This is a genomic window from Herbiconiux sp. (genome assembly GCF_004297105.1).
GTDB lineage: Bacteria > Actinomycetota > Actinomycetes > Actinomycetales > Microbacteriaceae > Herbiconiux.
The window spans coordinates 963,110-1,020,780 of sequence record NZ_SCVE01000012.1 but is presented as its reverse complement, the minus strand read 5'-3'; the positions used below and the strand labels follow the sequence as shown (position 1 = coordinate 1,020,780).

The following is a 57,671-nucleotide window of genomic DNA, read 5'->3' as shown; positions in this document are numbered from 1 at the left end:
GGAGCCGTGGCGGAATCGGGTCCCGTCGAGACGACGGTCGCGGTCGCGGCGGTCACCGTGAACCCGATGCTCACGGTGCCGTCGGGCCCGGTGACGTCGAGGGAGTGTGCTCCCACCTCGAAGTCGGCCGGCACGACCCAGGTGATCGTGAACGCGCCGCCCGCGGGCACCTCGACCGACGGGAGGGTGACCGGCTCCGAGTGCACGACGACGCCGAGCAGCTGGCCGGCCTCGAAGCCCGAACCCTGCACGGTGAGCGTCTCACCCTGGGCGACGGTGCCGAGTCCCGTCACCGACAGCGTCGGCTGCACGACCGGCGGCACGACGGATGACCCGTAGGAGAACGTCACCGGGTCGGCCGACTGGCCCGCGTACTGGTTCCAGCCATCGGGCTGCAGCACCGGCTCGAAGGTGGCGGGCACCGCACTCCAGGTGATCGGATCGGTTCCCGTCGGCGTGGGCAGGTCGAGCACGGCGAGATCGACGCGGCTGAGGCTCGTGAGCCCGGCCGTGTCGTTCGTGGAGGTCTCGGCGCTCAGCACCGCGGAACCCGTGCCGTCGAGCGTGACGGTGGGGTTCGCGAACGCGATGTCGAAGCCGTGGCTCGGGTTCACGAACCGCACCGCGCCCTGGTAGTCGATCGAGCCGACTCCCGTGGTGGCGTCGTATTCGCCGGTGTCGGCCTGGGTGAACACGAACAGTCCGTCGGCGTTCACGGATGCGCCGTTCGACGCAGTGGTCGTTCCCCCGAACGCCGCCAGGTAGCTGCGCCACGACGACTTGACGCCCCACACCAGGTCGCCGCCCTCCGATGGCTCGGTGGGCTGCTCGGGCTCGGTGACGGTCCAGGCCAGCGAGATCGCGGCCGGAGCCTTGCGCAGGTTGCCGGGCGTCTCGCCGCTCTTGTAGTAGAACGAGCGGATGCTCGACGGCGCGTTCAGCACGAAGCCGTTCGACCACGCATCGCCGTACGCCGCACTCCAGGTGCCCTGCTGGGTTGCCGATGCGTAGTCGAGCGCGACATCCGCCGTTCCCGTCGCGGAGAGGTCGACGTCGGCGCCCGAGACCGTGGTGACGACGAGTCGCTGCGGCGTGGCGTTCGAGACGGTGGTGACGTCGGCGCTCCAGGTGCCGGTGCCGTCGGCCGCGATCGACAGAGTCGGGTCGGCGAGGTCGATCCAGAACCCACCCATGGTGGGATAGGCGAGCACCCGCAGCGAGCCGGAGAACTCGATCACGGTGCAGTCGGCGTCGTACGAGGCGACGCCGCCGGAGAGAACGAAGTCCTGGCCGTCGACGGCGATGTCGCCGGTGGCCGACTTCACCCAGTCGGTGCTGTAGGCGCTGTAGGCCCAGGTGGCCGAGACGCCGTCGACCGTGCGGGCCGAGGTGCCGGGAGCACAGGATGCCGCGTCGGCCGTGTCGACCACGCCGTAGTTCGCGGCGGTCACGGCCTCCGAGCCCTCGAAGGCGCCCGTGGCCGTGAACACGGCGGCGAAGGTGTGGCCGCCGGCCGAGAGAGTGGCCGGCAACGTCGCGATGCCGTTCGTGACCGGAGCCGTGCCGAGTGAGACGCGCGCGCTCTGGCCCGCGGCGATCGAGAAGAACTCGACCGATCCGGTGGGGGTGCCTTCGGTGGAGGTCACTGTGGCGGTGAGGCTCGACGCGGTGCCCGCGACCACGGGGGCCGCCGGAGCGACGGCGAGAGTCGTGCTGGTGGGCGCATCCGGAACGCCGGACGCATCGGTGACCGTCTGGGTCACCGGCTCCGACGTGGAGCCGAGGTAGAGCGAGCTGTCGGCCGGCGTGAACTCGGCCGTGACCGAGTGGTCGCCCACGCCGAGGCCCGAGGTGCGCAGCTCGGCCACGCCCGCGGTGGTGGCGACGGGGTCGCCCAACGCCGCGCCGCCATCGAAGAACTGCACCTGACCGTCGGCGGCCGGGCTGACCGAGGCGGTGAACACGACCTCGGCGCCCAGCGCGGAGGTGCCCGAGGGCGACGCCGTGAGCACGGTCGAGGTGGCCGAGGCCACCGGCGCGAGCTCGTAGGGAAGCGTGAACGACACCGCGTCGAGCGCGGTGCCCACGGCGTACGAGCCGCCGAACACCGCGGTCATCGCGGCGGCGGCGGTGGCCGCGACGCCGGAGTAGTTGGCGACCCCGCCGTCGTGGGTGACCGTGGCACCCGAGGTCGACAGCGTGGCGAACACGCCCGATCCGGTCGCTCCGGTCGGGTCGACGTAGTCGAACGAGAGGGTTCCGGTGCCGTCGGACGCGAGGTCGAGCTCGGGGTCGGACAGCACGATGTCGATACCGTGCGCCGGCACCTTCCACTCCACGGCACCGCCGAAGGAGACGGATGCGGCCCCGGTTGCCTCGTCGTAGGCGCCCGTGCCCGATGTGCTCCAGCGGTAGGCGGGATCGGTGCTCGCGCCGTCGCTCGGGGTGACGGTGCCGCCGAAGCCGGCGACGTAGCCGCGCCAGCTGGCTTTGACGCCCCAGTCGAGAGTGGCCGAGGTGACGTCGCCGGTGGCCGCTGATGCGGGTGCGGCGATGCCGACGACGGCCAAGCCGGAGACCAGTGCTCCGACGAGCACTCCGGCCAGGGGCCTGAGGCGCCGTGGCGTTCGGGTGGTATTCAAGAAATCACTCCTCGTCATGCTGTGAGAATGCCTAGTATGGTTACCCTAACCTTAATAAGCACAGCCTTACCTAATTAAGTTTGAAACGAGAGTCTCTGTGGCATCCACCCGATCCCTTCGCGCCGTCGGCGTGCTCGTGGCGCTCGCTGTTCTGGCGGTGTCCGGATGCTCGGCCGGAGCGAGCGGTACGAACGCCGCCGGCGGCTCCGCCGGTGCGACCGCGACGAGCGCGACCGGCTGCGCACCGACCGGGGCGACGTCGGCGCCCGCGCTCGCCGACGTCGCCCCGGTCGCCGATCCGCGCAGCATCAGCGGACCCTCGACCGCCTGCCTCTCGTCCGATTCGATCGCCGACTCGATCATCGACACCGATCCGCAGCCCGTGCTCCCCGTGACGGTCACCGACAACCAGGGCACCGAGGTCACCGTCAGCGACGTCAGCCGCATCCTGGCCCTCGACATGGCCGGAACCCTCGCCGCGACCGTGTTCTCGCTCGGCCTCGGTGACAATGTGGTGGGCCGCGACACCTCGACGGGGTTCGCCGAGGCGGCCGATCTGCCGGAGGTGACCCACAGCGGACACCAGCTGAGTGCCGAGGCGATCCTCGCCCTCGCGCCAACGGTGATCATCACCGACACGTCGATCGGCCCCTGGGATGTGGTGCTGCAGATGCGCCAGGCCGGCATCCCCGTGGTGGTGGTCTCGCCCGACCGCAGCCTCGACTCCGTCGGCACGCTCACCCAGGCGGTGGCCGACGCGCTCGGGGTGAGCGCCGACGGCGAAGCCCTGGTGGCGCAGCTCACGCAGCAGATCGAGACCACGCAGGCGGCGATCGCCGCGATCGCACCCGCCGGCCACGCCGACAAGCTGCGCATCCTGTTCCTCTACGTGCGCGGCAACGCGGGCGTGTACTACATCTTCGGCAGCGAATCGGGGGCCGATGCCCTCATCACGAGTCTCGGCGGCATCGACGTGGCGGGTGAGAGCGGCATCGTGGGCATGCGGCCCATGACGGCGGAGGCTCTCGTCGAGGCCGCCCCCGACGTGGTGCTCGTGATGACCAAGGGGCTCGAATCGGTGGGCGGCGTCGACGGCCTGCTGGAACGGGTACCGGCCATCGCCACGACTCCCGCCGGCCAGAACCGGCGCATCGTCGACATGGCCGACGACCAGATCCTGAGCTTCGGGCCGCGCACGCCCGCCGTGCTCGACGCCCTCGCGGTGGCGCTCTACGGAACCCGCTGATGGCCGGCCTGGCCCTCGGCGTGCGGCGCAGCATCCTGTTCGCCGGCCTCTCCCTCGCACTCGTGGTGGTGGCGGTGATCTCGGCGGCGTCGGGGCAGCTGGCCGTTCCACCCGCGGAGGTTCTGGGTTCGATCCTGCATGCGATGGGGCTCGACATCGGCCCTGCCCCCTCCGATGCCAATGCCGAGGCGGCGCTCTGGCTCATCCGCTTTCCGCGCATCGCGCTCGCCGTGCTCGTGGGTGCGGCACTGGCCGCGGCCGGGATGCTCATGCAGGCGATCTTCGGCAACCCGCTCGCCGAGCCGGGCGTCGTGGGCGTCTCGTCGGGCGCCGCCCTCGGCGGCGCGGCCACCATCGTGTTCGGCTGGACCTTCTTCGGCAGCTGGACCATCGCCGTCGCCGCCTTCGTCACCGGCCTCGCCGCCACGGCGCTCGTCTACGCGATGTCACGCGCGAACGGCAAGACCGAGGTGGTGACGCTCGTGCTCACCGGTATCGCGGTGAACGCGGTGACCTCGGCGGGGCTCGCGCTTCTCATGTTCATCGGCGACACCCAGGCCCGCGAGGAGATCGTGTTCTGGCAGCTCGGCAGCCTGAACGGCGCGATGTGGGCGGACGTGGCGGTGGTGCTGCCCGTGGTGATCGTGGGCGTGCTCGTCTCGATCCTCCTCGCCCGGCGTCTCGACCTGCTCTCCCTGGGTGAGCGATCGGCCCGCCATCTCGGCCTCAACGTCGAGGCGTTGCGGATCGGCACCATCGTGCTCGTCGCCCTGCTCGTGGGGGCGGCGGTGGCCTTCACGGGCATCATCGCGTTCGTCGGACTCGTCATCCCGCACCTCATGCGCATGATCATCGGCCCCGCGCATCTGCCCCTGCTGATCGCCTCGACCCTCGGCGGCGCGCTGCTGCTGCTCACCGCCGATCTGGTGGCGCGCACGGCGGTTCCCTTCGCCGACCTGCCGATCGGCATGCTCACCTCGCTCGTGGGCGGGCCCTTCTTCTTCTGGCTGCTGCGGCGCACGCGGGCGCGATCGGGAGGCTGGGCGTGAGGCGGGCGGGACTCTTCGGGCGCCGCGGCGCGGGTGCTCCGGATGCGGGGACGCCGCGTCGCGCGTCGGGTGCCGCAGCGGGTGACCTGGCGGGTGACGCGCACGGCGCTCCTTCGCGCGCTGCGCACGGGCCCCGGTTTGGCGGCACGGCGGACATCACCTCGGGCAAGGGACCCCGCGGCGGCCCGGGCTCCCAGGGTGCCGGCAGCATCGACGTCGACGGCGTCTCGGTGACCATCGACGGCACCGGCATCCTCCACGATGTCAGTCTTCAGGCGCACCCCGGCATGCTGCTCGCCCTGGTGGGGCCGAACGGCGCCGGCAAGTCGACCCTCCTCACCGTGATCGCGGGCGATCAGGCCGTCGACAGCGGCACCGTGCGCGTTGCAGGCCATCCGCTCGCCTCGTGGTCGATCAAGCAACTCGCGCGGGAGCGGTCGGTGCTGCTGCAGCAGACGAGCGTCGCGTTCCCGTTCACGGTGACCCAGGTGGTGGAGATGGGCCGGGCGCCGTGGATCGGCACGCCGTTCGAGGCCGACGACGAGGCCGCGGTCGCTGAAGCCCTCGACCTCACCGATCTGCACTCTCTGACCGAGCGGCACGTGCCCTCGCTCTCCGGCGGGGAGCGGGCCCGGGCCGCGCTCGCGCGCGTGCTCGCTCAGCGCACGCGCATCCTGCTGCTCGACGAGCCCACGGCGGCGCTCGACATCGGGCACCAGGAGGATGTGCTGCGCATCGCGCGCGCGCAGGCCGATCTGGGCGACACCGTCGTTGTCGTGCTGCACGATCTCGGTCTCGCGGCCGCCTTCGCCGACCGGGTGTGCCTGCTCGAGAACGGCCGGGTGGTGGCCGACGGCACGCCCACCGAGGTGTTCGACGCCGAGCTGTTGAGCGCGGTGTATCGGCACCCGCTCGAGGTGCTGACGCATCCGGTCAACGGAACCCTGCTCATCCTGCCCGTGCGCTCGGCGCGCGGCCCGTCCTCCGAGGAGAACCCATGACCACGACGCCCCGACCCGCACTCGCCGCGACCGGCGCCTCCCGCCTCGAGGCGACAGAACCCGTCGGCTCCCCTGCCCCCTCGCCGCACAACGTTGCCTCCCCTCCCCCCTTGCCGCAAAACGTTGCCTCCGGGATCGACTTGCCACATCTTGTGGCAAGTCGAGCACGCGACCAAGCCCACGTACCCCCGGGCGGCGCCTCCCGCATCGAGTTGCCGCAAAACGTTGCCTCCCGCGCCCTCGTGCCACAACATGTGGCAACCCGAAGGGGCGCCCCACCCGAAGCCACCCACCCACTCGAGGTGACAGTAGACGTTGCCCACCGTGCCCACTTGCCACAACATGTGGCAACCCCGGAACGCGACCAAGCCCACGTGACCCCTGGCGGCGCCTCCCGCATCGACTTGCCGCAAGACGTTGCCTCCCGCGCCTACTTGCCACAACATGTGGCAACCCGAGGGAACGGCCGGCCCGGAGCGGGGCGTGCCGGCGGGATGAGGCGGGTGGGCAGTGCCCTCGCCGCGGCAGTGCTCGCCCTCGGCGCGGGGCTGTTCGGGGCCGCCACGCCGGCGAGTGCCGAGGCCCGGGTGGCGATCGCGGTCGAGGGCAGCACGGCGACGGATGCGGCGGGCCTCCCCCTGCTGAGCCCGGATGCCCCGTCGACCCTGACCGTCACCGGCTCGGGCTTCCAGTCGGTGCAGGGCGGGTTCGGCGGGATCTACGTGCTCTTCGGCTGGGTGGATCCCGCCGGATCCTGGCAGCCGAGTCTCGGCGGGGCCACCGGCACGAGCTACCGCTACGCGATGGACGACGAGACGAGCCCGGCGGGGTACCAGCAGTTCGTGGCGTTCCCCGGGGGCGCGACCGAGGCATCCGCCTCTTCGGGCGTGATCGCCGCCGACGGCAGCTGGTCGGCGACTGTCGTGGTGCAGGGACCGGTGTTCGAGACGTTCGACCGCGAGAACAACCCCGTGCAGGTGGACTGCCTGGCCACGCAGTGCGGTGTGATCACGATCGGCGCGCATGGCGTCGCCAACCCGACCAACGAGACGTTCACCCCGGTGGCGTTCGGCTCGATCGCTCCCACGCCCACCCCCGAACCCGCCACGGGGACCGCCGCACCGGGGCCCGCGGTCGGCGCCGGGGAATCGACGGGAACTGCCGTTCCACTCGACGACGTCGCCGCGGCCACAGGGTCGAGCGACCCCGCTCCCGCCCTGGTCGGAGTCGCGATCGGAGTCGTGGTCGCGGCCGTGATCGCCACTGTCGTCGTGGTGTCCGTGCGCCGGCGCCGGCACGCTGCGAGCCCTGCATCGAAGGAATAACACCAGTGGGTTGCCTATTAGGTAAGCCTTACCTAAATTAGGAAGCATGCAGAGTTTCGAGTTCGCCCCCGGCAACCTCGCACACGCGCTCCTCTCGGGTGACACCAGCGACCTGGGAGCGATCACGCGCATCCTGCGCGAGCTGCCGGACGACGCCTACGGGCAGGTCTACATCGAGATCGTGTCGCCCATCCAGATCCGGCCGCTCGAGCGGCCAGCCGGGGTCTCGCTCACCTGGCTGCGGCGCGATCTCGTGCCGCACGGCCTGCTCGAGATCGCACCGCGCGGCGAGCTCATCTGCTCGGCGGTGTGCGCATGGGTCGCCGAATGGATGCCCGAGGCGCTGACCGATGGCGGCGAGCGCATCACCCTGTGGGTGGGCTGCAACGCCAGCCCACGCGTCGGCGCGATGTACCGCGAGCTGGCCTCCCGCATCTCGAACGAGGCGCTCGACGCCATCGACGACTGACCTCCTCGCGACTCGCCAGAATCCGGTCCATCCGAGGCGATTTGGACCGGATTCTGGCGAGTCGCGAGGAGGGGAGGGTGGGGTGGGGGCGGGGCGGGGGTCAGGCGAGGCGCATCGTGGCGCCGGCGCGCGCCGCGAACGCGCGGGCCGTGCCGGCGATCGTGCGCTGCATCACGCCGACCGCGGCGGTAGGCACCACGCCGGTCGGCCGCGCCAGGCTGATCGTGCGCGTCAGCGCCGGCGCCGCGAGACGCACCGAGCGCAGACCGGGCCGGTCGATCAGCACCATCGCCGGCACGATGGCCACACCGAGGCCGCGCTCCACGAACCGCAGCACGGCATCCATCTCCGCGCCCTCGAGCACCACCTCGGGCGTGAGCCCCGCCACGGCGAAGGCATCGTCGGTCGTACCGCGCAGGTCGTAGCTCGAGCTGAACACGATCTGCGGCAACGCGGCCACCTCGGCGAGCCCGATCGTGCCTCGTCGGCGCGTGGCCAGTGGCGGCGCAGCGGCCGACGAGATCACCACCAGCTCCTCCACCAGCAGGGGTGCCACGGTGAACGGCTCCGCGGATGAGGGCGCGGAGGTCGTGATCAACGCCAGGTCGAGCTCCCCTCCCGCCAGCTCGTCGAGCAGTCGCCGCGACCCGTGCTCGGAGAGGTGCAGCTCGATGCCCGGATGGTCGGCATGGAACGCACTGAACACCTCGGCCACCAGGCTGATGCAGAGCGTCGGCGTCGCGCCGAGCCGCACCACTCCGCGCTGCAGCCCGGCGAGTTCGGCGAGTTCGCGGCGCACCGAGTCGGCGTCGGCAAGCATCCGTCTCGCCAGGGGCAGCAGCGACTCCCCCGCCACCGTCAGCGTGCTTCCGCCACGAGCCCGCACGAAGAGCTCGGCGCCCAGATCGAGCTCCAGGGCCGCGATCTGCCGGCTCAGCGAGGGCTGCGCGAGATGCAGGTTCTCGGCCGCCCGGGTGAAGTTGCCCACCCGCGCCACCTCGGTGAACGCGCGCAGCTGTTCGAGGTTCATTGTCATAGCGTAACCGCATCGCCATGACGCCTTATATGCATTGGAGTAATCCCGATCGACTGCTTAGCGTGGAGCGCATGAGCCCTTCAGAACGCCAGATCTCCACCACCGTGCTCGTCATCGGCACAGGCGGTTCCGGCCTCCGCGCCGCCATCGAACTCTCCGAGCAGGGCGTCGACGTGCTCGCCGTCGGCAAGCGCCCCAAGTCGGATGCGCACACCTCCCTCGCGGCCGGCGGCATCAATGCGGCCCTCGCCACCATGGACCCCGACGACAGCTGGCAGCAGCACGCCGCCGACACCCTGAAGGAGTCGTACCTGCTGGCGAATCCGCACACGGTCGAGATCGTGACCTCCGGAGCCGCGCAGGGCATCGACGACCTCGAACGCTACGGCATGCCGTTCGCCCGCGAGGACGACGGCCGCATCTCTCAGCGCTTCTTCGGCGCCCACACCTACCGCCGCACGGCGTTCGCGGGCGACTACACGGGTCTCGAGATCCAGCGCACCCTCATCAACCGGGCCGCGCAGCTCGACATCCCGGTGCTCGACACCGTGTACATCACGCGCATCCTGGTGAACGACGACGGCGCGGTGTTCGGGGCCTACGGCTTCGACCTCGAGAACGGCACCAAGTACCTCATCCACGCGGACGCGGTCATCCTCGCCGCCGGGGGCCACAACCGCATCTGGCGTCGCACCTCGAGCCGTCGCGACGAGAACACGGGCGACTCGTTCCGCCTCGCCGTCGAGGCGGGCGGGCGGCTGCGCGACCCCGAGCTCGTGCAGTTCCATCCGTCGGGCATCATCGAGCCCGAGAACGCGGCGGGCACCCTCATCTCGGAAGCGGCACGCGGAGAGGGCGGCATCCTGCGCAACGGCCTCGGCGAGCGCTTCATGCACAAGTACGATCCCGAACGCCTCGAGCTCTCCACCCGTGACCGCGTGGCCCTCGCCTGCTACACGGAGATCAAGGAAGGGCGCGGCACCCCGAACGGCGGAGTGTGGCTCGACGTCTCCCATCTTCCGCGCGAGACCATCATGACGAAGCTGCCGAGGGTGTACCAGACGATGCTCGAGCTGCAGATGCTCGACGTCACGAAGGAGCCGATCGAGATCGCACCCACGGCGCACTACTCGATGGGCGGCGTGTGGGTGCGGCCGGAGGACCACGGCACGGATGTCCCCGGCCTCTACGCCATCGGCGAGGCCTCCTCGGGGCTGCACGGAGCGAACCGCCTCGGCGGCAATTCGCTGATCGAGTTGCTCGTCTTCGGGCGGATCCTGGGCCAGGCGGCCGCGGCGTACTCGTCCGCGCTGCCGGCTCAGCAGCGCTCGGCGGCGGCGGTCGCGGTGGCGCGCGACGAGATCGACGCACTGCTCGCCGCCGACGGCCCCGAGAACGTGCGCGCGCTGCAGCGCGCCATCCGCAACACCATGACCGAGCACGCGGGCGTGGTGCGCGACGAGGCCGGGCTGCGCGCCGGACTGGCCGAGCTCGACGCGATCGAGGCCCGCATCCCGTCGGTGGGCGTGCACCCCGACATCGCGGGCTACCAGGATCTCGCTCACGCCTTCGACCTCAAGTCGGCCGCCCTCGCGGCGCGCGCCACCCTCGAGGCGGCGCTCGAGCGTCGCGAGACCCGCGGATGCCACAACCGCTCCGATTACCCGGCGCTCGACCCGGCGCTGCAGGTGAACCTCGTGTGGTCACCGTCGGCGGGCGTGGTGCGCGAGTCGATCCCGGACATCCCGTCGGAGATCGCGGCGCTCATGCGCGAGGAGGTCGCGGTGGCGGGCAAACTGCTGGAGTAGCGGGCACCGCATCGCGCGCCGCCCGGGATCGACGGGGTTCCCCGCGATGAGATGCGCGGGGGCCGGCGAGACGGATAATCTCGGGGCGCCGGGGTCGGGGTGATCCGCGGTGGGCGGTCATCAGGGGGTTTCACCGTGCGTTCACGGATCATCGCAGCGAGCACAGTCATCGTGATCTCGGGGGTGATGCTGCTCGGGGGCGTGAGCGCCGCGAGCGCGACGCCTGCCGTCCCACTCGCCACGGCGCCGGAGCCCGCGCCGGCGCCGGAGCCGGTGCCGACGGAACAGGTACCGACGGAACAGGTGCTGGCGCCACTGCTCGAGGAGCTCGTCGCGTCGGGCGCCGATCCCACCTCACCGGAGACCGCCGCCGAGCTGTCGGTCGCACCCGAGGGCCCGGGCAGTCTGCAGACGGATGCGCAGGATCGGGTCGTGGTCACCGCCACCTTCCAGGGCGGTGTCGATGATGCCCGGCTCGCGGCCGTCGCCGCACTCGGCGAGGTGCGGGCCGTCTCACCGTTCCTTCCGAAGGTGACGGTCGCCGTGGCCTCCGAAGCGCTCCCCGCCCTCGCCGCCGTCGACGGCGTGGTCGGCGTCGCCGCGGATCTCGCCGCATCGACGGGCTCGACGAGCCTCGCGACCACGGCGTCTGCGACATCCGCTGCCACCGCTGCCGTCGCATCCGCTGCACCTGCCGCGGCAGGCTGCCGGAGCGTGCCGGTCGACGTCGACGCCGGCCTCAACTCGGCAGCGGCGCGCGAACGCTTCGGCGTCGACGGCACCGGAGTGACCGTCGGCATCATGTCGGACTCGTTCGACACCAACGCCGACGCCCTCACCACCTGGGCCACCGATGTCTCCCTCGGCGTGCTCCCCGGGCCGGGCAACCCCTGCGGCCACACGCAGCCCGTCGAGATCGTGGGCGCCGCGCAGCCCGTCGGCACCGACGAGGGCCGCGGCATGGCGCAGATGGTGCACGGCGTCGCACCGGGCGCCCGACTGATGTTCGCCACCGGTACCGCCAGCACGAGCACCTTCTCGGCATCCGTGAAGGCACTCGTCGACGCCGGTGCCGACGTGATCGTCGACGACATCAACCTCTGGTACGCCGAGCCCATGTTCCAGGACGGCGAGATCAGCCTGGCCATCGACTACGCGGTCGCGCACGGCGTGCTCTACGTCTCGGCGGCCGACAACTTCAACGAGTTCGGCCTCAACCAACCCGAATACGCCACCGCGATCGGCGGATGGGCGAGCAGCGTGTACTCCCCCACCGACTGCCCGGCCGGTATCGCCGCGGCCGTGGGCAGCTCGCAGATCGACTGCCACAACTTCGGCACCACGGTCGATCCGGACCCCACCAACAACATGATCGCGATGAACACCGAGGGGAGCCATCCGTCGTTCGCCTCGGTCTTGAACTGGGCGGAGCCGGTGAACGGCGTGCACGGCAACCTGATCGTCGCGCTGATCGACCACGAGACGCAGGACGTGCTGTTCACCGGCAGCCGCGCCGACACGAGTCTGCCGATCTCGAGCTATTCGGGCATACTCCCGAGCACGACGACAGGGTCTGAACCGCCGACGAGCCTCGGCGTGTACGAGGTGGTGGTGGTGCGGCAGCTCGACGGGTACGACCCGGTGCTCCCCGCCTTCAAGTACATCTTCCCGAACGACCAGGCCGGCACCGTTCGCGACATCCAGTACTACCAGAACACCGACACGGTGACCGTGGGCCCGACGATCTTCGGCCACACCGCCGACGCCGACGTGCTCTCGGTCGGCGCCTCCGACTGGCGCGACCTGGTCTACAACGAGGCATTCTCGTCCGTCGGCCCGGTCTCCCACCTGTTCGAGCCGGTGCGAGCGGATGGCGCGCCCTCCGCCCGTCTCGCAGCGCCGCTCACCCGCAGCAAGCCGGACATCACCTCGCTCGACGGCGCCCAGACCTCGTTCTTCGAGCCGCCCGTGGCCCCCGACGGCAACTACTACTTCTACGGCACCTCGGCCGCCTCACCCAACGCGGCCGCCGTCGCGGCTCTCGCGATCCAGTACTCGCCGCAGTCGAGTGCCGCCGAGGTGAAGCGGGCGATGACGTCGACGGCCGGGCCGATGGAGAATCCCTATCCCAACCTGAGCGACGAGAACGTCTACGGCGCCGGGCTCCTGAACGCCGAGGCGACGCTCGCGGCGCTGCCCGCGGCTCCGGCGCCCGCGTTCACGGGTGATGGCAGCACCACGCTCGCCGCCACGGGCGTTCCGCTCAGTGATGCGCTCTCCGGGCTTCTGCTCGCCGGGTTCTCGCTGGGGGCGGGGGCGGTCGCCCTCGTGGTTCGGCGGCGGCGCTCTGCCCGATGATGACGATTTGTCGATATCGGGCGAGTCATGTGAGAGTATTCCTCAATTGAGTCGGGGACGGTCCCCGAACCATGAGGAGATCACCGTGTCGAATTCCACTCTCGCCACCGCCCCCGCCGGCACCGACTACCCGGGCAAGATGCTCGGCATCGTGGGCCTCGTGCTCGCGGTGCTCTTCAGCGTCGTCGGGCTGATCGTCAGCGCCGTCGCGCTGTCGCAGTCGAAGAAGGCCGGCTACAAGAACGTGCCCGCACTGGCCGGCATCATCGTCGGGGCGATCTCGCTCGTTCTGGGCGTCGTGTTCGCCATCATCGGCATCATCGCGGCCGCGGCGGGCGCAGCGATGTCGTACTGAGCCGGAGAGCGGATGCGCGCACGCCGCACGCCGAGTTCGGGAATTTAGTTGTGCCTACAAGTGTTTTAATGGGCACTATGACGAACGCTGCCGACCTTCTCGCCCCCGACACCGCGATGGGCGCCGTGACCCTTCGGGTCGGCGACCTCGACCGCATGATCGCCTACTACCGCGATGCCGTGGCCCTCGACCTCATCTCGCACGTGGGCGACATCGCGGTGCTCGGCCGCGGCGGCGTGCCGGCGCTCATCCTGCAGCACGCCCCCGAACTGAAGAACCCCGAACCGCGCTCCGCCGGGTTGTTCCACACGGCGATCCTGTTCGACACCGAAGCCGCGCTGGCCGCATCCGTCTATTCCGTGGCGACCAGGTTCCCGCAGTCGTTCACCGGGTCGAGCGACCACCTCGTGTCGAAGGCCTTCTACTTCACCGACCCCGAAGGCAACGGCGTCGAGCTCTACTGGGATCGCGACCGTACCGAGTGGAGCTGGGCTCACGGCCAGATCGAGATGTCGACACTCTTCCTCGACCCCAACGTGTTCCTCCAGGAGCACCTCAGCCAGGAGTCCGTCGACGATCCGCGCGCTCCGGCGCTCGGTGGCGCCGCCATCGGTCACGTGCACCTCTCGGTGGGCGACGTTCCGCAGGCCCGCGACTTCTACGTCGACAAGCTCGGCTTCGAGGTCACCACGACATTCGGGCCCAGCGCCCTCTTCGTGTCGGCCGGCGGGTACCACCATCACATGGCCATGAACGTGTGGAACTCGCAGGGCGCCGGCCGGCGGCAGCAAACCCTCGGCCTCGGCCAGGTGGAGATCGTGCTCCCGCACGCCGACGACATCGCCGCGGTCGACGACCGCCTGCGGCACCACGGCTTGCAGACCGCGAACGACGGCCGCACCGTGACGGTCGCCGACCCCTGGGACAACACGCTTCTCTTGCGGCCCGCGAGCGCCTGACCGCCGACGCCCAGACCCTGTCGTCCTCAGACCGGCGGGCGCGCGCCGGGACGTCAGCCGGACTGGCGTGAGCCGGAGAACCTCTGGGCGGATGCGGTCTGCTGGGCGAGCCGCCTCAGCGCCAGAAGCAGCGGTTCCACCAGCACCGTGCCGAGGATGACAAACCGCGCCGCCGCTTCGGCCGAATCGGTGGGGATCTCAGCGATCTCGTCAGCCGCGACGACCATCATCGCCGACGCGTAGCGTTCCAGCGTCTCGTCGGAGAGCTCGAAGCCACCGGCTTCCAGTCCATCGAGCGCCTCCTGCAGCGCGCCGAGGGTCGACGGCGCGCAGTGCGCCGAGTTCCAGCCGAGCCCCTCGACCACCTGGCGCGCCCTGTCCGTGGGCAGCTCGGCGGGATACCGGGGCGTGACGGCGTCGTGAGCGATGCCGAGCAGATCCAATTCCGAGGGCGGATCGGCGATGGCCGCGAGGATGCGCCGGGTGCTCGCGATGCTCTGGCCGGCCGGCCCGACGAGTGCCCGGATGAGCCGCAGCCGTTCCACGTGGGTCTCGTCGTAGTGCGCCTGCGTCGGCGAGGTGAGCCGCCCCTCGTGCAGCAGCCCCTCCCGCAGGTAGTACTTCACCGTGGCCGTCGGCAGGCCTGCCTCCTGGGCGAGTTGTGACATCCGCATCGATCACTCCTTGACATGGATAGTCTAACTATCCAGTATTGGATACCAGGACTATCCATTCTGGAATCCGGCGAGAGGACACCCCATGGCACGAATCACCCCCGGCCGCATGACCCACGACCATTCCGGCGAGCTCGTCGTCTTCCTCATCGGCATGCGCATCAACCGGCCGTGGCGGATCGACCTCTGGTGGCCCGCGTTCATGGCCATGCCGAAGATGCTGCGCGAACTCATGACCGACCCGGACTCGGGACTCATGGGCTTCCGCATGACGATGGGCAGCGGCGGCCCGCTGCTCGTGCAGTACTGGAACTCGCTCGACAAGCTCTACGCCTACGCCTCCGACAGCACGGCCGAGCACCGTCCCGCCTGGGCCGCCTTCAACAAGCGGGCCCGCAAGGTGCCGGGCGCCGTGGGCATCTGGCACGAGACCTTCGTGACCGAACGCGCCGAGAGCATGTACGTGGCGATGCCGCCGACAGGCCTGGCCGCCGCGACGTCTTCGGTGGAGGTCATCCGCTCGCGCGATCGCGCCGCGGCCCGGGCCGAAGCCGGGGCGACGCCCTCGGCCTCGGCCGCCGCGTGACCCCTCGCGGCGATAGGAGGCGGGGTCAAGGCCGGGGGTGGGCAGCCAGCAGGGCGCGCGCAGCGGCGGCGCCCTCCGGGGTGAAGGTGTAGAGACGGCGACGGCGCAGCTGCGTGTCGGTGTGCTCCTCCCACTCGGAGGTGATCCAGCCCTGGCGTTCGAGTCGCTCGAGAATGGGGTACACGGTTCCCGACGGACGGCCCGAACGCTTCATGATGTCGAGGCCGAAGGCCGGGCCTGCGCTCTCCAGCAGCAGGGCGAGCACATCGACGGTGGGCGGCGTCACGCGCTGCAGCGGTTCCATGGCTCCACGCTAGCGAACAGGCGGCGCGTGCCGGTCGGCCGTTCTAGGAATTGCAGAAATGCGTGAAACCTACCCTGTAAAGGGCCGCGGTCTCACGCATTTCCGTAATTTCTAGAGCGCCAGGCGCGATCAGGCCGGGATGCCGGCCTCCTCGGCCGAGACGTCGGCACCCGGCGCCGACGGCGCGAGGGCCGCGGCGACCCGAGCCGACAGCGTCTCGTCGACCTGCGCCCAGTAGTGCAGCACCCGCTCGCGCAGCTCGGGGATCGTCACCTTCGAGACGTGTCCCGCGATGTTCGCCACCAGCCGGTCACGCGCCGCGTCGTCGAGCACCTCGCGCACGAGCGTTCCCGCCTGGCCGAAGTCGTCGTCCTCCGGATGCAGCGTCGCAGCGACGCGCAGCAGCTCGCCATCCGACTCCCAGCCGGAGTCGTCGCCGGCACGCTCCGGCGACGCGTGCGGGCCGCCGAACGAGTTCGGTGCGTACACGGGCTGCGACGCATCCTTGAAGCCGAAGCGCATCGCTCCGTCTTTCGAATAGCTGTTGGACGAGATCGGTGCGTTCACCGGCAGCTGCGCGTGGTTGGTTCCCACGCGGTAGCGGTGCGCATCCGCGTAGCTGAAGATGCGGGCGAGCAGCATCTTGTCGGGCGACGCCGCGATGCCGGGCACGAAATTCGAGGGAGCGAACGTGGCCTGCTCGATCTCGGCGAAGTAGTTCGCCGGGTTGCGGTCGAGCGTCATGGTGCCCACCTCGATCAGCGGGTAGTCGCTGTGCGGCCACACCTTCGTGAGGTCGAAGGGGTTGAAGCGGTACGTCGCGGCATCGGCGTAGGGCATGACCTGCACCGACAGGGTCCACGACGGGAAGTCGCCGCGGTCGATCGCCTCGGAGAGGTCGCGGATGTGGAAGTCGGCATCCTCGCCCGCGATCTGGTCGGCGGCGGCCTGAGACAGGATCTCGATGCCCTGGTTGGTCTTGAAGTGGTACTTCACCCAGAACTTCTCACCCGCGGCATTGATCCACTGGTAGGTGTGCGAGCCGAAGCCGTCCATGTGCCGCCACGACGCGGGCAGCCCCCGGTCGCCCATCAGCCAGGTGACCTGGTGAGCGCTCTCGGGCGAGAGCGTCCAGAAGTCCCACTGCATGTTGTGATCGCGCAGGTGGGTGCCCGGCAGGCGCTTCTGCGAGTGGATGAAGTCGGGGAACTTGATGCCGTCGCGGATGAAGAACACGGGGGTGTTGTTGCCCACCAGGTCGTAGTTGCCCTCATCCGTGTAGAACTTCAACGCGAAGCCGCGCGGGTCGCGCCAGGTGTCGGGCGAGCCCTGCTCGCCGGCGACGGTGGAGAAGCGGGCGAGCATCTGAACGGATGCGCCCGGCTGGAACAGCGAGGCCCTCGTGTACGCGCTCACGTCACCCGTGGTCTGGAACGTGCCGAACGCGCCGCCGCCCTTCGCGTGCACCACACGCTCCGGAACCCGCTCGCGGTTGAACTGGGCGAGCTTCTCGACGAGGTAGTGGTCGTGCAGCACGACCGGGCCGTCGGCACCGACGCTCTGCGAGTGGTCGTCGCTCGCGACGGGAGCGCCGGAATTGGTGGTGGTGAAGGGCGTGGAGGAGGTGTCGGTCATGTCGTCGTCAGTTCCGTTCCGTGTCGTGTTCCTGGTGTTCGTTCGTGCTGTCGTAGTCCATCGGATCGAGCTGGCAATCCGGGCAGAGTCCCCAGAAAGTCACCTCCGCGGTCGTGATCGCGAAGCCGCCGGTCGACGACGGCGCGAGACAGGGGGCCGCCCCGTGCACGCAGTCGACGTCGGCCACGGCCCCGCACCTCGTGCAGACCACGTGATGGTGGTTGTCACCGATGCGCCGCTCGTACCGCGCGGGCGAGCCCGCCGGTTCGATGCGCCGGATGAGCCCGGCCTCGGTGAGTGCGCCCAGCACCACGTAGGTGGCCTGGAGCGAGAACCCGTCGAACTCCCGCTGCACCAGCCGGTGCACGGTGTCGGCGTCCGAATGCGGTGCCTCGCCCAGCGCGCGGAGCACGGCCAGCCGCTGACCCGTGACCCGCAGGCCGGCATCTCTGATGCGCGTCTCGAGGTCGATGGACATGACCCCACGCTAGTCCGTAATTATGAATCATTCATAATAAGTGCGCCGCCCGCGCGTGTCGGGTGCACACTGGTGGGCATGAGCCAGACACCGGATGCGCCGGCTCCCGCCGCCGCGCTCGCCGAGATCGCCTTCCGCCTCGAGCGCGAGCTCGCCCCCTCGTTCAAGGTGAAGGCGTTCCGCCGCGCCTCCGCCGTGATCGACGGCATCGCGGCCGACGAGCTGGAGGCCCGCATCCGCGACGGCCGTCTGCGCCGCACCAAGGGCATCGGCGACTCGACCTTCCTCGTCGTGCAGCAGGCGGCGGATGGCGCCGTGCCCGACTACCTCCAGAAGCTCCGCGACCGCGCCGACCCCGGCAGCGGCCCCGGGGACCCGGTCGACGGCCTGGCCGCGCAGCTCCGCGGCGACCTGCACACCCACACCGAGGCCTCCGACGGCACCGTTCCGCTCGAGCTCATGGCGCGCACCGCCCAGCTGCTCGGCCGCGAGTACGTCGCCATCACCGACCACTCGCCGCATCTCACCATCGCGAACGGCCTCTCGCCCGAGCGGCTGCGCGAGCAGATCGACACGGTTGCCGCGCTGAACGAGGCGCAGCCCGGCATCCGGATCCTCACGGGCATCGAGGTCGACATCCTGGAGTCGGGTGACCTCGATCAGGAGCCCGGGCTGCTCGACCGCCTCGACATCGTGGTGGCGAGCGTGCACTCGCAGCTGCGCGCCGACGAGAAGACGATGACCCGGCGCATGCTCGCGGGCATCGAGCATCCGCGCACCACCGTGCTCGGCCATTGCACCGGGCGGCTCGTGAAGGGGTCGCGCGGCACCCGCCCGCCCTCCGACTTCGACGCCGAGAGGGTGTTCGCCGCGTGCGCCGCGAACGACGTGGCGGTGGAGATCAACTCGCGGCCCGAGCGCCAGGATCCGCCCGACGCCCTCATCGCGGTGGCTCTGGCCGCCGGATGCCTCTTCAGCATCGACAGCGACGCCCACGCACCGGGCCACCTGGGTTTCCTCGGCCTGGGGGCCGCCCGAGCCGAGGCGGCCGGCATCCCGCCCGAGCGCATCATCACCACGTGGCCCCTCGACCAGCTCCTGGCCTGGGCCCGCCCCTAACCGCGAGGCACCCCTCGTCCTCCTCGCGAGTCGCCAAAATCCGGCCTATCTCGAGCGAGATGGACCGGATTTTGGCGAGTCGCGAGGAGGATCAGGCCTGGGAGCGGCGGCGGTTCCTCACGAGGATGCCGGCGGCGCCGCCCACGAGGAGCAGCAGGCCCAGCGCGATCAGCGGGGCGACATCCGCACCCGTGTTCGAGAGGCTGCCCGAGTTGGACCCGGTCGAGCCGGAGCCCGTGCCGGTGCCCGTGCCCGTGCCATAGCCCGGGTCGCCCGCAGCCGCCACGACCGTGATCGTGGTCCAGCCCAGCACGTTGCCGTCGGCATCCAGCACCGCGATCTTGTGCAGGCCGGGGGCCAGATCGGCCGGGATCGTGGCCGTCACCGTTCCGGCGGCCGAGACCTGCTGCCAGTCGGCGATCAGTCGCGGCTCCGAGTAGATCCACACCGAGACCCACTCGCCCGCGTGCTCGGTGCCCACGTAGATCGTGATGGTCGCACCCGGCGTCACCGTGTCGACTCCGATCGAGATGGCACCGAACAGGTCGGTGGGCAGCTGATCCTCCGGCACACCCACCGGCGGGGTGGTCGGCTTGGTCGGCTCTTCGGGCGTGGTGCCCGCGTTCACCGTCACCGGCACCCGCACCACGGTTCCGCTGGGCGAGGCCGTCAGCACGATCTCGCTCGAGGCCGCCGCATCCACCGGCACGGTGAGCGACACGGATGCCGCACCGCCCGTGACGGCGATCGGGTCGAACGTCGCCGCCGATCCGGTCCAGGATGCGCTGAGCGACGTGTTCTGCGGGCTGCCGAGCGACGTCAGGTCGAGACCCGAGACATCGAACGTCACCGTCGAACCGAGCTCCACCGCCGCCGAGGGGGCGCCCGAGACGGATGCTGCCTGCCGGCCGTAGTCGGGCGAGAGACCCTGGTTGGCCTGGAGGTAGGCGATCCACGCATCCCGGTCGATCAGACCGGAGTCGCGGGTATCGGTGCCGTTCACGAACTCCCGGAAGTTGTCGCCTCCCTGGAGCAGGAAGTTGAACGAACCGATGCGGTACGAGGCGCTCGCCACGATCGGTGCTCCGTCGATCCAGATGCCCGTGATGCGGTCACCCGCGGGGCGCGAGGCATCGAAGGTGTACTCGACGTTGTCCGACAGGCCGAGCTTCAGGAACGGACGCGACGGGATGGTGCCGTCGGGGTTCGTCTGCCACTGCTGCTCGAGAACGGTCTTGAACTGGGCGCCCGTGAGCGACGTGGTCCAGAGGTTGTTCACGAACGGCAGCACCGCGTTGGCCTCGGCGAACGTGACCACTCCGTCGGTGTTGGCGGCGTTCGATGTCGTGTCGCCCGCGTAGCGCAACTCGTCGCGCAGACCACCGGGGTTCACCACACCGATCTGGGCGCCGCCGCGATCGGGTGACGAGAGCGACGACACGAGCGAGTCGGCCACCAGGTTGCCGAGCGTCGACTCGGATGCCCGGTCGTCACGCGTCCCCCCGGTGTACCCGGTGGGCCCGTAGGTACCGCCGCTGAACGCCGTGGTGATGTCGCTCGTCACCGATCCGACCGGCTGGTTGCCGATCACGGCGGCGTAGGCGACGGCGTCATCCACGATCTGCTTGACCTCGGCCACGGCCGGGTAGGCCGCCACCAGGTCGGCGTCCGCCGTGGTGACCCGCTTCACGTTCTGCGCCGTGTAGCTCTCGACCGCACCCGTGAGCGGATCGATGGTGAGGACGACGTTGCCGATGTTCTCGCCGTAGTTTCCCGTCTGCAGCACCGGACGGGTCGTGCCCGCCTCACCGGGGACGGGACCGTCCCAGGCGTACTGCTTGTGGGTGTGGCCGGTGAAGATCACGTCGACCGCGGCCGAGGTGTCGTTCACGATCGAGGCGAAAGCGCCACCGGCCGCGAGCTCCTGCTCGAGGGTCGCCCCCTCCACGAGGCCCGCACCGGCGCCTTCGTGGTAGCTGGCGATGATGACATCGGCCTCACCGTTCGACGGGTCGCCGTCGGTCAGCTGGGCCGCCACGCGGTTCACCGCCTCGACGGGGTCGCCGAAGTCGAGACCGGAGATGCCGCCGGGCGAGACCAGTGTCGGCGTCTCCTCGGTGATCGCACCGATGATGCCGACGGTCAAGCCGCCGACCTCCTCGAGTGCGTACTCCTGCAGGGCCGGGGTGGTGGTGCCCTTCGTGTAGACGTTCGCGCCCAGGTAGTCGAACGCGGCGTTCGGGGCATCCGCCGACCCGATGATGCGGTCGGTCAGGTCGCTGTAGCCCTGGTCGAACTCGTGGTTGCCCACCGCGCTCGTCTTCAGGTCGAGAGCGTTCAGCACATCGATCGTGGGCTGGTCCTGCTGAACCGACGAGGCGAAGAGCGAGGCCCCCACGTTGTCACCCGACGAGATGAACAACGAGTTCTCGTGCTGGGTCTTCAGCTGCTCGATCGTGCCCGCGAACTTGACCGTGTTGGCATCGATACGACCGTGGAAGTCGTTGATGTCGATCAGGCTCAGCTCGACCGGGGCCGGAGCCGTGATCGAGACCGGGATGCGCACCACGGTGCCCGAAGGCGACGCGGTGAGCACGAGCTCGCTGTCAGCCGGAGCGTCGATCGGTACCGTCAGCGAGACCGCCGCAGACCCGTTGGTCACCGTGATCGGGTCGAACGTCGCCGCCGACCCGGTCCAGGATGCGCTGAGCGACGTGTTCTGCGGGCTGCCCTGCGACGTCAGGTCGAGACCCGACACCGTGGCGGTCAGCGTCGAACCCAGCTCGACGGGTGCGCTCGGGGCGCCGGAGACCTGCACCGCACCGCGCGAGAACGACGGCGTGAGCGGCGAGTTCTGCTGGATGTAGGAGATCCACGCGTCGCGGTCGATCAGACCCGAGTCGCGGGCGTTCGATCCGTTCGCCATCTCGCGGAAGTTGTCGCCGCCGGTGGTGAGGAAGCTGAACGTTCCGATGCGGTACGAGGCCGCCGGGTCGATCGGCTGGCCGTCGATCCAGATCCCGGTGACGTGCGAGCCCTGTGCCGCCGCCGCGTCGTAGGTGTACTGCACGTTGTCGGAGAGGCCGAGCTTCAGGAACGGACGCGACGGAATGGATCCGTCGGCGTTCGTCTGCCACTGCTGCTCGAGCACCGTCTTGAACTGGGCGCCTGTGAGCGACGTGGTCCAGAGGTTGTTCACGAACGGCAGCACCGCATTCGCCTCGGCGTAGGTCACGGTGCCGTCGGGCGCGTAACGCAGTTCGTCACGCAGACCACCGGGGTTCACCACACCGATCTGAGCACCGCCGCGGTCCTCCGACGAGAGCGACGACACCAGCGAGTCGGCCACGAGGTTGCCCAGCGTCGATTCGGATGCCCGGTCGTCACGTGCCCCGCCGGTGTAGCCGGTGGGTCCGTACGTGCCACCCGTGAATGCGGTGGTGATGTCGGAGCTGACGGAACCGACCGGCTGGTTGCCGATCACGGCCGCGTAGGCGATTGCCGCATCCGTGATCTGCTTGACCTCGGCCACGGCCGGGTAGGCCGCAACCAGGTCGGCATCCGCGGTGGTGACCCGCTTGACGTTCGCGGCGGTGTAGCTCTCGACCTCACCGGTCCGCGCGTCGAGCGTGAGCACGACGTTGCCGATGTTCTCGCCGTAGTTGCCCGTCTGCAGCACGGGGCGCGTCTTGCCCGCCTCACCGGGAACCGGGGCGTCCCAGGCGTACTGCTTGTGGGTGTGGCCGGTGAAGATCGCCGCCACCTTGGGGTCGGTGTCGTTCACGATCGACGCGAAGGCCCCGCCGGCCGCGAGCTCCTGCTCGAGGGTCGCGCCCTCGACGAGACCAGCACCGGCGCCTTCGTGGTAGAGCGCGATGATGACGTCGGCTTCGCCGTTCGTCTCATCGCCGTCGGTGAGCTGCGCGGTCACGCGGTTCACCGCCTCCACCGGGTCACCGAAGTCGAGCTCGGTGATCCCGCCAGGCGAGACCAGCGACTTCGTCTCCTCGGTGATGGCTCCGACGAAGGCCACGGTGAGACCGTCGACCTGCTGCAGCGAGTACTCGTCGAGCGCCGGGGTGGTGGTGCCCTTGAGGTACACGTTCGCGCCGAGGTAGTCGAACGCGGCGTTGGGGTCATCCGCCGACCCGATGATGCGGTCGGTCAGGTCGCTGTAGCCCTTGTCGAACTCGTGGTTGCCCACGGCGCTCGCCTTCAGGTCGAGTGCGTTCAGCACGTCGATCGTGGGCTGGTCGTCCTGAACGGAGGAGGCGAAGAGCGAGGCGCTCACGTTGTCGCCCGAGGAGATGAACAGCGAGTTCTCGTGCTGGGTCTTCAGCTGCTCGATCGTGCCCGCGAACTTCACCGTGTTGGCATCGATTCGACCATGGAAGTCGTTGATGTCGATCAGGCTGAGGTCGACCGTCGAGGGCTCGGCTGCGGCGAAGTCGTAGCCGACCACCACGGGATCGTGGTCGCTGGAGCGCGAGAAGCTCTCGTCGTAGAAGTTCGTCGCGTTGTAGTTGTAGCGGCTGTACTCCTTGGCGATGGTCTCACCCGAGTTGATGTTCCAGATGTCGGTACCGGTGACCTTCGCGTCGGCCGAGGGCGAGGCGAAGATGTGGTCGAGCGATCCGGAGGCACCGTCGAACGAGTAGCTGTACTTGCCGCTCTTCGAGCCCTGGTCGACGTAGCCGGCGTCGGTGATCGCCACGGCCGGGTCCTCCTGCGTGTAGGCGTTGAAGTCGCCGATGAGGAAGACGTCGGTGGTGTCGAGGTCGGCCTGCAGCTGGTCGGAGAAGGCCAGCAGTGCGTTCGCCTGAGCGACACGGGAGGCGTTGGAGGCACCCTGCCCGTCGTTCTGGTCGGCGTCGGCGCCCGAGCCCGAACCCTTCGACTTGAAGTGGTTCACGATGGCGATGAACTGGTCGGCATCGGTGCCGCCGACCTTCTGGAACTCCTGCGCCAGCGGCTGGCGGGCGTTGGCGAAGGCCGGGTCGACGAGAACGTGCGAGTCGCCCACGGGCTCCACGGCGGCCTTCTTGTAGATGAAGGCGGTGCGGATGACGTCCTGCTCGGCGAGCGAGGGCAACGTCGAGGCGTCGGGCGAGGGCACGAACGCCCACTCGTCCGAGCCGAGGGCCGCGTTCAGCGCGTCGGTGAGGGTGGAGAGGGCCGCGTCGCGGTCCTTACCGAACTTCGCCGAGTTCTCGATCTCCTCGAGCGAGACCACCTCGGCACCGAGGCCGTTGATCGCCGAGACGATCTTGGCCTGCTGGCGGGCGAGGCTCGTGGCGTTCGCGGCACCGCGGGCGTCGCATCCGGTGTTCACCGTGACGGGGGTGCCGGCGCGGTCGGTGTAGAAGGTGCAACCGGAGAGCTGGTCGCCGGTGGTGGTGAAGTAGTTGAGCACGTTGAAGCCGGCGATCTGGATGTCGCCTCCCACCGCTTCGGGAGCCTCATCCTTCACCGTGGCGAACGATGCCGGGGCGGTGCCGCCCGCGACGAGCTGCGTCGTGGGCTGGAACTTCCAGGCGTTGTTGCGGTAGTCGAAGATGACGGGCGAGGTGAACGTGGCCTCGGCTCCGACCGTGATGGCCGGGTTGTCGGTGAGGTACGGCAGCGCGATGTTCTTGTTCGCCGTCGAACCGAGGAAGTTGATCGATGCGCCGTCGTCGAGCGTCACTCCCCGAGCGGCGTTCTCGGCCACGGCGGCGGTGTACTCGGCAGTGCCGGGGCGGGCCACCTCGGTGGGCGTGAGGAGCGGGCCGTCGCCTGACGCGAGACCGAGCTCGGCGTACTGGTTGGTGCTGTAGGTGTTGCTCACCGTGAAGGAGCCCTGCGGAGCGACGAGCATGCTCTCGGAGGCCTCGCGTGCGGCCGGCTCCATCGGCAGGGTCAGCGTGAGCGGGGTGATGGGATCGGTGGCTTCGGTGAGCTTCTCGAGGCCGGCAGCCGAGGTGACGTTGAACTCGGTGAGGCCCTGGAACTCGGAGACGTAGCCGGTGAGCTTCAGCGAGTCGCCCACGGCGACGGATGCCACGGTCGAGGCGGAGTAGACGAAGATCGCGTCGGAGGCGGTGCGGCCTGTCGCGTCACCGCCGGTGCCCGGCGTCTGGATCACGTAGCCGTTGAAGCCGCCCGTGGGGTAGACCGCGGTGACGACACCGGTCGTGGTGACGGTGGGGGCGGTGCCGCTCGTCACCGAGAACGGCGAGACGTCGCCCGTTCCCTGGAGCTCGGCGATCGTGTGCACCGGCGGGGCGGTGGGATCGGTGGGATCGGTCGGGTCGGTGGGATCCGTCGGGTCGGTCGGATCGGTGGGGTCGGTCGGATCCGTCGGGTCGGTGGGATCCGTACCGGTGGCCGAGTTCTGCGGCGTGACGGCATCGCCCGACACGAAGTCGGCCGCGTTGTTGTCGGTGTCGGCGAAGTTCGTGCGCGACAGCGAGTTCGGCACGCCGTTGGCGCCGTTCACCGGCACGACCGCACCCTCGAAGGTGTTGGAGGCACCGAAGCCGACGAGGTCGACGATGTCGGCGGTGCCGGAGGGAACCGCACCGACGGGGATCGAGATCGCGGTCGGCTGCGAGGCGAGCACGAGGGTTCCGGTGGTGCCGGAGATGTTGAGCAGCGACCCGCCGTCGAGATCGGGGGTGGGCAGCGCCTCGCCGTTGGCGGCGTTGCCGTTGAAGGCCACCAGGAAGTAGCCGCCGGCCGCGATGGTTCCGCTGAGCGGAGCCACACCGGACGGGGCGGCGGTGCCCGAGGCCGAGCGGTACTGCAGCGACCAGCTGTCGAGCGAGACCGCGGAGGTGCCGGGGTTGTAGAGCTCGACGAACTTCTTGTTGAACGGGGCCGAGGCCGAACCGCCCTTGGAGTACACCTCGTTGATCACCACGCCGTCGCCGACGACGTTCGCGGATGCGGATGTTGCGACCCCGACGAGGGGCGCAGCGAAGAGCGCGCCTCCCAGGATCGTCGCGAGAACCGCTTTGACGGACCTCGTGGCTGACTTCGACATGAATCTCCTCGACCTGACGCTCACACAGATTCCGCCAGGTTAGGGGCCCCGAGTAACAAAAGAAAGACTGAACATTTCGCGCAGGTAAATTAAGTGAAACTGAACCTTTGTCACCCCCTCGGGGGGCATAAGGCTAACGAAGGCACTCTCCGGAGCGCAAGAGCCCGGGCGGGAATTTCTGAACTATTCACCCTCGAACGGGGGCCGGAGACCATCCGCCTACACGTCCCGGGGAGAGGAGTCCAGCCCCCTCGGGTTGCTTCGCTCCCGCACCCCGGATCGGTAGTGTGTGGGTACTCGCACTGGCGCGGGTGATCGGGTCGGCACCGCATCATCGAAGGCCGGGTCCGCATGACCGCAGTCCATCGAAGGCACGGGGGTCGCACATGGCAGAGGCGAGGCGCTGGGGAAGCGCCGAACGAGGTGCGACCGGTGTCGCGCTCTCACCCGGAGGCGGCGATGCGAACCCGCAGCCGATCGTCATCGGCCACGATCGCGATGTCGACGAGGTCGCCGACCGTCTGGCCGCACGCGGGAGCGTCGTGGTCGTCGGGCCGCTCGGATCCGGCAAGAGCTACTTCAATCGAGCCGTCGTCGACGCACTGCGGCTCCGCGGCATCCGCCCCGTCGTCGTGCACGCGGCAGCACCCCTCCAGTCGATCCGGTTCGGTGCACTCAAGGCTGCCGGCGATGCCCGAATAGAACGACTCTGGACGGGCTCGGACTCCGCGGCCGCCGCCGCGGCCGCCGCCGGGGCCGGCCCGATCGTCGTGGTCGTCGACGATGCCCACGCTCTCGACCCCGAGTCGATCGAGACGCTGAGTCGCGCGGTCTACACGCACCAGGCCACCGTGCTGCTCTCCGTCCCGTCGGAGATGCCCGGGCCCGCGCGGCCGGCCACTCCGGCCGCCATCACCGAGTTGTGGCTGGAGGGCGGCGCACAGCGATACGACCTCCATCCGCTCGACCCGGATGAGGCGGAGGAGTTGATCAGCGCCTACGGCGGCGGGGCACTCGACATCGTCACGCGCACGGCGCTCATCTTCCGCGCCTCGGGTTCCCGGATGCTCCTCCGGGAGCTCACGATCGACGCACGGGAGGAGGTCGCCGCCCGGCGCGACCCGCTCGACCCGCATCGCGAGGAGACGCCGGGTTCGCGGCTCTCCGACGCGGTATCGACCATGCTCTCCGACTTCTCCGCCAATCAACTCCGCGCGCTGGCCATCATCGGCCGGCTGAGGGGCATCGTGTTCGCGTCAGCCGCGCGCACCGTGGATCCGGCAGTGCTCGCGTCCCTCATCACGCGCAAGGTCGTGCGCACCGACGACGCTCCCGCACCCGCCCTCTTCGCGAACCCGCTTCTCGCGCGGGCGGCCGAGCGTCAGCTCGAAGCCGGCGAGCTCGATGCGGCCCTCGACCAGATCGCCGTCCGCGCGCTGGCGACACCCGATGTCGACTCCGGTCACACGATCGATCAGCTCGTCGCCACGTTCTGGCTCTCCCAGCGCCCGTCTGTGCCACCACCGGGCGACGTCGATGCCCACGTGCGCTGCCGCATCCTCTCCAGCGCTGCCCGCAGTGCGAACGCGCTCGGGCGCGCCGACCTGGCTCTCGCCTACGTCGATCTCGCTCTCCCCACCGACACGAGCCCCGCCCTTCAGATCGAGGCGTCGAAGGCGCACGCGCGGATGAGGCGCTTCCGGGAAGCCCGCGCCAGCATCGACATCGAGCCCGCGACGCTGAGCCCGAACGACCTCCGCCGGCTGGTGCAGTGGGCGGCCGCGCTCGGCAGCTGGACCGACGGCGCTCAGGCGGTCGAGGATCTGGCTTCCTGGCTCGCCCGCTACGACATCGGCGACTCGGCCGCGGTGATGGAAGTGGAGATGCGACGCTGTCTCGAAGCAGCCCTCCAACTCGAGTGGACAGTGGCGGTCGACTCCGCGATGACCGTGCTGGGCGACAGGGGCGCGCACCTGGACTCCCGCCATGGAGCGGCCCTGGTGTGCGGTGTGGCCCTCTCCGAGCTCGGTCAGGCGGATGCGGCACAGTCCGCGTTCGCCGAGGCCACCCGGATGAACCGCGACCCGATCACCGGGCGCCCGCTCTCGATCAGCCGTGAACTGATCCAGCTCTGCTTCGAGGCGTTCGCCGCCGCACTCGCCGACCCCGGCGGCCCGGTCGCCAAGCCCGCCCCCGAGCGCACCGAACGACTTCAGGCGGCGATCCGTCTCGCGACCGAGCGTGACGATCACGGGGCATTCGGCCTCGCGGGGCTCGCGGCCGGAATCGTGATCGGCGTTCAACGGGACGACGCTCGCGCCGCGCGCGAGTTCACCGCGGCCTTGAAGCGGTTCGACACCGTCGAATTCGCCGTCTGGCGCCCTCTCGTGGTCTATTTCCAGGCCGGATCGCTCGCCCGGCTGGGCGAGGTGGAGCAGGCGCGCTCCGCGATGTCGTCGATCGACCACCGGGTCATGGGCCGATACCGGCTGCTGCGATTCGTGCGCACCGCGACCGAGGCCGAGACGGCGGCTGCCTCCGGTGACCTGGCCGCGGCGCAGGCCGCAGCGGTTCAATCCGTGCAGGAGCGTTCGCACGGGGCCCCCCGTGAACGCGCCGCCGAGTTCGACGCGGTGCACTTCGATCGGATCCTGAGGCTGGCCGCGGAGTCCCGTGCCGGGCGCACGGCATCCGGGGCCCAGGTCGAGCAGCACGAACTCACCGATCGGGAGCACGAGATCGCGCTGCTGGTGGCGCGCCAGCTGAGCAACAAGGAGATCGCCCAGCAGCTCTTCCTCTCGGTGCGCACGGTCGAGTCGCACATCTACACGGCTCGCGGCAAGCTGGGCGCGCGCTCGCGGCGGGAACTGGGGAGACTCGTCGTGGAGAACGACACCTTCCGGGGCTGATGGAACAGGTGCCCCGCGGGCCCGGCCGCCCATCCGGCGCGGAACGGTAGACTCGTCGTGTTCTCCCCCGCCTGATTCCGAGGAGCAGTCCCGTGCCGAAGATCGTCGTCGACGTCATGCCCAAAGCCGAACTACTCGACCCCCAGGGCAAGGCGGTGGCCGGCGCCCTCGCCCGCCTCGGCAACGACGCCTTCACGGGTGTGCGCGTGGGCAAGCGTTTCGAGCTCACCGTCGACGGCCCCGTCGACGGGGACGTGCTCGCGGCCGTGCGCCAGATCGCGGACGACCTGCTCTCCAACTCGGTGATCGAAGACGTCGTGGGCATCTCCGTGGTCGACGAGACGGGCACGCACGACGGCGTCTCCGCATCCGGAGCCCTGGCATGACCCGCGTCGGAGTCGTCACCTTCCCGGGTTCGCTCGACGATCGCGACGCGCAGCGCGCGGTGCGCTTCGCCGGCGCCGAGGCCGTCGCCCTGTGGCACGGCGATCACGATCTGCAAGGCGTCGACGCCGTGGTGCTTCCCGGCGGTTTCAGCTATGGCGACTACCTGCGCTGCGGCGCCATCGCCTCACACTCGCCGATCATGCGCGAGGTCGTGTCGGCCGCCGAGCGCGGCGTGCCCGTGCTCGGCATCTGCAACGGCTTCCAGATGCTCACCGAGGCGCACCTGCTGCCGGGAGGCCTCATCCGCAACGACCACGGCAGCTTCATCTGCCGCGACCAGGTGCTGCGGGTCGAGAACGCCTCGACGGCGTGGACCTCGGCCTACGAGGTGGGCCAGGAGATCACCATCCCGCTGAAGAACGGCGAGGGCGGCTACATCGCGTCGGCGGAGACGCTGGAGCGACTCGAAGGTGAAGGCCTGGTCGCGTTCCGCTACGTCGACGTGAACCCGAACGGGTCGCTCAACGCCATCGCGGGCGTCACCAACGAGCGCGGCAACGTCGTGGGCCTCATGCCCCACCCCGAACACGCCATCGAAGCAGGTTTCGGCCCCGACACGAAGGTGGCAATGCGCTCGGGCGTCGACGGACTCGCGATGTTCACGTCTGCCCTGCAGAGCCTGCTGGCTGTGTGAGTCTGCCGCGTACAGCCCCCGGTTTTCGTTCGCGTGACCGTGTAACTACGCAATTGAAGCAGAGCGGGGCCGTATGGAGCGTCGGTCTGACGCATTTGCAGAGTTACACGGCGGGGATTCCGGCTGCAACTGATGCCGCTACTCGCCGGTCGCGCCGTCGAGGAGTTCGCGCAGCACGTCGATGTGGCCGAGGTGGCGGGCCGTCTCCTCGGTAAGGTGCAGGATGATCCAGCGCAACGTGAAGCGGCCGGCGTCGACGGCGCTTCGGTCGTCGAGGCTGAACTGCGCAGCCACCTCACGCGATTCAGCGCAGGCCAGTTCGTAGTCGGCGATGATCTCGGCGAGGCTGTCGTGCTCCGTCACACGGAACTCCCCATCGGGGTCGTCCTCCGACCAGCGGGTGCGCACGAGTGCTTCGCCGGCCATGTCCTCCCGGAACCATGAGCGCTCCACATCCGCCAGGTGCCGGATGACGCCGGACACCGTGGTGAGGCTCGGCAGCAGGCGTCGCGCGGCATCCGCATCGCTCAGCCCTGTGGCCTTCCACACGACGGATGCGCGCTGGAAGTCGAGGAAGCCCTCGAGCGTCTCCCGCTCCCCGCCCCGTTCGGGCGCCTGCGGCCGGGTGTCGTCGGAAAGGGCTCCACTGCTCATGCCCCGACGCTACTCCTCCTCCGCGCGCCTGCCTCTCGCCGTCGCACGCCCGCCGTCCGGGCTCGCTCGATCTGGCGCGAAACCGCACGGGAGCCGACCGCTTCGGCGCCCCCGCGAGCAGGATGGAGGCATGACGAGCGACATCACCCTGGTGCAGGCCGACATCACCACCGTGGCGCGCGACGCGATCGTGAACGCCGCCAACAGCACACTGCTCGGCGGGGGCGGGGTGGATGGCGCCATCCACCGGGCCGGTGGGCCCGAGATCCTGGCCGAGTGCCGAGAGCTGAGGCGCACCACCCTGCCCGACGGGCTACCGGCCGGCGATGCTGTGGCCACCACCGCAGGACGGCTGCCCGCGCGCTGGGTCATCCACACGGTCGGTCCGGTGTACAGCACGCGTGAGGACCGCTCGGCGACCCTCTCGTCGGCCTACCGCCGCTCGCTGGACGTGGCCGCCGAGTTGGGTGCGGCATCCGTCGTCTTCCCCGCGGTGAGCGCCGGCGTGTACGGCTGGCCCCACGCCGATGCGGCGCGAATCGCGATCGAGTCGGTGCGCGCCAGCCCCTACGGCGGCGAGGTCGCCTTCGCCCTTTTCAGCGCATCGCTGCTCGCCGACTTCGAGGCCGCGCTCGACAGGTGACGCCGGAGTGGCCGAGTTGCCCCAAACGGTCGCCCCACGCCGCCAGTTGCCACAACTTGTGGCAACCCGAAGACCCACCGCTGCCCCGCCAACCCAGTTGCCCCAAACGGTGGGCCCCCGCCGCCAGTTGCCACAACTTGTGCAACCCGAGTCCCGACCACCGAGCCCCGCCAACCGAGTTGCCACAAACGGTGGCCCCGCGCCGCCGGTTGCCACAACTTGTGGCAACCCGAGTCCCCGCCGCCGAGCCCCGCCAACCCAGTTGCCCCAATTGGTGGGCTCACGCCGCCGGTTGCCACAAGTTGTGGCAACCGGGCGAAGGCGACGGGCCGCGCCCGACGACGCTGGGCTCTGCAGCAGGTCGCCCGCGCCGCAGAAGCGGCGGCGCGGGCAGCAGGCGCCGTGCGGCTACGGGACGATGTGGCCCGCCGCCGTGAAGAGGCGGTACCACTCCGCCCGCGTGAGCGGCAGCTCGGCGCCGGCCGCCGCATCCGCCACCCGCTGCGGGTTCGTGGTGCCGAGCACCACCTGGATGTGCGCCGGATGCCGCGTGATCCACGCCACCGCGATCGCGGTCGGCGTCACACCGTACTGCGCTGCGAGCTCGTCGATCACGTCGTTCAGCTCGCCGTAGTGTTCGCGGTCGCCGAGGAAGACACCGTCGAAGAACCCCTTCTGGAACGGCGACCAGGCCTGCAGCGTGATGCCCTTGAGTCGGCAGTAGTCGAGCAGGCCGTTGTCCCGGTCGACCGACTGGTTGCTGCCCATCATGTTGGAGGCCACCCCGGCCGCGATGAGCGGCGCGTGCGTGATGCTCAGCTGCACCTGGTTCGCCACGAGCGGCTGCCGAACGGATGCGGCGAGCAGCTCGATCTGGCCGGGCGTGTGGTTCGAGACGCCGAATGCCCGCACCTTCCCCGCGTCGTGCAGGATGTCGAACGCGGCCGCGACCTCGTCGGGCTCCACGAGTGCATCGGGGCGGTGCAGGAGGAGGAGGTCGAGGTGGTCGAGCTTCAGGGCCTCGAGCGACGCATCGACCGACGACAGGATGTGCTCGCCCGAGAAGTCGAAGTAGCCGTCGTGCAGCCCCACCTTCGACTGGATGACGACCTGCTCCCGCTCGGCCGGGCTGAACGTCACCGCCTCACCGAAGCGGGCCTCGCAGCCGTGCATCACGTCGCCGTAGATGGCGGCATGGTCGAACACCGTGATGCCGTTGTCGCGCGCAGCGCCGACGAGTGTGCGGATCGCCTCGTCGTCGAGCGCGCCGATGCGCATCAGCCCGAGCACGAGGTTCGAAGGGACGGCATCGGTTCCGGGGAGGCTTCGCTGGCTCATGAGTCCATTCTCCCGCATCGCCCGAGAGCACGCCTTGGCGACGGTTGTTGATTATGCCGCGCCCATCGGGGAGGCTGGAGTGGTGACCTTCGACCGTGCCCACCGCCCGCTGATGATCACGGGCATCGTGCTCCTGACGATCGCCGCTGCCGCACTCCTGCTGGTGGTCGCGTCGATCGACAGCCCTCTCGTCGGTCTCGACTGTTCGAGCGCGGGAGACTGCACCACCGAGAATCCCGTGCTGTACACGCTGTTCGGCTTCCTGGTGCGCATCACGATGCCCCTCCTCGTGGCCGGCACCGTGCTCACGACAACCCCTCTGGCGCTGCGGGCACTCTCGACGACACGCTCGACCCATCCCGTGAACGGAGCAGAGATGACCCCGGATGCCACCGACCCCGGCAAGAGCGGAACGCGCCCTCCTGGCGCAGCACGCCGCCTCTGGATCCTCTCGGCCGCCTTGGTGGTGGGCTCCACCGCGCTCGGAATCTGGTCGGCCTCCCCGGCCGCCCAGAACATCTGGATGGACTGCTCCGGCTCAGGCGACTGCCAGACCTCCCCCGCCTACATCATGAATCAGCTGGCCTACACGCTCGTGCCATCGGGCATGCTGGCCGGGCTGCTGGTTCTGGGCCTGGCGCTGCTGGTCACGCGAGCGCGCCCCGCGACGACATCACGGCCTCCCGGCCAGAACGAGCACCTCGACGATGTCGACGAGTTCCTGCGCGAGGCGCGCCGCGAGACGCACCGCGAACCGCGCGCGCCGCATCCGGAGCCCGTCTGGGACGGCCGGAGCCACGACCCCTTCCGACGCCCCGAACCCGGCCAGAGCCGCTAACCAGGGCCGCTAGCCCGCACGGCTAGCGCGCGGGCAGCGGCACGAATGCGAGGGATGCCACCGATCGGCCCGTGCTGGTGAGGATCAGCATCTCGTCGGTGAGGCGCTTGCGCGACAACGAGACCTTGCCGCGGTAGACGCCCGGCTCCCCGGGCGCGGCGCGCAGGATGTGGCCATCCGCCCACACCCGGGTCGACGCGGCAGGCGCGTCACCGGCCACGCGCACCTCGACCTCCCACGAGCGGCCTCGCGCCTCGACCCAGGCCGTGCTCTCGACGGGCACCGGGGCCGCGGAGGGCGCGGAGGGCGCGGCCTCGGTCACCACATCGATCTGGTTGCTCGGAAGAGTCGGCGTGAGGAACGCCGGCTGCCGCCGCTGCGTGGCCTGCTCGAAGGCCGAGGCGTAATCGAGCAGCCGGTCGTCGCTGTACGCCGCTCCGGCGAAGGTGAGGCCCACGGGCATCTGGATGTCGCCCATGAACCCCATCGGCACAGTCACCGTCGGAATGCCGAGGTGCCGGATGACGCGATTGCCGTTGGAGTACACGACCCCGTTGCGCGACGCCTCCTCGAGACTCTCGGGCCTGGTGAACAGGTCGACCCGCCCCACGTCGCCCGCCGCGGGGAACACCACGAGATCGAGCCCTTCCGCGGCCATCCAGGCCTCGAAGTCGAGTTCGCGGGCCTTCTCGAGGCCCGTGAGCAGCTGCGCGATGCCGGGAACCTCGTCGACGGTCGCCGGCAGGCCCTGCTTCACCAGCTCGGCGAGGCGCTGCCAGTCGAAGCCGCCACGGGCGCGGGTGATCCACACCGGAACGGGGGCGTCGTCGACGGGGAACACGGTGTCGCCGTCGACATCCGCCCAGCTGAGCAGCTGCGGGTCGCCGTTGTCGCGCAGGAAGGCGTCGAGCGCCATCGCCGTGATGGGCCCGCCCTCGATCGCGCGCCAGTTCGCGGGCACCAGGCCGCGGGCGGCGAGCCCCTCCGCCGACGGCCGGTCTTCTTCGTAGTTCGACACCACGGGGAAGTCGACCTCGACCACCTCGGCACCGAGTGCCCGCAGGTCGTCGGCCGCGCGATCCCAGAGCGCTCGCACGCTCGGGCGGATGACGGGAGGGTCGAGCGGCTCGGGGTCGTCGCCGATGTAGAGCCGGGGCACGCCGATGCGCAGATTGTCGAGCCGCTCGCCGCGCGGGCGGGACACCGGCTGCGGCAGCACCGATTCCGGGGAGGGCAGCTGCACGGCGCTCTGCTGCCGCCAGAAGTCGCCCGTCCGGTCGGGGTCGGCGACCGCCAGCACGTCGAGCAGCAGGAGCAGGTCGCCCACCGTGCGGGTGTGCGGCACCACCACGTCGCAGGTGGGCCGCAGCGGCCAGTTACCGCGGATCGAGAGCACGCCCCGCGACGGCGTGTACGCCACGAGGCTGTTGTTCGACGCCGGCGCCCGCCCTGACGACACGGTCTCCTCGGCCATGCCGAAGGCGCAGAAGCTCGCCGCGGTGGCCGTGCCCGAGCCGTTCGATGAACCCGAGCCGTAGGCGGCGGTGAGGAACTGCGGATGGTACGGGCTGCGCGCGTAGTCGTAGACCCCCGGCTGCATGCCCCCCGCCGCCATCGGCGGCATGTTGGTCTTGCCGATCAGCACGGCGCCGGCGGCGCGCAGCTGCGCCACGGATGCCGCGTCGTCGCCCGCCACCAGCTCCGCGAGGGCGGGGCTGCCCGAGGCGACGGTGAGGCCCTTCACCTTGTAGCTGTCCTTGACCGTGAACGGGACGCCCTCGAGCGGGCCGGCCGTGCCCGCGCGCCGACGGGCATCCGACGCCGCCGCCTGCTCGAGACACGTCGGGTCGAGCACCGCGATGGCGTGCAGACAGAGGCCCGTGCGGTCGTAGTAGGCGATGCGGTTGAGGTAGGCGCAGACGAGCTCGACGCTCGTCACCGCCCCGGATTCGAGCGCCTCGAGCATCTCGGAGATGCTGAGTTCTACGACATCGATTCGTTGCACGTTCGACCGCCTTCCGTCGGTTCCATCCTTCCAGGCGACGCGTTAACCTTCGACCTGCATAATGAGCGCTATGGCGAAGAAGACCAAGACCGCACTCAAGGAACTCGTCGACGCTCTCGAGCATCACGTCAAGACCCTCGAAGACCCGAAATCGAACCGAGGCAAGAAAGACCGCGCGACCGCGAAGGTGCGTTCCGCGGCCATCCACTACAGCTCGGTGCTGCACTCCCGCACGGGGAGCGCGAGCCCCTTCATCGACATCCCCGACCCCGGACTCGACGAGACCACGGTGGCCTCGCTCCAGGCCGAGAAGGCCGCACTCGAGGCGAACCGCGCCGCGAAGAAGGCTCCGAAGGACTCCTGAGTCCGCTCCGCGCTCAGCTACCCGGCACCTGAGTCATCAGGAGCAGTGGGAGCGGAGGCGGGGGCATCGTCGGCGGCGATCGCCAGATTCACGATGACGTAGCGCTCGAGCGTCCACGACGACCCGATGCCGAGCGTGAGGGCCACGCCGAGCGCGGCCGCCATCACCAGGTCGCGGCGACGTGACCACCGCCTCCGCCTGACTTCGTTCCTCATGACTCCGTGATACGCGCGGAGTCGAGGTGCGAGCCCTGGAGACGGTGGACGTCAGCCCGGAAGCGCTATGAACCGGCGATGTTCACGAGCCAGTTGATGCCGAACCTGTCGATGACCTGGCCGAAGTAGTCGCCCCAGGGCGCCTTGTCGAGCGGCATCGTGACGGTACCGCCGTCGGAGAGCCCTTCGTAGAACCCGCGCAGCTCCTCGCTGTCGTCGGCACCGCCGCTCAACGACACGGAGATGTTGTTGCCGGGGGTGTACTCCATCGAGCTCGGCACGTCGGAGATCATCAGAGTGAGGCCGGACGACGTGAGCTGCGAGTGCATGATCCAGTCGGCCTCATCCGGGCCCGCGGGCATCTGGTAGTCGGCGAAGGTGCTCACGGTGAGCTCACCGCCGAACACCGACCGGTAGAACTCACCCGCCTCCCTGGCCTGGCCGCGGAAGCTGATGTACGGGTTCAGGTTGGTCATGGCGTCTCCTCACGCTGGTGGTGAGGAGCACGGTAGCAGACAATGTGAACGGTGTACACATCTGGCGGATGAACGGCCACCGGGCCGGGGGCGCTAGGCCGCGCAGGCTCCGGATGCCACGGGCTCGGTCGATCCGGCGGCCGCGATCACCGGGGCGATCTCGTCGAGCGTGAGGGCGTAGCCGGTCTCCGCGTCGATGGTCGAGCGGGCGAACACCACGCCCACCACCTGGCCGCTCACGTCGAACAACGGTCCGCCGGAATTGCCCGGCCGAACGGTGCCACGGAGGGAGTAGATCTCGCGGGTCACGGCATCCTGCTGATAGATGTCACGGCCCATCGCGTCGACCACCTCGCGCACGCGTGCTGAATCCGTTGTGTACGGCCCGTTCTCGGGGTAGCCCGCTACGACCGCGGAGTCACCCGCGGCGAGCTCCGTGCCGAGCGGGAGCGGCGCGATGCCGAGGTCGGGCACCGAGAGCACGGCCAGATCGCGCGCCGGGTCGAAGACCACGAGCGTGGCGTCGAGGAGTGCGCCCGTGCCGGCCTGCTGCACGAAGAGGTGGTCGGAGCCGGCCACGACATGGGCGTTCGTGACCACGCGGTCGGTGGCGAGCACCCAGCCGCTGCCCTCCGCGTCGGAGCCGCAGGTGGGGGCCGACGACAGGATGCGCACCACGCCGTTCGAGGCCGCGTTCACCGCATCCGGGATGCTGGGATCGGGCTCCGGGGCGCCCTGGATGGTCTCGCCACCGAAGGCGAACACCTCGGGGAAACCGGAGTCGTTCAACGCGGTGTCGAGCGTGCCGAGGGCGGTCTGTGCGGGGATGGGCGCGATCGCGTTGAGCGTGCTGACGACCTTCGACGAGGCCACCAGCTGGGTCACGGGCGCAATGCCGGTGGTGGCCAGGAAGCCCGCGAGGAGCCACACCACGACGCCCCAGGTGAGCGCGCCGAGCACGGCGCCGCCCAGGGCGTCGATACCACGGCCGATGCGCACCACGCCGATCACACGGCGGAGCAGCCCGGCGAGGAATGAGAACAGACCGATGGCCACGACGACGCAGAGCACGAGCACCACGCCCGCCGCGACGGCGCGCTGCACGGGGTCGGCCCAGCCGAGACTCGCCAGCCACTCCACGATCGGCGGCGCCAGAACGGTCGACAGGAGAGCGCCGACGATGGTGCCGGCGAGCGAGGCGGCGGTGAGCAGCGCACCGCGCTTCCAGCCGCCGACCACGGCCGCGAGCGCGATGACGATCAGCACGATGTCGACGACGATTTCCATTGCCGCTCATGCTATTCACGCCGGCCGCGCCGCAGCTGGGAGCCCGCCCCGGTTGAGGCCCTCCCTGCGCGCTCGCTCACCGAGGCGCGAGCGCGGCCGTGACGGACGGACGCGCGTTGGCGCCGATGGGCGCGGGTGCGGCCACGAATGCCGACGACCGCGGCCCCCAGGCGGCCGCTGCATCGCATTCGTGGGCGAACCCGCATGGCGGCCTATCCGGCGGCAGCTACCGCGCCGATCTTCAGCAGGGACACATCGGTGTTCGTGCAGGCGCTGTAGTCGGTGGTGGGCACGAAGACCGCCCCGGCGGAGTTCGGCGGGAACACCCGGAACCCGTTCGCCGCGGACACGGTGCAGCTCTCGAAGTTCTCGGCGACCTCGATCGTGAGCTGGGCTGCGGCCGTGGCGCCGGGCGCGAGAGCCACCGAGGACACGGCGGTGGAGTCATCCGGAACCGCGGCCGCACCGAGCTGGGTGCCGTTGTCGTCGCCCACGAAGGCGACCTGGGGGAAGCCCTGGAGCGTGCACGCTGCCGAGCCCGTGTTGGTGAACACGAGGGGCACGACGGTCGAGCCGGCCGCGCCTTCGGCCTGGCCCAGGGTGATGCTGAGCTGGTCGGCGGTGCAGGCCGCGGCAGCAGTAGGGGTGGGGGTAGGAGTCGGGGTCGGGGTGGGCGTGGGCGTCGGTGTAGCGGTCGGGGTCGACGTGCTCGGTGCAGGGGCCGGGTTCGAACCGCCCGTGGCGGCCAGCACTCCCCAGACGACCGCGGCGATCACGGCCAGGCCGAGCACGATCGCGAGGATGATGAAGCCCGTCTTCCATCCGTTCCCCGTGGGGGCACCGTTCTCGGCGGGTGGTCCGGCGTGCGCTCCGCGACTCGGCGGCTGCTCAGAACGTGGCTCGTACGTCATCGTCGTCTCCCCTCACCGGCATCCGTGTCGATGCGTCCATCATCCCAGCAAACCGCGGGATTCCGAGGAGTAGAGTCGACGCGTCGATGGCGTCCGAAGCGAAAGAAGCGCACCCGTGACCGAGAATCTGAACGACATCCCCCTCACCACGATCGACGGCGCCACCAGCACGCTCGCCGACTACGCGCCGGTGAAGCTGATCGTGAATGTGGCCTCGCGCTGCGGCTTGGCGCCGCAGTACGAGAAGCTCGAAGAGCTGCAGAAGACGTACGGGGAGCGCGGGTTCACCGTGCTCGGCTTCCCGAGCAACCAGTTCCTGCAGGAGCTCTCCGACGCCGACAAGATCAAGGAGTACTGCTCCACCACGTGGGGCATCACGTTCCCCATGTTCGACAAGATCAAGGTGAACGGGCGTGGCGCGCATCCGCTCTACCAGGAACTCAAGAAGGCTCCGGATGCCGACGGCAAGGCCGGGCGGGTCACCTGGAACTTCGAGAAGTTCGTGGTCACCCCCGACGGAGCGGTTCACCGCTTCCGCCCGCGCACCGAGCCCGACGACCCCGAGATCGTGGCGCTCATCGAGTCGTCGCTGCCGGCCTGACGCGGCGTCTGACCGTATCCGGCACGGTGGCACACACCCGGCCCCAAATCGAGTTGCCACAACCTGTTGCGCCGGCAGGCGGGTTGCCACAACTTGTGGCAAGCCGGCCACACGCACCCCAGCCGCCCCACCACGAGTTGCCACAACCTGTTGCCTCGGGTCGCGGGTTGCCACAACTTGTGGCAAGCCGGCCACACGCACCCCAGGCACCCCACCACGAGTTGCCACAACCTGTTGCGCCAGCAGGCGACTTGCCACAACTTGTGGCAAGCCGGCCACACGCGCCCCAGGCGCCAGAACGTGTTGCGCCGGCATCGGGTTGCCACAACGTGTGGGCCCGGCAGGCGAGTTGCCACAACGTGTGGCAACTCGAGCGGAGTGACGGGGTGCGGCGTGGATGAGGTGGTGGCGCGACTGCGCGCCGCAGGGTGCGTGTTCGCCGAAGACGAGGCGGACCTGCTGGTCGAGGCGGCCGCCGGGTCGGCCGCCGACCTCGAACGGATGCTCGTGCGACGCGTGGCCGGCGACCCGCTCGAGCAGATCCTCGGCTGGGCGGAGTTCGCGGGGCTGCGCATCAGGGTCACTCCGGGTGTCTTCGTGCCGCGGCGCCGATCGGAGCTGCTGGTGCGCTGCGCCCTGTCGGCGCTGGCCGGGGTGAAGGACCCGCTCGTGCTCGACCTCTGCTGCGGCAGCGCGGCCCTCGGCGCGGCGATCGCCGCCGCCCGGCCCGACGCCCGCGTGTGGGCTGCCGACCTCGACCCGGCGGCCACGGCGAGCGCACGACTCAACCTCCCGCCCCACCAGGTGCTCGAGGGCGACTTGTTCGAGGCGCTCCCCCTCCACCTACGCGGCCGGATCGATGCGATCGTGGTGAACGCCCCCTACGTGCCCACTGCCGCGATCGCCACGATGCCGCCCGAGGCACGGCTCTTCGAGGCGCCGATGGCCCTCGATGGCGGAGTGGACGGCCTCGACGTGCAACGCCGGGTGATCGCGGGCGCGCCGGAGTGGGTCGCGCCGGGCGGCACACTCCTGATCGAGACGAGCGAGCGTCAGGCGCCGCAGACGGCAGCGCTCTTCGAGGCGGCGGGCCTGCATCCGCAGATCGAGCGCGACGACGACCTCGACGCGACCGCCGTCATCGGCAGAACGGGCCGGATGCGGAAGGCAACCGGCTGACGCCGAGGGCGGGCACCACTCCGGAGAAGCGCCTCAGGGCTCGCGGCAGGCAACCGTGACCGGCTGAGACACGGCACCAGAGCGGCTGGGTGGCTCAGTCACGGTAGGGCGCCTTGGCCATGGCGATGAGTGCGGCGATACCGAGCACGCCACCGACGAGGGTGAACAGCCCGAGGACTGCGAACAGCATTTCCGCCACCATGTGAGCGTCTCCATTCCCGTGAGTGCTCCCAGCCTACCAAGGGCTCCCCGAGGGCCTGCCCAGGGAGAATTCCCGGGCGGTTCCGGGCAGGGCACCGTAGGGTGAGCCCATGGCAGCGGAGTTGACGCTAGGCGCCGAAGAAGAGCTCCACCTGATCGATCTCGAGAGCGGGAAGCTGTCGGCGCGCGCGCCGCAGATCCTCTCGAGGCTGCCAGGGGAGAACTATTCGGCGGAGATCCAGCGCACGACAGTGGAGACCAACACCGATGTGGTGACGAGCCTCGACGGGCTGAGGCAGGAGATCCTGCGGCTCCGCAAGGGCGTGATCGACGCGGCCGCTCCGGATGGCGTCGGCATCGCGTGCGTGGGCACCGCCCCGCGCAGCGAGTTCGCCGACTTCGAACTCACCACCACCGGTCGCTACGGCCGCATGCAGGAGCAGTACCGGCTTCTCGTCGATGAACAGCTGATCTGCGGAACCCAGATCCACGTGGGCGTCTCCGACCGCGAGGTGGCCGTCGACATCGCCCAGCGGGTGGCCCGCGACCTGCCCGTGCTGCTCGCCATCTCGGCCAGCTCCCCGTACTGGAACGGCCACGACACCGGCTATTCGAGCATCCGCTCGATCATCTGGCAGCGCTGGCCGAGCGCCGGCGCCACGGGGCCGGTGCGGTCGGCCGCCGAGTACGACGAGCTGCTCGCCGACCTCATCGCCAGCGGAGTGATCGCCGACTCGAAGATGGCCTATTTCGAGGTGCGGCCCTCCTCCCACGCGCCCACCCTCGAACTCAGGGTGTGCGACGCCTGCCCCGTCGTCGACGACGCCGTGCTGATCGCCGGCCTGTTCCGCGCCGGGGTGCGCGCCGCCGAGCTCGACATCGAGGCCGGCCGGCCGATGCTGGAGGTGGCTGCTCCCCTGCATCGCGCCGCGATGTGGCAGGCCGCCCGCTCGGGGCTGTCGGGCGACCTGCTCGACGACACGGCGCATCCGCGGCCCGTGGCCGCCGCCCACGCGGTGCGGCACCTGATCCGCCGGCTGCGGCCGCAGCTCGAGGAGCTCGGCGACTACGACGAGGTCGTCGATCTGAGTGAGACGCTCCTCGCCCGAGGCAACTCCGCCGATCGGCAGCGCGCCGCCTTCGCCGAGCGCGGCGATCTGGCCGAAGTGGTGAAGCTCGTCGTGGAGGAGACGCACGGTGGAGCCAGCGGCATCCCACCGGCCGTTCCCGCCCTGCGCACCTATCGCACCCGCGCAGGCGACGAGGCCGTCGGCCCCGGCTCTCGGCCACGCCCCGCCTACGAGGACATCGTGGGCTATTACGAAGACCTCGATGCAGCCACGGTGAGCGCCCGGATGCTCGCCAGCCGTGAGTGGGCCGCCTCGCACGACCTCACCTTCGGCGTCGACGGCGAGGTGAAGCCCTTCGAGGTCGACCTGGTGCCCCGCGTCATCAACCAGCACGAGTGGTCGCAGATCGTGCTGGGCCTCACGCAGCGGGCTCGGGCGCTGGAGGCCTTCCTCGACGATGTCTACGGCGAGCAGCGCATCGTGACCGACGGCGTCATCCCGCGCTCCGCGATCGAGCACGCACCCGGATGGCACGACGCCGCACGTTCGCTGCCCGCCGGCACCGTTCGCGCCGCCGTGCTCGGCTTCGACCTCGTGCGCAACGAGTTCGGCGGCTGGCGCGTGCTCGAAGACAACGTGCGCAACCCGAGTGGCGCCGCCTACGCGATGGCCATCCGCCGGCTGATGGATGCGGTGGCTCCCGAGGTGCCGCGCCCCTCGGCCCTCCTCGATCCTGCGGGCGCGCTCGGCGATCTGCGCCGCACCCTTCTGTCGGGCAGCCGCTCCGCCGGGGGCCCGGGCGACGACTCGGCGCACTCCCCCGTCGCCGCCCTCATCAGCTCCGGCCCCTCGAGCACGGCGTGGTTCGAGCACTCCCTGCTCGCCGACGGGGCGGGCCTTCGCCTCCTGCAGATCGACGACCTCGACGTCGTCGAGGGTCGCGTGGTCGACCGCACCGATGGCACGCCGCTCGACGCCCTCTATCTCCGCCTCGATGTGGAGCTGCCGGATGCCGTGGCCGGGTCGGGCGCGCCGATCGGCCGCCGGATCATGGAGGTGGCCGCATCCGGAGCCGTGTTCCTGGCGAACGCACCGGGCAACGGCATCGCCGACGACAAGGCGATGTACTGCAACGTGCCGAGCCTCATCACCTACTACCTCGGTGAGCGGCCGGCTCTCGAGCAGGTTCCGACCTACCGCACGAGCGACGAGACCGAGCGGCGGGGCGTGCTCGAGCGCGTGGGAGAACTCGTCACCAAGCCCGTCGACGGGCACGGCGGTGAGGGCGTGCTGATCGGGCCCGCCTCCGGGGCAGCCGCCGTGGCGGCGCGGCGGGCCGAGATCGCGGCGGATCCCACCAACTGGGTGGCGCAGGAGGTGGTGGCGCTGTCGTCGCATCCCACCTTCGCCGAGCCCGAGCCGAACGCCGACGGGGTGGTGGGCGACGCCGTGCTGGAGCCGCGCCACGTCGACCTGCGGGTGTTCGTGTACGCCACCGGCGATGGCGAGTACGGCTTCTCCGTGGCCGATCTGGCTCTCACCCGGGTCGCCCCGGCGGGGAGCATGGTGGTCAATTCATCGCGCGGCGGAGGGTCGAAGGACACCTGGATCATCGCGGCCGACACACCGGCAGCCGAGCAGGCGGCGGCCCCACGGGCAGGCGAGCAGGCGCGAACGACGGGAGACGGCTGATGTGCGGACTGGCGGGCGAACTGCGGTTCGACGGCCGCAGCGCCGATGTCGGAGCTGTCGACCGGATGACGGGCTGCCTGCGTCATCGCGGGCCCGACGGGACCGGCCTCTGGACCGAGGGGGCCGTAGCCCTCGGCCACCGCCGCCTCTCGATCATCGACCTGAGCGCGGCCGGCAGCCAGCCCATGGTCGACACGGCACTCGGCCTCTCGATCGTGTTCAACGGCTGCATCTACAACCATCACGAGTTGCGCGCCGAGCTCACCGCCAAGGGCCACCGGTTTTTCTCCACGTCCGACACCGAGGTGATCGGCAAGGCATATGCCGAATGGGGCATGGACTGCGTCGACCACTTCCTCGGCATGTTCGCCTTCGTGATCGTGGAGCACGCCTCCGGTCGGGCGATGATGGCGCGCGACCGCCTCGGCATCAAACCGCTCTACCTCGACGAACGGCCCGATCGGCTGCGCTTCGCCTCCACGCTGCCGGCGTTGCTCGAGGCCGGCGACGTCGACACGTCGATCGACCGCACGGCACTCGAGTTCTACCTGACGTTCCACTCGGTGGTCCCCGCCCCCCGCACGATCCTGAACGGCGTGCGCAAACTGCCGCCGGCGACGGTGCGCCTCATCGAACCCGATGGCCGCTACACCGACCACGTCTACTGGCGCCCCTCGTTCACGCGCGACGAAGCGGATGCGGGCATGGACGAACGCGACTGGGAGGACGCCCTCATCGCGAGCCTGCGCACCGCCGTCGAGCGCCGCATGGTCGCCGACGTGCCCGTGGGCGTGCTCCTCTCCGGCGGCATCGACTCGAGCCTCGTGGTGGCCCTGCTCGCCGAGGCGGGCCAGACCGACCTGCAGACCTTCAGCATCGGGTTCGACTCCTCGGGCGGCGAGTCGGGTGACGAGTTCGAGTACTCCACGCTCGTGGCCGAGCGATTCGGAACCGACCACCACCGCATCGCGATCGACAGCTCACGCCTGCTCCCCGGCATCGACGGAACAGTCGCGGCGATGAGCGAGCCCATGGTGAGCCACGACTGCGTGGCGTTCTACCTGCTCTCCGAAGACGTGTCGCAGTCGGTGAAGGTGGTGCAGTCGGGCCAGGGAGCGGATGAGGTGCTCGGCGGCTACGACTGGTATCCGCCGCTGGCCGAGGTGCCGCGCGACGAAGCCGTCGAGGCCTACTCCGGGGTGTTCTTCGACCGGCGCCGGCCCGCGCTCGAGAAGCTGCTCAACCGGCGCTGGCGGAACGACACGGATGAGGCGACCGCCTTCATCCGGGCCGAGTTCGCGCATCCGGGGGCGGAGACCTCCGTAGATGCCGCGCTCCGCAACGACACCACGATCATGCTCGTCGACGACCCCGTGAAGCGGGTCGACAACATGACGATGGCGTGGGGCCTCGAGGCCCGGGTGCCCTTCCTCGACCACGAGTTCGTGGAGCTGGTGGGCCGCATCCCGCCGGCGCTCAAGCTCTCCGACGGCGGCAAGGGCGTGCTGAAGCGCGCCAGCCGCGGCATCGTGCCCGACGAGGTGATCGACCGCACGAAGGGCTACTTCCCGGTGCCCGCGATCCGCCAGCTGGAAGGCCCGTACCTCGAGCGCGTGCGCGCGGCGCTGAGCGACCCTGCCGCCCGCGAGCGCGACCTGTTCGACGACGCCACCGTGCAGCGGATGCTCGCCGCCCCCAATGAGACCCGCACCACCCTGGGTTCCAATGCACTCTGGCAACTGGCGCTGCTCGAGATGTGGCTGCAGGAGCAGGGCATCCGGTGACGGGGCGGCACACGGCATCCGGAGCCGGCGGCAGCGAGCTCACCCTCGATCCCCTGACCCGCTTCGCCGAACAGCTCGTGGCCGCGTGGGGCAGCTGGGGTCCGTCGATGACACCGGATGCGCAACGCGTCGCCTTCATCAGCGACCGCGGCGGCTCGCCCGAGGTGTGGGTGCAGGACGTGCTGCCTGCCACGCCGACGGAGGCGACGCGCATCTCGTTCTGCCCCGATCCGGTGATCGCGGTGAGCTGGTCGGCCGACAGCGCCTGGCTCGCCTGCGCCGTCGCCACCGATGGCGGCGTGCGCACCCAGGTGTGGGTGGTGCGCCCCGATGGCACCGATGCGCGCCGCATCTCCGGCGATCCCGAGCGGCACGCCGTGCTCGGACCCTGGACCCGCAGCGGCCACCGCGTGGTGGTCACCATCCCCTCCACCGAGGTGGGCGAGCCCACCCGCGCCTATCTCGCCGACCCCGCCACCGGCGAGCTCGACCTGCTGGCGGTGGGCGAGCTCATCCACGTGCTCGACCTCTCGGCCGGCGAGCGGATGCTCGTGATGCGCGACGGCGCTCGCGGCCACGAGTTCTGCGTGGTGGTCGACCGGGCCGAAGACGCCCACCACCCGGTGGTGCCGCGCCCGGCGACGGGCGCCACGGATGTGGCGTTCATCCGCCCCTCGCCCACCGGCCTCGACGCTCCGGGCGTGGTCTACGCGGCCACCGAGGTCGGCCTCCCCCGCCGGCAGCTGATCGCCTACCCCGTCGATCCCGCCGACTGGAGCCGCCCTCCCGTGGTGCTCGCCTCCCGCGACGACGCCGAACTCGAGGCGCTCGACGCCGACGACGCGGGCCGGATGCTGCTGCTCGTCTGGAACGTGTCGGGCCGCAGCGAGCTCGAGCTCTACGACACCGGCACGGGTGCGTTCACCGCCGTGCCCGGTCTCCCGGGCGCTGTCGCCACGAGCCCCGTGCTGAGCCGCGACGGCTCGAGCGTGCTGCTCGCCGTCGAGGGCCCGCAACGCCCGCGCGAGCTCTGGCGGCTCGACACGGCCGACTTCGCCTGGACCAGGGTCTCCGACGTGCCCGACCTTCCTCCCGTACGACTCGTGGTGCCGACCCTCGAACGGTTCTCGTCGGCCGACGGCCGGGAGATCACCGGATGGCTGTACCGTGTGCCCGAAGCCGCCGAGAGCCACGCCGACGCGCCGCCTTCCGCCTCCGCGACGAGCACTCCCGATGCCACGAGCGGGTGGGGCGCCGCATCCGGATCCTGGCTGCTGAGCGCGGTGGAGACACCCGCACCCGGCCCCGCCATGCTGCACCTGCACGGCGGCCCCGAGTCACAGGAGCGGCCCACCTTCAGCCCGCAGCACCAGTTGATGGTGGCCTCGGGTGTGGCGGTGTTCGCTCCGAACGTGCGCGGCTCCTCCGGCTTCGGCCGCGAGTTCGTGCACGCCGACGACGTTCGGAAACGGCAGGGCGCGTTCGACGACGTGACAGCCGCCGCAGCCTTCCTCGTGGAGGCGGGCGTGGCGGATGCGCGCCGCATCGCCGTGACCGGCCGCTCCTACGGCGGCTACCTCACGCTCGCCGCCCTCGCCTTCACCCCCGGCATCTTCGCCGCGGGCGTCGACATCTGCGGGATGTCGCACATGCTCACCTTCTACGCCGAGACGGAACCGTGGATCGCCGCGGCCGCGGTCACGAAGTACGGGCATCCGCAGCACGACCAGAAGTTCCTGCGCTCGATCTCACCGCTCCTGCGGGCCGAGAACATCGACGTGCCGCTGCTCGTGGTGCACGGTGAGCTCGACACCAATGTGCCGATCGGCGAGGCGCACCGCATCGTGGCCGCGCTCCGCGAGCTCGGGCGCCCCGTCGACTACCTCGAGCTCGCCGGCGAGGGGCACGAGTACCGCCGTGCCGACTCGCGCCTGCTGCTCATCGAGACCATGCGCGCGTTCCTCGCCGACACCCTCAGGGTGCGCTGACCGCCTTCCCCGTCATCTGCGCGCCCAGCACCACGAGCAGCTCGAGCTTCTCGGCGCTCTCCGTGCCAGGCGTCGCCGTGAACACGAGCAGCGACTGGGCCTGGTCGGGGTCGAACACCATCTGACAGTGCAGCGCGAGCTCGCCGACATCCGGATGCACGAACCGCTTCTCCTCGGTGAACCGCAGCCCCACCTCGCTCTCGGCCCAGAGCGCCGCGAACTCCTCGCTGTGCTCGAGCAGGTGGCGCACCATCTCCGCCGCCTCCGACTCGGGCCCGCGCTGGGCGGCGGCGTTGCGCAATTGCGCGACCTGCACCCGCCCGTGGTGCGGCTGGTCGTCGAGGGGGTAGATGTCGCGCACCGAGGGCTCCAGGAACCAGCGGTAGGCAGAACTGCGCATCCGACCCGTGTACGCCGTCTGATCGCCGAGCAGGGCCGCCGCCGAATCGGTCTGCACGAGGGTCTCACCGGCCGAGCCCATGATCTGCGCGGGGGTGTCGGCCAGCCGGTCGAGGATGCGCATCAGTCCGGGGCTGATGTGCTGACTCGACGCGGTGCGGGCGGGTGGGCGGAGCCCGGCCAGCAGGAAGACGTGGTCGCGCTCGTCGAGGGTGAGACGGAGACCGCGGGCGAGGGCGCCCACCATCTGCTCCGACGGATGCGGCCCGTCGCCGCGCTCGAGGCGTGCGAGGTAGTCGCTCGACAGACCGGCGAGCTCGGCCACCTCTTCCCGGCGGAGGCCGGAGGTGCGGCGGCGCGGGCCTCGGCGCAGGCCGACGTCTTCGGGCTGCAGAGCCTCGCGGCGGGTGCGGAGGAAGGTGCCGAAGGCCGTGCGGTCCATGGGGCTTCCTCTCCTCGACTCCACTCTGCGCCATCCGCGCCCCGTTATCCACTGACTCCGGTTCAGCGGCTGAGGGGGTCCTGGTCACTTCTTGTTCGAGGTTGTGGACTGTCGTCATGGACATCACCGGAAACACCATCTTCATCCCGGGCGCGACCTCCGGCATCGGCCTCGGTCTCGCCCTGCGCCTGCAGGCCGCCGGCAACACCGTCATCATCGGCGGTCGCCGCGTCGCCCTGCTCGATCAGCTGACCGCCGAGCATCCCGGGCTGCACGCCGTGGAGGTCGACACCGCCGACCCCGCCTCGATCCTCGCCGCCCGCGATCAGGTGCTCGCCGCGCATCCGCGGTTGAACGTGCTCATCACCATGGCCGGCATCATGCTGCCGGAAGACCTGCACACGCCCGGCTTCCTCGAGGTCGCCGAGCGCACGGTCCGCACGAACCTGCTCGGGCCCATCCGGCTCGTGGCCGCCTTCGTCGAGCACCTCAGTGCACAGCCGGCGGCGACCATCATGACGGTCTCGTCGGGCCTCGCCTTCGTGCCGCTCACCCTCACGCCCACCTACAGCGCCACGAAGGCCGGCATCCACTCCTTCACCGAGGCGCTGCGCTTCCAGCTCGCCGACACGCCAGTCCAGGTGATCGAACTCGCCCCGCCCGCCGTTCAGACGCCGCTGATGGGGCAGGACGAGAGCGGGCGCGGCATGCCCCTCGACGACTTCCTCACCGAGGTGATGGGGCTGCTCGAGTCACAGCCGGAGGCCCACGAGATCCTCGTGAAGAACGTGGAGCCCCTGCGTTTCGCCACCGAGCGCGGCACCTACGCGCAGATGTTCGCGCTGCTCAGCGGCTCGCACTGAGCACCTGGCCGCCGAATTGCATAAGAAACCGCCCCTTCATCCACACTATGTCGATGAAGGGGCCTTTTCTTATGCGGTTCGGACGGCATCGGCGCCGAGCTCGGGGCGGGGCGGCAGCCCCGGCATGCGCAGGGCGAACAGCGACGCCGCGGCCATGAGCACGAAGGCCGAGCCGAACGCCGCCGGGAAGCCGAAGGCATCCACGAGCAGACCGGCAACCAGCGGGCCGGCGATGGCTCCCGCATCCGAGAAGGCCTGGAACACCGCCACCGGCTGACCGCCCCGCCCGCCCGCCGCATCGCCCACCGCAGCGGCGGGCGCGGTGCCCATGAAGGCGGCGGCCACCCCGTACACGCAGAGCAGCACCACGAGCAGCCAGATCGACGTCACGAACGGGATGGCGAGCATCACCACGGCCCCCACCGCGAACGCCCCGATGATCGCGGGCCGACGCCCCACGGTGTCGACGAACCGCCCCGCCGGCAGCAGCGCGAGGGTCTGGGCCACGGCGGCGATCGCGAACGCGATCCCCGTCCAGGCCGGCTCCCCGTGCAGCACCTCCACCACGAGCACCGGGATGAGGGCGCTGCGCACCCCCATCGCCGACCAGCCCTGCGCGAGGTTCGCCAGCAGCGCGCTCTGGTACCGCCTGTCGCGCAGCACCTCCCGGAACGGCCGCGCCGGCTCCGGCACGGCTCCTGGATCACGGTGGTGCCGGCCGAGCAGCACGAGGCCGACCGTGCCGGCCACCACGAGCGTGCCCGCGTAGAAGAAGAAGGGCGCGTGCAACGAGATGCCGGCCAGCAGACCTCCGACGGCCGGCCCCGCCATGCCGCCGATCAGGAAGCCGCCCTGGTAGAACCCGACCGCCCGCCCCCGCACCTCCGGCGACGACGACGCGAGCAGCAGTGTCATGGCCGACACCGAGAACATGGCCGATCCGATGCCACCGGCACCGCGCAAGAGCAGAACCTGCAGATAGCTGTCGGCGAGACCCACGAGGGCGCTCGAGACCGCGACGATACCGATTCCGATGGCGAGGATGATGCGCTCACCGGTGAGGTCGATCAGCTTGCCCACGAACGGGTTGGCCACGAGGCGCATCACGGCGAAGGCCGACACCACGAGACCGAGCTCGAAATAGCCCACCCCGAAACTGCGCACGTAGACGGGCAGCACGGGCACGACGACCCCGAAGCCCAGCATCACGAAGAACGCCACGACGCCGAGAACCACGACGTCGCGAGGCAGTGGCCCGCCGCCACCCCACGCGATCCGCCGGAGGAGATCGGATGCGCGGGTCACCGGTCAAGCGTAGCTATCCGCGCCGGAGGGGGCCGCGCGCAGGCCGGGACGGCCGCAAGAAGTGTGCGGTGCGCGCGGCGAGCTCGGGGAAGCTCAGGGTGTGCCGCACGCACCGCACGATGGGCATCTACGATGCCGTAGTCGCCTCGCCGTGGGTGTTGCGTCGAGGCGGCATCGGGTGCTGTCGAGACATTACTCCGGACATCCCGGAGGACGAAGAGTCCCTCGACACGCCCTACGAAAGGTCTCGCGGGAGAGCATCGAGAACGAATCCATAGTGGCGATCAGGCATTTTGCTCAGCCCCCGAGGCACGCAGAAGCCCCCGGAACCCTCCGAACGGCCCTCGTTCTTGAGCAAGAACTGAGCCAATCTTGGGGGCCGGGGGCCGGTGCGGAAAGCCTCCGCGGCTACTTGGCGGTGTTGGAGAGGGCGTGTGCCTTGATGGTCTCGTACTCCGCGGCCGTGATCGTGCCGGCATCGAGGAGCGACTTCGCCTTGGCGATCTCATCCGACGGGCTCGAACCCGCGACGGTGCGGATGTAGTCGTCGGCGGCGGTCTGCGCCTGCACGATCTCCTTGTTCTGACGCTCCGCCATTCCCCGGCCGCGCGCGATGAGGTAGACCAGCGCCGTGAGGAACGGCACGACGAAGAGGAAGAAGATCCAGACGGCCTTCCACCAGCCACTCAGCTTGTGGTCGCGGAAGAGGTCGCCGATGATCGCGAAGACGGCCATCAGGTAGGCGATGAGCACGAATACCCACAGGAACCAGCCGAGCGCGTCTCCGAAGTTGCCCCAGAAGCTCATTATTTTCATCCATTCAATCGGGTGCGACAGGCGTCGCTACGTCGTGAGCATAGCGCCCCGCACGACGCGGGAGAGAGCACTTGGTCACACCCCTCGGAGGACGATTCGCGGTGCGCTGCCTCGGCATCACCGCGAGATGCCCGCGCGCAGTTCCTCCGGCGGGTCGGCACGATAGCGCGCCGGCGTCACGCCGTACTCGACGAGGAAGGCGCGCCGCATGCGGGCCGCACTCCCGAACCCGGCGAGCACCGCGATCTCGTCGATGCTCCTCCTCTCGCTCCCGGCCTGCGTGAGCATGGCGACCGCCCACCGCGTGCGGGATCGCCGCAGTTCGGCGGCGACGCTCGTGCCGACACCGGCGAGCACGCGCTGCAGGTGGCGGGAGGAGACTCCGGCGGCAGCGGCCACATCCGCCGTGCTGAGTTCGGGGTCGGAGTGGTTCGAGGCGATGAAGTTCACGGCCTGCGCGTACCAGCTCTCGGAGCGCGATCGACCCGGCGCCACCTCGTCCCGATCCGGCGATGCGGAGAGCACCCCGGTGATCAGCTGGAGCACCGCCTGCTGCGCAGTGAGGCCCTCGGTCGATGCCGGCCGTGGAGGATCCGTCAGCAGGGCGGCGAGGAACGAGGTGACGGCCGACGAGTACGAGGAGCCCGGCAGCACCCGGGTATCGGTCTCCGATTCGGGCACGCCCCGGCCGTCGAGGGCGCGCCGCCGCAGCACGACGATCAGCAGGTCGACCGGGTGCGCGCACTCGAGTGAGAACGGCTGGTGCCCGGAGAGCACGACGGCCGACCCCGCAGCGACCTCCATGGAACGCCCACCCTGCCGAACCGTCAGCGAACCCGCGAGCACGAAGTAGAGGGTGCTGCCCACGAGCAGCGACTCCACGAGATCGGATGTGCGGTGCACCTCGGCCGGTGAGTGGCGGATGCGCACGAGCGCCATGCTGTCGAACACCACGACCGTCATGCGGGCGTGGAACTCGGCCGGAACCGGAACGTGCACCTCGGAGTGCCAGGCCAGGAGCTGGATCGCATCGCTGCCGGCGACGTCGGCGGTCATCGGGCGTCGCGGTGTGAAAGAGCGTGCCGGCGAGGGCCGGACGCGGGTGGCGGTGGTCACGCTGCAGTATGCGCCCGATCGACCGCGACGATCAATACCCGCCATCGGGGATGCTGAAACGCGCCAACCGTTCTCCACGGATTCGCGCAGGAAATATCGTGAGCACGTGAGGTGCGCGAGTGCCACCACACGCGTCACGGGGGTAGTCAGATGACCACGACCAGCAACACGGGCAACGACATCGCACAGGCAGTGAAGACCTCCTGGCTGCCGCTGATCGTGGTGGTGCTCACGCAGATCCAGGCGTCGTTCGCGGTCAACACGCTCACGGTCTCCATGGCGGGCATCTCGACCGATCTCGACATGCCCGCCACCAGCATCGGCACGGCGATCACCACGGGCACGTTCGCGATGGCGGCGTTCATCCTGCTCGGCGCCAAGATCGGCGCCCGCTTCGGAACCCGCCGGGTGTTCCAGATCGCCGTCGTCATCCACGCCCTGGCGATGGCCACCATCGCGGCCAGCCAGAGCCCCCTCATGCTGTTCGTGGCGCAGGCCGCATCCGGTGCCGTCATCGCCCTGATCGCCCCGGCCCTCGTGGTGTTCATCTCGAGCAACTACTCAGGACCCCAGCAGGCCAAGGCCATCGGCTACCTCGCCGCCGCGATCCCTGCCGCGGGCGTGCTCGCCCTGCTGATCGCGGGCACGTTCGCCAGCACCATCGGCTGGCGCTGGTCGTTCGTGCTCATCGCAGCGCTCGGCGCGGTCAACCTGCTGCTGAGCTTCCGGTTCAAGCCGGTCCCGGCGCAGAAGGAGCTGTCGATCGACATCGTCGGCGCGCTGCTCGCCGCGGCGTCGATCATCCTGCTCAGCTTCGGCTTCTCAGGGCTCACCTCGTGGGGCGCGTTCCTCGCCACGCCGAACGCGCCGTTCGACGTGCTCGGCATCTCGCCGGCACCCATCCTCATCCTGCTCGGCGCGATCGGCGGCCAGGCGTTCTTCCTCTACCTCCGGCACCGCAAGCGTGCGGGCCTGCCGCAGATCTTCGACCTGGCCGTGCTCAAGTCGGGCAGCGAGAAGGCCACCACCTTCTGCATGGCGGCGATGCTGTTCATCGGCACGGCGGCGAACTTCCTCATCCCGCTGTACATCCAGGTGGTGCAGGGGCGGTCGAGCTTCGAGACCTCGCTCTCGATCATCCCGTACACGATCTCCATCTTCGTGGCGAACTCGATCGTGGCCAGCTTCTACGACCGCTTCCCGCCCCGCCGCATCGCCCAGGCCGGCTTCGTGGTGGTGGCCGCGGCGCTCACCATCATCGCCTTCACCGTGCGCAACGACTGGGGCCAGATCCTCGTCGTGGTCGGGCTCGTGCTCCTCGGTCTCGGCCAGGGCGCGATCGTGGCGCTCGTGTTCAACACCCTGCTCTCCTCCGCGCCGAAGCGGCTCGCCGGCGACGTGGGCGCCTGGCGCGGTCTCGTGCACAACATCTCGGGCAGCGTCGGCATCGCCGTGATGACCGTGTTCGCGGTGGGGATGCTCAGCACGTTCATCGCCACGGGGCTCGCCGGGCATCCGTCGATCCCGCCCGAGTTGCAGGTGCAGATCCCTCTCGACAGCGTCAACTTCATCACCAACGACCACCTGCGCGACGTGATGAGCATCACGGATGCCTCGCCGAGCCAGATCGACGAAGCCATCGCCGTGAACGCCCTCGCCCGCCTGCAGGCGCTCAAGGTGTCGCTGCTGGTGCTCGCCGGCATCGCGCTGCTCGCCATCATCCCCGCCGGCCGCATGCCGAAGCGGATGGGTGACGGCTCGGAGTCATGACGGCCAGGGGCGTGACCCTGTGAGCCCTATCGCGATCACCCTGATCGTGCTGATCGCAGCGATCGCCCTCTTCGTCTGGAACAAGGTGCCCGTCGGCCTGGTGGCCATCGGGGTCGCGCTCGCGCTCTACTTCACCGGGGTGATCGGGTTCGAGCAGACCATCGCGGGGTTCGGCGACCCGGTGATCATCTTCATCGCGGCGCTCTTCGTCGTGGGCGAGGGACTGGATGCCACGGGCGTCACCACCTGGGCCGGCCAGCAGCTGACCCGGCGCGCCGGCACGAAGCGCTCCACCATCGTGGTGCTCGTCTCCCTGCTCGTCGCCGCTCTCACCGCGGTGATCAGCGTGAACGGTGCCGTGGCGGCGCTCGTGCCGATGGCGGTGGTGCTCGCCATCCGCATCAGACAGCCGCCCTCGCAGCTGCTGATGCCTCTCGCGTTCGCCGCGCACGCGGGTTCGCTGCTGCTGCTCTCGGGCACGCCGGTGAACCTGCTCATCTCCGAGCTCGCCGACGACGCCACGGGCAGGCCCATCGGCTACGCCGAGTTCGCGCTCGTGGGCATCCCGTTGCTCGCCGGCACGATCCTGGTGCTCGTCTTCCTCGGCCCGAGGCTGCTGCCCCACCGGATGGCGGAGCACGCACCCCGTGACCTGAGCCAGCACGCCGAGACCCTCGCCCATCAGTACTCGCTCGACCTCGAACCGGGCCAGGCGGCGCTCGACCGGGAGACCGGTCTCACCGAGGTGGTGGTGCCCCCGCGCTCGGAGTTCATCGGCGAGACCGTCTTCCCCGGCATGGTGACCGAGAGCGGCGAACTCGTGATCGTGGCCGTGCAGCGCGGTGGCGAAGACCAGGGCCGCACCGTGCTCGCCGCCGGCGACGTGATGCTGCTGCAGGGCACCTGGGATGCCCTCACCGAACGTACCGTCGACCCGAATGTCGTGGTGGTCGATGAGCCGGCCTCGGTGCGCCGCCAGGCGGTGCCGCTGTCGGGGCGCGCCTGGTCGGCCATCGTCATCCTCGTGGGAATGGTGGCACTGCTCGCCACGGGTCTGGTGCCGCCGGCCATCGCGGCCCTGCTCGCCGCCGGCGCGATGGTGCTGCTGCGGGTGGTCACCGTGGCGCAGGCGCACCGCTCCATCTCGTGGACCACGCTCATCCTCGTGGCCGGAATGATCCCGCTCTCCACCGCCATCCAGGTGTCGGGTGCGGCGGATCTCATCGCGGGCGGCATCGTCGACGTGCTCGGGTCCGCGAGCCCCTACCTCCTCGTGCTCGGCATCAGCGTGGTCACCATCGTGCTCGGTCAGCTGATCAGCAACATGGCCACCGCGCTCATCCTGGCGCCCATCGCCGTGGCGATCGCAGGCGAGACCGGCATCTCGCCGCTCCCGCTGCTCATGGCCGTGGCGGTGTCGGCCGCGGCCTCCTTCCTCACCCCCGTCGCCACCCCCGCCAACACCATGGTGCTCGGGCCGGGCGGCTACCGCTTCGGCGACTACTGGAAGCTCGGGCTCCCGCTGATCGCCGTGTTCCTGCTCGTCGCGACCTTCGTCGTGCCTCTCTTCTGGCCGTTCTGACCAATGGCCTCACCGGAAGCCCGGCGGTTCTGACACGATGGCCCCACCACACCGAAATGGAGACACCCCATGGCTGACAGTGCACACCGGCTGATCCCGGCCGACTTCACCCCCCTTCCCTCGCTGGCCGCGACCACTGCCGTCACCGTGGCTCCGGATGCTCCGGCCGATGCCGCGGCCGTCGGCTACCCCGTGGCTCCCGACGGCGCCCTCCCGGGCGAGCTCGGGCTGGATTGGGAGTCGCTGCGCGCCAACGGGTTCGAGGGCAAGGTCGGCCAGACCTTCGCGTCACCCCGGGTCGGCGCATCCGACGTGGTCGTGGTGGGCATCGGGGCCGACGACGAGCGCACCGAGGCGAAGCTGCGCGATATCGTGGCCGCCTTCGTGCGCGCGGAGAGCCGCGCCGCGTCGCTCGCCTTCGTCGTGGGCGACACCTATCCGCTCGACGAGGTCGCGATCGGCGCCGCCATCGCCGAAGCCGCCGTGCTGACGCGCTACCAGTACACGGCGCTCAAGACGAAGCCGAAGCACGTGGCACTCGACACCCTCACGATCGTCACCCCGCTCGATGCCGAGCTGGTGGGCGACGGCATCCGCACCGGCCTCGTCTCGGCGCGCGCGGCGACCATCGCCCGCGACCTCGCGAACACCCCGCCCGGGCACCTCACCGCCGCCGTGTTCGGTGAGCTCGCCGCATCCCTCGGCCCGAAGTACGGCCTCGAGGTCACCCTGGCCGACAAGGCGAAGCTGATCGAACTCGGCTGCGGCGGCCTGCTCGGCGTGAACGCGGGCAGCACCGAAGAACCCCGGATGATCCAGCTGCACTACCGGCCGGGCTCGGCGGGCGACGGCTCAACTCCGGCGACGCACATCGCGCTCGTGGGCAAGGGCATCATGTACGACTCGGGCGGAATCTCGCTGAAGCCCTCCGACCCCATGCACCTTCTCATGAAGATGGACATGGGCGGCGCGGCGGCCGTGTTCGGCGCCATGACCGCGCTGCAGGATCTCGGCTGCGCGAGCGAGGTCACGGCCTTCCTGATGTGTACCGACAACATGCCCTCGGGCTCGGCCACGAAGCTCGGCGACGTGCTCACCATCCGGGGCGGCACCACCGTCGAGGTGAAGAACACGGATGCCGAGGGCCGGTTGGTGCTCGCCGACGGTCTCGCGCTGTCCGCAGAACTCAAGCCCACGGCCATCATCGACATCGCCACCCTCACCGGCGCCGCCCTCATGGCGCTCGGCGCCTCGACGGCCGCCGCGTTCGGCAACGACCAGCCCCTCGTCGACAAGGTGATCGCCGCCGCGACCGCCACCGACGAGCCGGCCTGGCAGTTGCCGCTCGAGAAGAAGTACCGGCCTCAGCTCGACTCCGACATCGCCGACCTCGGCAACCTCGGCGGGCGGTTCGCGGGCGCCACCACCGCGGCGCTGTTCCTCAACGAGTTCGTGGGCGACATCCCCTGGGCGCACCTCGACATCGCGGGCACCATGCAGGTCGACGCCGACGAGTCGTGGCGCTCGAAGGGCGCCACTGGCTACGGGGCACGCCTGCTCACCCGCCTCGTCGTCGATTACCCCACGAGCTGAGCCCCGGATGTCGCGTCTCAGCCCCCTGCTCTCGGCCGGCCCGTTCCGGCTCGGTTTCGTCGCCACCCTCGGTGTGCTGCTCGCGCTGCTCCTCGGCGCCGCCGTCGCATCGCTCAGCACCGCGCTCACGCTGATCTTCGTGGCGTTCTTCGTGTGCCTCGGCCTCTACCCCACGGTGCGCTGGCTCGAGGCGCGCAGGTTCTCCCGCACCGGCGCCGTGCTCACGGTGATCGGTGGCTTCATCGTGGTGGTGGCTCTGCTGCTCTGGCTCGTCATCCCGATCGTGGTCGATCAGCTCGGGCAGCTGTTCACCTATCTGCCCACCGGGTACAGCAGCATCGCCGAGCAGCAGTGGTTCATCGATCTCAACGACTCGTTCGGCGGCGCGCTCACCCCGGCCCTCGACTGGCTCAGAACCACCGTGAGCGATCCGAACACCTGGCTCACCGTCGGCGGCGGCGCACTCAAGGTGGGTGCGGGC

45 protein-coding genes (2 of these 45 running past the window's edge) are annotated in these 57,671 nt (G+C 70.1%); 27 read left to right on the top strand and 18 right to left on the bottom strand.

Annotated features, from left to right (window positions below; genetic code table 11):
* A protein-coding gene (locus EPO52_RS11165) for an HtaA domain-containing protein (RefSeq protein WP_290806066.1) crosses the window boundary here: on the bottom strand, nucleotides 1-2,642 show its 5' portion. The gene continues 688 nt to the left of window position 1, outside the view; 2,642 of the gene's 3,330 nt are visible here — the first part of the coding sequence; its start codon is at nucleotides 2,640-2,642; its stop codon lies off the left edge, out of view.
* 97 nt (nucleotides 2,643-2,739) lie between these two features.
* Between EPO52_RS11165 and EPO52_RS11160 the strand changes: the two genes are divergently transcribed.
* The 5 genes from EPO52_RS11160 (at nucleotide 2,740) to EPO52_RS11140 (ending at nucleotide 7,732) form a co-directional block, all read left to right on the top strand.
* Nucleotides 2,740-3,888, top strand: a complete 1,149-nt coding sequence (locus tag EPO52_RS11160) for an ABC transporter substrate-binding protein (RefSeq protein ID WP_290806064.1) — start codon at nucleotides 2,740-2,742, stop codon at nucleotides 3,886-3,888.
* Complete coding sequence (locus EPO52_RS11155) at nucleotides 3,888-4,937, top strand: iron ABC transporter permease (RefSeq protein WP_290806062.1); 1,050 nt, start codon at nucleotides 3,888-3,890, stop codon at nucleotides 4,935-4,937. The genes EPO52_RS11160 and EPO52_RS11155 overlap by 1 nt, the downstream gene beginning before the upstream one ends.
* Entirely contained in the window at nucleotides 4,934-5,938 is a 1,005-nt protein-coding gene (locus EPO52_RS11150; RefSeq protein WP_290806060.1) for a heme ABC transporter ATP-binding protein, read from the top strand. Before EPO52_RS11155 ends, EPO52_RS11150 begins: the two co-directional genes overlap by 4 nt.
* Nucleotides 5,939-6,441: 503 nt before the next feature.
* Entirely contained in the window at nucleotides 6,442-7,263 is an 822-nt protein-coding gene (locus EPO52_RS11145; protein ID WP_290806058.1) for a hypothetical protein, read from the top strand.
* Nucleotides 7,264-7,309: 46 nt separating this feature from the next.
* The gene (locus EPO52_RS11140; RefSeq protein WP_290806056.1) at nucleotides 7,310-7,732 is read left to right on the top strand and encodes an SIP domain-containing protein; all 423 of its coding nucleotides are present in this window, start codon (nucleotides 7,310-7,312) and stop codon (nucleotides 7,730-7,732) included.
* Between the two features lie 100 nt (nucleotides 7,733-7,832).
* Here the strand turns inward: EPO52_RS11140 and EPO52_RS11135 are convergent, their stop codons facing one another.
* A complete protein-coding gene (locus EPO52_RS11135; protein WP_290806054.1) occupies nucleotides 7,833-8,768 on the bottom strand; it encodes a LysR substrate-binding domain-containing protein in 936 nt (311 codons plus the stop codon).
* Between the two features lie 71 nt (nucleotides 8,769-8,839).
* On the opposite strand from EPO52_RS11135, the gene EPO52_RS11130 reads away from it, so the two are divergent.
* From EPO52_RS11130 to EPO52_RS11115, 4 genes are all read left to right on the top strand, one after another.
* A complete protein-coding gene (locus EPO52_RS11130) occupies nucleotides 8,840-10,576 on the top strand; it encodes an FAD-dependent oxidoreductase (protein ID WP_290806052.1) in 1,737 nt (578 codons plus the stop codon).
* 135 nt (nucleotides 10,577-10,711) lie between these two features.
* Nucleotides 10,712-12,934: a S8 family serine peptidase gene (locus EPO52_RS11125; protein ID WP_290806050.1), complete on the top strand. Its 2,223-nt coding sequence runs from the start codon at nucleotides 10,712-10,714 to the stop codon at nucleotides 12,932-12,934.
* Between the two features lie 85 nt (nucleotides 12,935-13,019).
* Nucleotides 13,020-13,289: a DUF4190 domain-containing protein gene (locus EPO52_RS11120; RefSeq protein WP_290806048.1), complete on the top strand. Its 270-nt coding sequence runs from the start codon at nucleotides 13,020-13,022 to the stop codon at nucleotides 13,287-13,289.
* Between the two features lie 68 nt (nucleotides 13,290-13,357).
* On the top strand, nucleotides 13,358-14,248 hold the full coding sequence (locus EPO52_RS11115) for a VOC family protein (RefSeq protein ID WP_290806046.1): 891 nt from the start codon (nucleotides 13,358-13,360) through the stop codon (nucleotides 14,246-14,248).
* A gap of 53 nt (nucleotides 14,249-14,301) precedes the next feature.
* On the opposite strand, the gene EPO52_RS11110 is transcribed toward EPO52_RS11115, so the two are convergent.
* A complete protein-coding gene (locus tag EPO52_RS11110; protein WP_290806044.1) occupies nucleotides 14,302-14,922 on the bottom strand; it encodes a MerR family transcriptional regulator in 621 nt (206 codons plus the stop codon).
* An 85-nt stretch (nucleotides 14,923-15,007) separates the two neighbouring features.
* Here EPO52_RS11110 and EPO52_RS11105 point away from each other — a divergent pair, with 85 nt between their 5' ends.
* Nucleotides 15,008-15,508: a DUF4188 domain-containing protein gene (locus tag EPO52_RS11105; RefSeq protein WP_290806042.1), complete on the top strand. Its 501-nt coding sequence runs from the start codon at nucleotides 15,008-15,010 to the stop codon at nucleotides 15,506-15,508.
* Nucleotides 15,509-15,533: 25 nt separating this feature from the next.
* Here the strand turns inward: EPO52_RS11105 and EPO52_RS11100 are convergent, their stop codons facing one another.
* The 3 genes from EPO52_RS11100 to EPO52_RS11090 form a co-directional block, all read right to left on the bottom strand.
* Nucleotides 15,534-15,812, bottom strand: a complete 279-nt coding sequence (locus EPO52_RS11100; RefSeq protein ID WP_290806040.1) for a helix-turn-helix transcriptional regulator — start codon at nucleotides 15,810-15,812, stop codon at nucleotides 15,534-15,536.
* Between the two features lie 129 nt (nucleotides 15,813-15,941).
* Nucleotides 15,942-17,447, bottom strand: coding sequence for a catalase (locus tag EPO52_RS11095; RefSeq protein WP_290806038.1), 1,506 nt, complete (start codon nucleotides 17,445-17,447; stop codon nucleotides 15,942-15,944).
* A 7-nt stretch (nucleotides 17,448-17,454) separates the two neighbouring features.
* A complete protein-coding gene (locus tag EPO52_RS11090) occupies nucleotides 17,455-17,925 on the bottom strand; it encodes a Fur family transcriptional regulator (protein WP_290806036.1) in 471 nt (156 codons plus the stop codon).
* Between the two features lie 78 nt (nucleotides 17,926-18,003).
* Between EPO52_RS11090 and EPO52_RS11085 the strand changes: the two genes are divergently transcribed.
* Complete coding sequence (locus EPO52_RS11085) at nucleotides 18,004-19,044, top strand: PHP domain-containing protein (protein ID WP_290806034.1); 1,041 nt, start codon at nucleotides 18,004-18,006, stop codon at nucleotides 19,042-19,044.
* 91 nt (nucleotides 19,045-19,135) lie between these two features.
* On the opposite strand, the gene EPO52_RS11080 is transcribed toward EPO52_RS11085, so the two are convergent.
* Nucleotides 19,136-26,068: an ExeM/NucH family extracellular endonuclease gene (locus EPO52_RS11080; protein WP_290806032.1), complete on the bottom strand. Its 6,933-nt coding sequence runs from the start codon at nucleotides 26,066-26,068 to the stop codon at nucleotides 19,136-19,138.
* Between the two features lie 386 nt (nucleotides 26,069-26,454).
* Between EPO52_RS11080 and EPO52_RS11075 the strand changes: the two genes are divergently transcribed.
* The 3 genes from EPO52_RS11075 to purQ all read left to right on the top strand — a co-directional run bounded on the left by EPO52_RS11075 (nucleotide 26,455) and on the right by purQ (nucleotide 30,058).
* Nucleotides 26,455-28,977 carry a LuxR C-terminal-related transcriptional regulator gene (locus EPO52_RS11075; RefSeq protein ID WP_290806030.1) on the top strand — a complete coding sequence of 841 codons (2,523 nt, stop codon included), beginning with the start codon at nucleotides 26,455-26,457 and terminating at the stop codon, nucleotides 28,975-28,977.
* Between the two features lie 92 nt (nucleotides 28,978-29,069).
* Nucleotides 29,070-29,363 (top strand): phosphoribosylformylglycinamidine synthase subunit PurS, encoded by a 294-nt coding sequence (gene purS, locus EPO52_RS11070; RefSeq protein ID WP_290806027.1) that lies wholly within the window; start codon nucleotides 29,070-29,072, stop codon nucleotides 29,361-29,363.
* Nucleotides 29,360-30,058 carry a phosphoribosylformylglycinamidine synthase subunit PurQ gene (gene purQ / locus EPO52_RS11065; protein ID WP_290806025.1) on the top strand — a complete coding sequence of 233 codons (699 nt, stop codon included), beginning with the start codon at nucleotides 29,360-29,362 and terminating at the stop codon, nucleotides 30,056-30,058. The genes purS and purQ overlap by 4 nt, the downstream gene beginning before the upstream one ends.
* A gap of 138 nt (nucleotides 30,059-30,196) precedes the next feature.
* Here purQ and EPO52_RS11060 read toward each other — a convergent pair whose 3' ends face one another.
* Nucleotides 30,197-30,712, bottom strand: a complete 516-nt coding sequence (locus EPO52_RS11060) for a DinB family protein (protein WP_290806023.1) — start codon at nucleotides 30,710-30,712, stop codon at nucleotides 30,197-30,199.
* 130 nt (nucleotides 30,713-30,842) lie between these two features.
* On the opposite strand from EPO52_RS11060, the gene EPO52_RS11055 reads away from it, so the two are divergent.
* Nucleotides 30,843-31,355 (top strand): O-acetyl-ADP-ribose deacetylase, encoded by a 513-nt coding sequence (locus EPO52_RS11055; RefSeq protein WP_290806021.1) that lies wholly within the window; start codon nucleotides 30,843-30,845, stop codon nucleotides 31,353-31,355.
* Between the two features lie 408 nt (nucleotides 31,356-31,763).
* On the opposite strand, the gene EPO52_RS11050 is transcribed toward EPO52_RS11055, so the two are convergent.
* A complete protein-coding gene (locus tag EPO52_RS11050; protein WP_290806019.1) occupies nucleotides 31,764-32,693 on the bottom strand; it encodes an aldo/keto reductase in 930 nt (309 codons plus the stop codon).
* An 82-nt stretch (nucleotides 32,694-32,775) separates the two neighbouring features.
* Between EPO52_RS11050 and EPO52_RS11045 the strand changes: the two genes are divergently transcribed.
* A complete protein-coding gene (locus tag EPO52_RS11045) occupies nucleotides 32,776-33,531 on the top strand; it encodes a hypothetical protein (protein WP_290806017.1) in 756 nt (251 codons plus the stop codon).
* Between the two features lie 22 nt (nucleotides 33,532-33,553).
* Here EPO52_RS11045 and EPO52_RS11040 read toward each other — a convergent pair whose 3' ends face one another.
* Nucleotides 33,554-35,536 carry an amidase gene (locus EPO52_RS11040; protein ID WP_290806015.1) on the bottom strand — a complete coding sequence of 661 codons (1,983 nt, stop codon included), beginning with the start codon at nucleotides 35,534-35,536 and terminating at the stop codon, nucleotides 33,554-33,556.
* Nucleotides 35,537-35,606: 70 nt separating this feature from the next.
* Here EPO52_RS11040 and EPO52_RS11035 point away from each other — a divergent pair, with 70 nt between their 5' ends.
* The gene (locus EPO52_RS11035) at nucleotides 35,607-35,900 is read left to right on the top strand and encodes a hypothetical protein (RefSeq protein ID WP_290806013.1); all 294 of its coding nucleotides are present in this window, start codon (nucleotides 35,607-35,609) and stop codon (nucleotides 35,898-35,900) included.
* 17 nt (nucleotides 35,901-35,917) lie between these two features.
* Here EPO52_RS11035 and EPO52_RS11030 read toward each other — a convergent pair whose 3' ends face one another.
* The 4 genes from EPO52_RS11030 to EPO52_RS11015 form a co-directional block, all read right to left on the bottom strand.
* Complete coding sequence (locus EPO52_RS11030; RefSeq protein WP_290806011.1) at nucleotides 35,918-36,115, bottom strand: hypothetical protein; 198 nt, start codon at nucleotides 36,113-36,115, stop codon at nucleotides 35,918-35,920.
* 65 nt (nucleotides 36,116-36,180) lie between these two features.
* Nucleotides 36,181-36,591 (bottom strand): VOC family protein, encoded by a 411-nt coding sequence (locus EPO52_RS11025; RefSeq protein ID WP_290806009.1) that lies wholly within the window; start codon nucleotides 36,589-36,591, stop codon nucleotides 36,181-36,183.
* A 93-nt stretch (nucleotides 36,592-36,684) separates the two neighbouring features.
* On the bottom strand, nucleotides 36,685-37,878 hold the full coding sequence (locus EPO52_RS11020) for a MarP family serine protease (RefSeq protein WP_290806007.1): 1,194 nt from the start codon (nucleotides 37,876-37,878) through the stop codon (nucleotides 36,685-36,687).
* Nucleotides 37,879-38,090: 212 nt separating this feature from the next.
* The gene (locus EPO52_RS11015; RefSeq protein WP_290806005.1) at nucleotides 38,091-38,789 is read right to left on the bottom strand and encodes a DUF4232 domain-containing protein; all 699 of its coding nucleotides are present in this window, start codon (nucleotides 38,787-38,789) and stop codon (nucleotides 38,091-38,093) included.
* Between the two features lie 115 nt (nucleotides 38,790-38,904).
* Between EPO52_RS11015 and EPO52_RS11010 the strand changes: the two genes are divergently transcribed.
* The 5 genes from EPO52_RS11010 to EPO52_RS10990 all read left to right on the top strand — a co-directional run bounded on the left by EPO52_RS11010 (nucleotide 38,905) and on the right by EPO52_RS10990 (nucleotide 47,304).
* The gene (locus EPO52_RS11010; protein ID WP_290806004.1) at nucleotides 38,905-39,390 is read left to right on the top strand and encodes a glutathione peroxidase; all 486 of its coding nucleotides are present in this window, start codon (nucleotides 38,905-38,907) and stop codon (nucleotides 39,388-39,390) included.
* A gap of 393 nt (nucleotides 39,391-39,783) precedes the next feature.
* Nucleotides 39,784-40,569, top strand: coding sequence for a putative protein N(5)-glutamine methyltransferase (locus EPO52_RS11005; RefSeq protein WP_290806003.1), 786 nt, complete (start codon nucleotides 39,784-39,786; stop codon nucleotides 40,567-40,569).
* A gap of 311 nt (nucleotides 40,570-40,880) precedes the next feature.
* On the top strand, nucleotides 40,881-43,532 hold the full coding sequence (locus EPO52_RS11000; protein ID WP_290806002.1) for a carboxylate--amine ligase/circularly permuted type 2 ATP-grasp protein: 2,652 nt from the start codon (nucleotides 40,881-40,883) through the stop codon (nucleotides 43,530-43,532).
* Nucleotides 43,532-45,316 (top strand): N-acetylglutaminylglutamine amidotransferase, encoded by a 1,785-nt coding sequence (locus EPO52_RS10995; protein WP_290806001.1) that lies wholly within the window; start codon nucleotides 43,532-43,534, stop codon nucleotides 45,314-45,316. The genes EPO52_RS11000 and EPO52_RS10995 overlap by 1 nt, the downstream gene beginning before the upstream one ends.
* Nucleotides 45,289-47,304, top strand: coding sequence for a prolyl oligopeptidase family serine peptidase (locus EPO52_RS10990; protein ID WP_290806000.1), 2,016 nt, complete (start codon nucleotides 45,289-45,291; stop codon nucleotides 47,302-47,304). The genes EPO52_RS10995 and EPO52_RS10990 overlap by 28 nt, the downstream gene beginning before the upstream one ends.
* On the opposite strand, the gene EPO52_RS10985 is transcribed toward EPO52_RS10990, so the two are convergent.
* Nucleotides 47,291-48,145, bottom strand: a complete 855-nt coding sequence (locus EPO52_RS10985) for a helix-turn-helix transcriptional regulator (protein WP_290805998.1) — start codon at nucleotides 48,143-48,145, stop codon at nucleotides 47,291-47,293. The genes EPO52_RS10990 and EPO52_RS10985 overlap by 14 nt on opposite strands.
* A gap of 116 nt (nucleotides 48,146-48,261) precedes the next feature.
* Here EPO52_RS10985 and EPO52_RS10980 point away from each other — a divergent pair, with 116 nt between their 5' ends.
* Nucleotides 48,262-49,008 carry an SDR family NAD(P)-dependent oxidoreductase gene (locus EPO52_RS10980; protein WP_290805996.1) on the top strand — a complete coding sequence of 249 codons (747 nt, stop codon included), beginning with the start codon at nucleotides 48,262-48,264 and terminating at the stop codon, nucleotides 49,006-49,008.
* Between the two features lie 69 nt (nucleotides 49,009-49,077).
* Here the strand turns inward: EPO52_RS10980 and EPO52_RS10975 are convergent, their stop codons facing one another.
* The 3 genes from EPO52_RS10975 to EPO52_RS10965 form a co-directional block, all read right to left on the bottom strand.
* Nucleotides 49,078-50,313 (bottom strand): MFS transporter, encoded by a 1,236-nt coding sequence (locus EPO52_RS10975; protein WP_290805994.1) that lies wholly within the window; start codon nucleotides 50,311-50,313, stop codon nucleotides 49,078-49,080.
* Between the two features lie 408 nt (nucleotides 50,314-50,721).
* On the bottom strand, nucleotides 50,722-51,120 hold the full coding sequence (locus tag EPO52_RS10970) for an SHOCT domain-containing protein (protein WP_290805992.1): 399 nt from the start codon (nucleotides 51,118-51,120) through the stop codon (nucleotides 50,722-50,724).
* A gap of 126 nt (nucleotides 51,121-51,246) precedes the next feature.
* Nucleotides 51,247-52,185, bottom strand: coding sequence for an AraC family transcriptional regulator (locus EPO52_RS10965; RefSeq protein WP_290805990.1), 939 nt, complete (start codon nucleotides 52,183-52,185; stop codon nucleotides 51,247-51,249).
* Between the two features lie 210 nt (nucleotides 52,186-52,395).
* On the opposite strand from EPO52_RS10965, the gene EPO52_RS10960 reads away from it, so the two are divergent.
* The 4 genes from EPO52_RS10960 to EPO52_RS10945 form a co-directional block, all read left to right on the top strand.
* The gene (locus tag EPO52_RS10960; RefSeq protein ID WP_290805988.1) at nucleotides 52,396-54,015 is read left to right on the top strand and encodes an MFS transporter; all 1,620 of its coding nucleotides are present in this window, start codon (nucleotides 52,396-52,398) and stop codon (nucleotides 54,013-54,015) included.
* Nucleotides 54,016-54,034: 19 nt separating this feature from the next.
* Nucleotides 54,035-55,597 (top strand): SLC13 family permease, encoded by a 1,563-nt coding sequence (locus EPO52_RS10955; RefSeq protein WP_290805986.1) that lies wholly within the window; start codon nucleotides 54,035-54,037, stop codon nucleotides 55,595-55,597.
* A gap of 69 nt (nucleotides 55,598-55,666) precedes the next feature.
* A complete protein-coding gene (locus EPO52_RS10950; RefSeq protein WP_290805984.1) occupies nucleotides 55,667-57,190 on the top strand; it encodes a leucyl aminopeptidase in 1,524 nt (507 codons plus the stop codon).
* Between the two features lie 7 nt (nucleotides 57,191-57,197).
* Nucleotides 57,198-57,671: the 5' portion of an AI-2E family transporter gene (locus tag EPO52_RS10945; protein ID WP_290805982.1), read on the top strand. It continues 585 nt past the right edge of the window; the window shows 474 of its 1,059 coding nt (coding positions 1-474); it begins with the start codon at nucleotides 57,198-57,200; its stop codon lies off the right edge, out of view.

What these genes read in the sequence shown, in the direction of transcription:
- EPO52_RS11155 (WP_290806062.1), top strand. Translation starts at nt 3,888, where the DNA reads ATGGCCGGCCTGGCCCTCGGCGTGCGGCGCAGCATCCTGTTCGCCGGC.
- EPO52_RS11140 (WP_290806056.1), top strand. Translation starts at nt 7,310, where the DNA reads ATGCAGAGTTTCGAGTTCGCCCCCGGCAACCTCGCACACGCGCTCCTC.
- EPO52_RS11135 (WP_290806054.1), bottom strand. Translation starts at nt 8,768, where the DNA reads ATGACAATGAACCTCGAACAGCTGCGCGCGTTCACCGAGGTGGCGCGG.
- EPO52_RS11130 (WP_290806052.1), top strand. Translation starts at nt 8,840, where the DNA reads ATGAGCCCTTCAGAACGCCAGATCTCCACCACCGTGCTCGTCATCGGC.
- EPO52_RS11115 (WP_290806046.1), top strand. Translation starts at nt 13,358, where the DNA reads ATGGGCACTATGACGAACGCTGCCGACCTTCTCGCCCCCGACACCGCG.
- EPO52_RS11110 (WP_290806044.1), bottom strand. Translation starts at nt 14,922, where the DNA reads ATGCGGATGTCACAACTCGCCCAGGAGGCAGGCCTGCCGACGGCCACG.
- EPO52_RS11105 (WP_290806042.1), top strand. Translation starts at nt 15,008, where the DNA reads ATGGCACGAATCACCCCCGGCCGCATGACCCACGACCATTCCGGCGAG.
- EPO52_RS11100 (WP_290806040.1), bottom strand. Translation starts at nt 15,812, where the DNA reads ATGGAACCGCTGCAGCGCGTGACGCCGCCCACCGTCGATGTGCTCGCC.
- EPO52_RS11095 (WP_290806038.1), bottom strand. Translation starts at nt 17,447, where the DNA reads ATGACCGACACCTCCTCCACGCCCTTCACCACCACCAATTCCGGCGCT.
- EPO52_RS11090 (WP_290806036.1), bottom strand. Translation starts at nt 17,925, where the DNA reads ATGTCCATCGACCTCGAGACGCGCATCAGAGATGCCGGCCTGCGGGTC.
- EPO52_RS11085 (WP_290806034.1), top strand. Translation starts at nt 18,004, where the DNA reads ATGAGCCAGACACCGGATGCGCCGGCTCCCGCCGCCGCGCTCGCCGAG.
- EPO52_RS11080 (WP_290806032.1), bottom strand. Translation starts at nt 26,068, where the DNA reads ATGTCGAAGTCAGCCACGAGGTCCGTCAAAGCGGTTCTCGCGACGATC.
- EPO52_RS11075 (WP_290806030.1), top strand. Translation starts at nt 26,455, where the DNA reads ATGGCAGAGGCGAGGCGCTGGGGAAGCGCCGAACGAGGTGCGACCGGT.
- purQ (WP_290806025.1), top strand. Translation starts at nt 29,360, where the DNA reads ATGACCCGCGTCGGAGTCGTCACCTTCCCGGGTTCGCTCGACGATCGC.
- EPO52_RS11060 (WP_290806023.1), bottom strand. Translation starts at nt 30,712, where the DNA reads ATGAGCAGTGGAGCCCTTTCCGACGACACCCGGCCGCAGGCGCCCGAA.
- EPO52_RS11055 (WP_290806021.1), top strand. Translation starts at nt 30,843, where the DNA reads ATGACGAGCGACATCACCCTGGTGCAGGCCGACATCACCACCGTGGCG.
- EPO52_RS11050 (WP_290806019.1), bottom strand. Translation starts at nt 32,693, where the DNA reads ATGAGCCAGCGAAGCCTCCCCGGAACCGATGCCGTCCCTTCGAACCTC.
- EPO52_RS11035 (WP_290806013.1), top strand. Translation starts at nt 35,607, where the DNA reads ATGGCGAAGAAGACCAAGACCGCACTCAAGGAACTCGTCGACGCTCTC.
- EPO52_RS11030 (WP_290806011.1), bottom strand. Translation starts at nt 36,115, where the DNA reads ATGAGGAACGAAGTCAGGCGGAGGCGGTGGTCACGTCGCCGCGACCTG.
- EPO52_RS11025 (WP_290806009.1), bottom strand. Translation starts at nt 36,591, where the DNA reads ATGACCAACCTGAACCCGTACATCAGCTTCCGCGGCCAGGCCAGGGAG.
- EPO52_RS11020 (WP_290806007.1), bottom strand. Translation starts at nt 37,878, where the DNA reads ATGGAAATCGTCGTCGACATCGTGCTGATCGTCATCGCGCTCGCGGCC.
- EPO52_RS11015 (WP_290806005.1), bottom strand. Translation starts at nt 38,789, where the DNA reads ATGACGTACGAGCCACGTTCTGAGCAGCCGCCGAGTCGCGGAGCGCAC.
- EPO52_RS11000 (WP_290806002.1), top strand. Translation starts at nt 40,881, where the DNA reads ATGGCAGCGGAGTTGACGCTAGGCGCCGAAGAAGAGCTCCACCTGATC.
- EPO52_RS10995 (WP_290806001.1), top strand. Translation starts at nt 43,532, where the DNA reads ATGTGCGGACTGGCGGGCGAACTGCGGTTCGACGGCCGCAGCGCCGAT.
- EPO52_RS10985 (WP_290805998.1), bottom strand. Translation starts at nt 48,145, where the DNA reads ATGGACCGCACGGCCTTCGGCACCTTCCTCCGCACCCGCCGCGAGGCT.
- EPO52_RS10980 (WP_290805996.1), top strand. Translation starts at nt 48,262, where the DNA reads ATGGACATCACCGGAAACACCATCTTCATCCCGGGCGCGACCTCCGGC.
- EPO52_RS10970 (WP_290805992.1), bottom strand. Translation starts at nt 51,120, where the DNA reads ATGAGCTTCTGGGGCAACTTCGGAGACGCGCTCGGCTGGTTCCTGTGG.
- EPO52_RS10965 (WP_290805990.1), bottom strand. Translation starts at nt 52,185, where the DNA reads ATGACCGCCGACGTCGCCGGCAGCGATGCGATCCAGCTCCTGGCCTGG.
- EPO52_RS10960 (WP_290805988.1), top strand. Translation starts at nt 52,396, where the DNA reads ATGACCACGACCAGCAACACGGGCAACGACATCGCACAGGCAGTGAAG.
- EPO52_RS10950 (WP_290805984.1), top strand. Translation starts at nt 55,667, where the DNA reads ATGGCTGACAGTGCACACCGGCTGATCCCGGCCGACTTCACCCCCCTT.